This is a genomic window from Sphingomonas sp. BK069 (assembly GCF_014193405.1).
Lineage (GTDB): Bacteria > Pseudomonadota > Alphaproteobacteria > Sphingomonadales > Sphingomonadaceae > Sphingomonas.
Genome location: NZ_JACHZH010000004.1, coordinates 114,599 through 171,140 on the forward strand (window position 1 = coordinate 114,599; position 56,542 = coordinate 171,140).

51 protein-coding genes (1 of these 51 only partly in view) are annotated in these 56,542 nt (G+C 68.8%); 24 read left to right on the plus strand and 27 right to left on the minus strand.

From position 1 onward, the window contains the following. Both FHY02_RS14110 and FHY02_RS14115 read left to right on the plus strand, forming a co-directional pair. Positions 1 to 474, plus strand: partial view of a TonB-dependent receptor gene (locus tag FHY02_RS14110; RefSeq protein ID WP_183923223.1) — the final stretch only. The gene continues 2,607 nt to the left of window position 1, outside the view; the window shows 474 of its 3,081 coding nt (coding positions 2,608-3,081); its start codon lies beyond the left edge, outside the window; it ends in the stop codon at positions 472 to 474. 306 nt (positions 475 to 780) lie between these two features. Then, on the plus strand, positions 781 to 1,560 hold the full coding sequence (locus FHY02_RS14115) for a hypothetical protein (RefSeq protein ID WP_183923225.1): 780 nt from the start codon (positions 781 to 783) through the stop codon (positions 1,558 to 1,560). A 41-nt stretch (positions 1,561 to 1,601) separates the two neighbouring features. Here the strand turns inward: FHY02_RS14115 and FHY02_RS14120 are convergent, their stop codons facing one another. Then, positions 1,602 to 1,967 carry a hypothetical protein gene (locus FHY02_RS14120; RefSeq protein WP_183923227.1) on the minus strand — a complete coding sequence of 122 codons (366 nt, stop codon included), beginning with the start codon at positions 1,965 to 1,967 and terminating at the stop codon, positions 1,602 to 1,604. Between the two features lie 302 nt (positions 1,968 to 2,269). Between FHY02_RS14120 and FHY02_RS14125 the strand changes: the two genes are divergently transcribed. Then, positions 2,270 to 3,337 (plus strand): GGDEF domain-containing protein, encoded by a 1,068-nt coding sequence (locus FHY02_RS14125; RefSeq protein ID WP_183923229.1) that lies wholly within the window; start codon positions 2,270 to 2,272, stop codon positions 3,335 to 3,337. Positions 3,338 to 3,445: 108 nt separating this feature from the next. On the opposite strand, the gene FHY02_RS14130 is transcribed toward FHY02_RS14125, so the two are convergent. Then, positions 3,446 to 3,778, minus strand: a complete 333-nt coding sequence (locus FHY02_RS14130; RefSeq protein ID WP_183923231.1) for a hypothetical protein — start codon at positions 3,776 to 3,778, stop codon at positions 3,446 to 3,448. Positions 3,779 to 3,995: 217 nt separating this feature from the next. Between FHY02_RS14130 and FHY02_RS14135 the strand changes: the two genes are divergently transcribed. The 4 genes from FHY02_RS14135 to FHY02_RS14150 all read left to right on the plus strand — a co-directional run bounded on the left by FHY02_RS14135 (position 3,996) and on the right by FHY02_RS14150 (position 7,635). Then, the gene (locus tag FHY02_RS14135) at positions 3,996 to 4,181 is read left to right on the plus strand and encodes a hypothetical protein (RefSeq protein WP_183923232.1); all 186 of its coding nucleotides are present in this window, start codon (positions 3,996 to 3,998) and stop codon (positions 4,179 to 4,181) included. 270 nt (positions 4,182 to 4,451) lie between these two features. Then, positions 4,452 to 5,867, plus strand: coding sequence for a His-Xaa-Ser system radical SAM maturase HxsB (gene hxsB, locus FHY02_RS14140; RefSeq protein ID WP_260172903.1), 1,416 nt, complete (start codon positions 4,452 to 4,454; stop codon positions 5,865 to 5,867). Beyond that, entirely contained in the window at positions 5,864 to 6,928 is a 1,065-nt protein-coding gene (hxsC, locus tag FHY02_RS14145) for a His-Xaa-Ser system radical SAM maturase HxsC (RefSeq protein ID WP_183923234.1), read from the plus strand. The genes hxsB and hxsC overlap by 4 nt, the downstream gene beginning before the upstream one ends. Beyond that, positions 6,925 to 7,635, plus strand: coding sequence for a peptidoglycan-binding protein (locus FHY02_RS14150; protein WP_183923242.1), 711 nt, complete (start codon positions 6,925 to 6,927; stop codon positions 7,633 to 7,635). Before hxsC ends, FHY02_RS14150 begins: the two co-directional genes overlap by 4 nt. A gap of 191 nt (positions 7,636 to 7,826) precedes the next feature. Here the strand turns inward: FHY02_RS14150 and FHY02_RS14155 are convergent, their stop codons facing one another. The 5 genes from FHY02_RS14155 to FHY02_RS14175 all read right to left on the minus strand — a co-directional run bounded on the left by FHY02_RS14155 (position 7,827) and on the right by FHY02_RS14175 (position 12,454). After that, entirely contained in the window at positions 7,827 to 8,528 is a 702-nt protein-coding gene (locus FHY02_RS14155) for an adenylate/guanylate cyclase domain-containing protein (protein WP_183923244.1), read from the minus strand. Between the two features lie 354 nt (positions 8,529 to 8,882). Next, positions 8,883 to 10,382 carry a ThiF family adenylyltransferase gene (locus tag FHY02_RS14160; protein WP_183923246.1) on the minus strand — a complete coding sequence of 500 codons (1,500 nt, stop codon included), beginning with the start codon at positions 10,380 to 10,382 and terminating at the stop codon, positions 8,883 to 8,885. A 55-nt stretch (positions 10,383 to 10,437) separates the two neighbouring features. Next, a complete protein-coding gene (locus FHY02_RS14165) occupies positions 10,438 to 11,157 on the minus strand; it encodes a hypothetical protein (RefSeq protein ID WP_183923249.1) in 720 nt (239 codons plus the stop codon). 191 nt (positions 11,158 to 11,348) lie between these two features. Continuing rightward, positions 11,349 to 12,050, minus strand: coding sequence for a hypothetical protein (locus FHY02_RS14170; RefSeq protein WP_183923251.1), 702 nt, complete (start codon positions 12,048 to 12,050; stop codon positions 11,349 to 11,351). Between the two features lie 128 nt (positions 12,051 to 12,178). Further along, a complete protein-coding gene (locus FHY02_RS14175) occupies positions 12,179 to 12,454 on the minus strand; it encodes a helix-turn-helix transcriptional regulator (protein WP_183923253.1) in 276 nt (91 codons plus the stop codon). A gap of 197 nt (positions 12,455 to 12,651) precedes the next feature. On the opposite strand from FHY02_RS14175, the gene FHY02_RS14180 reads away from it, so the two are divergent. From FHY02_RS14180 to FHY02_RS14200, 5 genes are all read left to right on the plus strand, one after another. After that, positions 12,652 to 13,044, plus strand: coding sequence for a hypothetical protein (locus FHY02_RS14180; RefSeq protein ID WP_260172904.1), 393 nt, complete (start codon positions 12,652 to 12,654; stop codon positions 13,042 to 13,044). A 25-nt stretch (positions 13,045 to 13,069) separates the two neighbouring features. Beyond that, complete coding sequence (locus FHY02_RS14185; RefSeq protein ID WP_183923255.1) at positions 13,070 to 13,552, plus strand: hypothetical protein; 483 nt, start codon at positions 13,070 to 13,072, stop codon at positions 13,550 to 13,552. Between the two features lie 50 nt (positions 13,553 to 13,602). Then, positions 13,603 to 14,478 (plus strand): 3'-5' exonuclease, encoded by an 876-nt coding sequence (locus FHY02_RS14190; protein ID WP_183923257.1) that lies wholly within the window; start codon positions 13,603 to 13,605, stop codon positions 14,476 to 14,478. 455 nt (positions 14,479 to 14,933) lie between these two features. Further along, positions 14,934 to 15,284: a hypothetical protein gene (locus FHY02_RS14195; RefSeq protein WP_183923258.1), complete on the plus strand. Its 351-nt coding sequence runs from the start codon at positions 14,934 to 14,936 to the stop codon at positions 15,282 to 15,284. Further along, positions 15,284 to 15,958 (plus strand): hypothetical protein, encoded by a 675-nt coding sequence (locus FHY02_RS14200; protein WP_183923260.1) that lies wholly within the window; start codon positions 15,284 to 15,286, stop codon positions 15,956 to 15,958. The genes FHY02_RS14195 and FHY02_RS14200 overlap by 1 nt, the downstream gene beginning before the upstream one ends. A gap of 64 nt (positions 15,959 to 16,022) precedes the next feature. Here FHY02_RS14200 and FHY02_RS23445 read toward each other — a convergent pair whose 3' ends face one another. From FHY02_RS23445 to FHY02_RS14215, 4 genes are all read right to left on the minus strand, one after another. After that, a complete protein-coding gene (locus tag FHY02_RS23445) occupies positions 16,023 to 16,361 on the minus strand; it encodes a CHC2 zinc finger domain-containing protein (protein WP_409322601.1) in 339 nt (112 codons plus the stop codon). Continuing rightward, on the minus strand, positions 16,265 to 16,651 hold the full coding sequence (locus FHY02_RS22685) for a hypothetical protein (protein ID WP_221198657.1): 387 nt from the start codon (positions 16,649 to 16,651) through the stop codon (positions 16,265 to 16,267). Before FHY02_RS22685 ends, FHY02_RS23445 begins: the two co-directional genes overlap by 97 nt. A 129-nt stretch (positions 16,652 to 16,780) precedes the next feature. Then, positions 16,781 to 17,467 carry a hypothetical protein gene (locus FHY02_RS14210; RefSeq protein ID WP_183923262.1) on the minus strand — a complete coding sequence of 229 codons (687 nt, stop codon included), beginning with the start codon at positions 17,465 to 17,467 and terminating at the stop codon, positions 16,781 to 16,783. Between the two features lie 302 nt (positions 17,468 to 17,769). Beyond that, positions 17,770 to 18,708 (minus strand): LysR family transcriptional regulator, encoded by a 939-nt coding sequence (locus FHY02_RS14215; protein WP_183923264.1) that lies wholly within the window; start codon positions 18,706 to 18,708, stop codon positions 17,770 to 17,772. A gap of 89 nt (positions 18,709 to 18,797) precedes the next feature. On the opposite strand from FHY02_RS14215, the gene FHY02_RS14220 reads away from it, so the two are divergent. Together FHY02_RS14220 and FHY02_RS14225 are read left to right on the plus strand one after the other, a co-directional pair. Beyond that, positions 18,798 to 19,832 carry an aldo/keto reductase gene (locus FHY02_RS14220; protein ID WP_183923692.1) on the plus strand — a complete coding sequence of 345 codons (1,035 nt, stop codon included), beginning with the start codon at positions 18,798 to 18,800 and terminating at the stop codon, positions 19,830 to 19,832. A gap of 13 nt (positions 19,833 to 19,845) precedes the next feature. After that, complete coding sequence (locus tag FHY02_RS14225) at positions 19,846 to 21,006, plus strand: MFS transporter (RefSeq protein ID WP_183923266.1); 1,161 nt, start codon at positions 19,846 to 19,848, stop codon at positions 21,004 to 21,006. On the opposite strand, the gene sigJ is transcribed toward FHY02_RS14225, so the two are convergent. Further along, entirely contained in the window at positions 20,979 to 21,860 is an 882-nt protein-coding gene (sigJ, locus tag FHY02_RS14230; RefSeq protein ID WP_183923268.1) for an RNA polymerase sigma factor SigJ, read from the minus strand. The genes FHY02_RS14225 and sigJ overlap by 28 nt on opposite strands. Beyond that, positions 21,853 to 22,305 (minus strand): carboxymuconolactone decarboxylase family protein, encoded by a 453-nt coding sequence (locus FHY02_RS14235; RefSeq protein WP_183923269.1) that lies wholly within the window; start codon positions 22,303 to 22,305, stop codon positions 21,853 to 21,855. Before FHY02_RS14235 ends, sigJ begins: the two co-directional genes overlap by 8 nt. A 170-nt stretch (positions 22,306 to 22,475) precedes the next feature. Between FHY02_RS14235 and FHY02_RS14240 the strand changes: the two genes are divergently transcribed. From FHY02_RS14240 to FHY02_RS14250, 3 genes are all read left to right on the plus strand, one after another. Beyond that, positions 22,476 to 24,608 (plus strand): patatin-like phospholipase family protein, encoded by a 2,133-nt coding sequence (locus FHY02_RS14240; protein ID WP_183923272.1) that lies wholly within the window; start codon positions 22,476 to 22,478, stop codon positions 24,606 to 24,608. A 41-nt stretch (positions 24,609 to 24,649) separates the two neighbouring features. Then, the gene (locus FHY02_RS14245) at positions 24,650 to 25,117 is read left to right on the plus strand and encodes a YaiI/YqxD family protein (protein WP_183923274.1); all 468 of its coding nucleotides are present in this window, start codon (positions 24,650 to 24,652) and stop codon (positions 25,115 to 25,117) included. A 120-nt stretch (positions 25,118 to 25,237) separates the two neighbouring features. After that, positions 25,238 to 27,184: a sialate O-acetylesterase gene (locus tag FHY02_RS14250; RefSeq protein WP_183923276.1), complete on the plus strand. Its 1,947-nt coding sequence runs from the start codon at positions 25,238 to 25,240 to the stop codon at positions 27,182 to 27,184. Between the two features lie 115 nt (positions 27,185 to 27,299). Here the strand turns inward: FHY02_RS14250 and FHY02_RS14255 are convergent, their stop codons facing one another. Together FHY02_RS14255 and FHY02_RS14260 are read right to left on the minus strand one after the other, a co-directional pair. Then, positions 27,300 to 28,856, minus strand: coding sequence for a glycoside hydrolase 43 family protein (locus FHY02_RS14255; protein ID WP_183923278.1), 1,557 nt, complete (start codon positions 28,854 to 28,856; stop codon positions 27,300 to 27,302). Then, on the minus strand, positions 28,853 to 29,917 hold the full coding sequence (locus FHY02_RS14260) for an alpha/beta hydrolase family protein (protein WP_183923280.1): 1,065 nt from the start codon (positions 29,915 to 29,917) through the stop codon (positions 28,853 to 28,855). Before FHY02_RS14260 ends, FHY02_RS14255 begins: the two co-directional genes overlap by 4 nt. A 181-nt stretch (positions 29,918 to 30,098) precedes the next feature. On the opposite strand from FHY02_RS14260, the gene FHY02_RS14265 reads away from it, so the two are divergent. Beyond that, the gene (locus FHY02_RS14265; protein WP_221198658.1) at positions 30,099 to 32,633 is read left to right on the plus strand and encodes a glycoside hydrolase family 9 protein; all 2,535 of its coding nucleotides are present in this window, start codon (positions 30,099 to 30,101) and stop codon (positions 32,631 to 32,633) included. Positions 32,634 to 32,639: 6 nt separating this feature from the next. On the opposite strand, the gene FHY02_RS14270 is transcribed toward FHY02_RS14265, so the two are convergent. The 5 genes from FHY02_RS14270 to FHY02_RS14290 all read right to left on the minus strand — a co-directional run bounded on the left by FHY02_RS14270 (position 32,640) and on the right by FHY02_RS14290 (position 39,145). Then, complete coding sequence (locus tag FHY02_RS14270; protein WP_183923282.1) at positions 32,640 to 34,142, minus strand: hypothetical protein; 1,503 nt, start codon at positions 34,140 to 34,142, stop codon at positions 32,640 to 32,642. An 82-nt stretch (positions 34,143 to 34,224) separates the two neighbouring features. Next, positions 34,225 to 34,653 (minus strand): response regulator, encoded by a 429-nt coding sequence (locus tag FHY02_RS14275; protein WP_183923284.1) that lies wholly within the window; start codon positions 34,651 to 34,653, stop codon positions 34,225 to 34,227. Further along, positions 34,643 to 35,746, minus strand: coding sequence for a GAF domain-containing protein (locus tag FHY02_RS14280; protein ID WP_183923286.1), 1,104 nt, complete (start codon positions 35,744 to 35,746; stop codon positions 34,643 to 34,645). The genes FHY02_RS14275 and FHY02_RS14280 overlap by 11 nt, the downstream gene beginning before the upstream one ends. 79 nt (positions 35,747 to 35,825) lie before the next feature. Beyond that, positions 35,826 to 38,837, minus strand: coding sequence for a glycosyl hydrolase family 28-related protein (locus tag FHY02_RS14285; protein ID WP_183923288.1), 3,012 nt, complete (start codon positions 38,835 to 38,837; stop codon positions 35,826 to 35,828). A 59-nt stretch (positions 38,838 to 38,896) separates the two neighbouring features. Next, a complete protein-coding gene (locus FHY02_RS14290) occupies positions 38,897 to 39,145 on the minus strand; it encodes a helix-turn-helix transcriptional regulator (protein ID WP_183923291.1) in 249 nt (82 codons plus the stop codon). Positions 39,146 to 39,342: 197 nt separating this feature from the next. On the opposite strand from FHY02_RS14290, the gene FHY02_RS14295 reads away from it, so the two are divergent. After that, positions 39,343 to 40,020 carry an FCD domain-containing protein gene (locus tag FHY02_RS14295; RefSeq protein WP_183923293.1) on the plus strand — a complete coding sequence of 226 codons (678 nt, stop codon included), beginning with the start codon at positions 39,343 to 39,345 and terminating at the stop codon, positions 40,018 to 40,020. 147 nt (positions 40,021 to 40,167) lie between these two features. On the opposite strand, the gene FHY02_RS14300 is transcribed toward FHY02_RS14295, so the two are convergent. Next, a complete protein-coding gene (locus FHY02_RS14300; RefSeq protein ID WP_311722005.1) occupies positions 40,168 to 40,713 on the minus strand; it encodes a gluconokinase in 546 nt (181 codons plus the stop codon). A 209-nt stretch (positions 40,714 to 40,922) separates the two neighbouring features. Here FHY02_RS14300 and FHY02_RS14305 point away from each other — a divergent pair, with 209 nt between their 5' ends. Next, the gene (locus FHY02_RS14305; RefSeq protein ID WP_183923295.1) at positions 40,923 to 43,964 is read left to right on the plus strand and encodes a TonB-dependent siderophore receptor; all 3,042 of its coding nucleotides are present in this window, start codon (positions 40,923 to 40,925) and stop codon (positions 43,962 to 43,964) included. 145 nt (positions 43,965 to 44,109) lie between these two features. On the opposite strand, the gene FHY02_RS14310 is transcribed toward FHY02_RS14305, so the two are convergent. After that, positions 44,110 to 45,672: a cryptochrome/photolyase family protein gene (locus tag FHY02_RS14310; RefSeq protein WP_183923297.1), complete on the minus strand. Its 1,563-nt coding sequence runs from the start codon at positions 45,670 to 45,672 to the stop codon at positions 44,110 to 44,112. Between the two features lie 235 nt (positions 45,673 to 45,907). Further along, positions 45,908 to 47,980, minus strand: a complete 2,073-nt coding sequence (locus tag FHY02_RS14315; RefSeq protein ID WP_183923300.1) for a M13 family metallopeptidase — start codon at positions 47,978 to 47,980, stop codon at positions 45,908 to 45,910. Between the two features lie 147 nt (positions 47,981 to 48,127). Here FHY02_RS14315 and FHY02_RS14320 point away from each other — a divergent pair, with 147 nt between their 5' ends. Further along, complete coding sequence (locus FHY02_RS14320; protein WP_183923302.1) at positions 48,128 to 49,210, plus strand: spore photoproduct lyase family protein; 1,083 nt, start codon at positions 48,128 to 48,130, stop codon at positions 49,208 to 49,210. Next, positions 49,207 to 49,719 (plus strand): metallophosphoesterase family protein, encoded by a 513-nt coding sequence (locus FHY02_RS14325; protein WP_183923304.1) that lies wholly within the window; start codon positions 49,207 to 49,209, stop codon positions 49,717 to 49,719. The genes FHY02_RS14320 and FHY02_RS14325 overlap by 4 nt, the downstream gene beginning before the upstream one ends. A 27-nt stretch (positions 49,720 to 49,746) precedes the next feature. Here the strand turns inward: FHY02_RS14325 and FHY02_RS14330 are convergent, their stop codons facing one another. Beyond that, positions 49,747 to 52,170: a TonB-dependent receptor domain-containing protein gene (locus FHY02_RS14330; protein ID WP_260172905.1), complete on the minus strand. Its 2,424-nt coding sequence runs from the start codon at positions 52,168 to 52,170 to the stop codon at positions 49,747 to 49,749. Here FHY02_RS14330 and FHY02_RS14335 point away from each other — a divergent pair. Continuing rightward, positions 52,154 to 52,315, plus strand: coding sequence for a hypothetical protein (locus FHY02_RS14335; RefSeq protein ID WP_183923762.1), 162 nt, complete (start codon positions 52,154 to 52,156; stop codon positions 52,313 to 52,315). The two genes, FHY02_RS14330 and FHY02_RS14335, sit on opposite strands and share 17 nt — an antisense overlap. Positions 52,316 to 52,499: 184 nt before the next feature. Further along, entirely contained in the window at positions 52,500 to 52,949 is a 450-nt protein-coding gene (msrB, locus tag FHY02_RS14340) for a peptide-methionine (R)-S-oxide reductase MsrB (protein WP_183923310.1), read from the plus strand. Positions 52,950 to 52,968: 19 nt separating this feature from the next. On the opposite strand, the gene FHY02_RS14345 is transcribed toward msrB, so the two are convergent. The 3 genes from FHY02_RS14345 to FHY02_RS14355 form a co-directional block, all read right to left on the minus strand. After that, entirely contained in the window at positions 52,969 to 53,853 is an 885-nt protein-coding gene (locus tag FHY02_RS14345) for a bestrophin family protein (protein ID WP_183923313.1), read from the minus strand. 191 nt (positions 53,854 to 54,044) lie between these two features. Next, positions 54,045 to 55,091 carry a dihydropteroate synthase gene (folP, locus tag FHY02_RS14350; protein ID WP_183923315.1) on the minus strand — a complete coding sequence of 349 codons (1,047 nt, stop codon included), beginning with the start codon at positions 55,089 to 55,091 and terminating at the stop codon, positions 54,045 to 54,047. 297 nt (positions 55,092 to 55,388) lie between these two features. Beyond that, the gene (locus FHY02_RS14355) at positions 55,389 to 56,519 is read right to left on the minus strand and encodes a site-specific DNA-methyltransferase (protein ID WP_183923318.1); all 1,131 of its coding nucleotides are present in this window, start codon (positions 56,517 to 56,519) and stop codon (positions 55,389 to 55,391) included. Between the last annotated feature and the right edge of the window lie 23 nt (positions 56,520 to 56,542).

Here is a 56,542-nt window from a genome sequence, read left to right on the forward strand (position 1 = left end):
GTCACGCAGACCCGGAACGTGAGCGACGCGCGCGTGCAGGGCGTCGAGGTGGCAGGACAGTACGCGCTGGACGAGCGGTTCGGCTGGGCACAGGGCTTCGGCATCACCGGCAACTACACGCACGTCGAAGCGCGCACGTCGACCTGCGGCTTCACCGGCCTGTCGCCGGACACGTACAACGCGAGCGGCTTCTACGACAACGGCAGGATCCAGACCCGCCTGTCGTACAACTGGCGGTCGAAGTGGATCACGAGCTGCAACTTCGACAACGAGGGCGTGCCGCAGTATCACGCCGCCTACGGGCAGCTCGATCTCGCGCTCCGCTTCAATCTCAGCGACACGCTGCAGATCTTCGCGGACGCCACCAACCTGACGAACTCGAACAACTTCCTGTATGCGGGGACGACCGACCAGTTCATCGAGCGCAACGTGAACTACAGCCGCTTCGACCTGGGCTTGCACATCACTCTATGAGGCCAGGCGCTCGGGCGCGCTCCTGCGTGCCCGAGATGGCGCCCGGCCGAGCCAACCCGTCTCATCGGTCTTCGCCCCTGCCTCGAGCAGCTTCCGCACGGCTACGAACGCTGCACGTCGACGGCGGCGAGCAGCTTGATCATTGTCATGGGTCCATCGGTGCGAGGCTTCTGCCGAAAGCCGCTCAACGAGGCTTGGCGAGTAGCTTCGAAACGGTGTCGCATTCGGGACGCAACATGCGAGCAGGGCAAGGACGACCTTGCGTTGACCGGCGACGAAGCTAGTCACGTCGGCCAGGGGGAAGTCATGAGCGTCGAGATCATCCAGATTCGCGAAGGCGAAGTCGAAGGCTGGGGCGAATGGGCGTTGCGGCAGGCGAAGGAGCGACCTTACTTCGCCGCGCTGCTGGCGCCGGTTGCAGTCGTGGCGACTCCCGCAATCGCGACGACCGGCCTCGCCCTCGGCGTCGCCACCGCGAGCGGAGTCGCGGTCGCAGCCGCCGGGGAGGTGATCTTCGGTCCGGGCACCCAGCCCAAGGTGACCTACCTCTCCGAGGAAGAGGCGGACGGCATCATCGACGCTCACGACCAGCCGCTCGTGCGCGGCGTGACCTATCTCCGGCACCCCAAGCGGAGCCAGCAGTCGGTCATCGTGCGGTCAGCCGAATTCCACGGCTACATCATGAGCCAGAAGGTGGCGGAGATCATCGACTACATGCGCGCCGAGACGAGGCTGGAGGCTCTCAGCATTCTCGTCCGCTCGACCGACAGCAAGCACGCGGTCGTCGGGGGCCATCTCGAGGCGATCTCCGGCAAGGTCGGCGCGGAGCTGAAGAACCAGCACGAGCGCAGGCTCAATCTCACCTACGCGAGCCCAGCCCGGCAACCCCGCCGTCAGCCGTACATCTGGATCGACGACTTCCCGGAGGTGGTCGCCGCCACGCGCAATGCCCGAAAGGGGACGATGAGGTTCGTCCAGTCGACGGACATGAAGTTTGGACTGACCGGCGCAGCCGCCGACATCGTGAACGTGGAAGCGGGCTGGCTGCAGAACTTCGTCATCGAGGTCGAGGCCCGCTTCGCCTGAACGAGCGGCGCACAATTCGGGCCGCGCAGGACGGGTCTGGCTCAGGCCCGACCCATGGGCGTGAGTATCTGAGCCTCCTCTCGCGCGACGTAGCTCTGCAGCGCTTCGATCAGCTTCCTGAAGCGGATCGCGAACTCGGATGGCTCTCGGATCAGCCTGGACGAGGGCCACTCGCAATTGCAGGTCGCCAGATCGGCTCGCCACGCAAGCAGTTCCCGCTGCATGGACGACGCCAGGTCGGAAGGCACGATCCCGGCCCGTACGGCGTCCTGGATCGCCCTGCCCTCCTCGGCGCAGTGGCTGTTAACGAGCCGGGCGAACTGAAGACGAAGTCGCGCGATCTCGTCTGCACGCTCGCATGCGTCGTGGCGTGCCAGTGCGATGATCGTCGATGCAAGGCCGATCATGTGCCTGTGCTCGTCCGCGTGGATCGAAGCCACGTGTCCCCCCTAGCTCTGTCCCCCCGGCGAAGGTGCATGGCGGAAGTTAACGGCGGCGTGACCTATGGCTTCTCGCCCGTCCGATTCGACCAACGTCGGTCGATCGGGCGCTTTCCTGCCCGCGGTCGGCGCCCCGCGTTCGGATCACAGGCCGAGCCCAGTCGATCCATGTTCGCCTTCTTTCAACGCTTTTTCTCTAGCCGGACAACGTGAACAGCCCCGCTTCCACTATCTCTCCGCGAGATCATCCCGATCCATATGTCGAGCGGGTGCTGAGCCTGTTTGCCACGCGCATGCCGGCCACGATGATGAGCCTGCTGTTCGTCGCCGTGGCGACGCTCGCGTCGGCTCGCACTGCCGATCCTCTCGTCATCGTCCTCCTGTGCGCGGGGACGATCGTCAGCGCCGCCCGTCTCGAGCTGCTCTTCCGTGGAAGGTCGACCCACACCGTCGTGACGACGACGTGCGACGCGGCCAGGCGCCTGGAGCGGCGCTATGCGTGGTGGTACCTAGCGTTTGCCGTGATCTTCGGCTGCTTTGCCGCGAGAACGACGTTCCTGCCCGATCCGGCTCTCCGCACTCCCGTTGCCATCCTCGTGGTCGGCTATGCGGCCGGCGCCGTGGCGACCGCGGCTCTGCGCCCTGCGATCGCCGTCCCCAGCGTTATCGTGGCCGTCATGCCGACAGCCACGGTGCTCGCGTCACGTGGAGACGGTCCGGACGCGGTCTCGTGCGTCTGCCTGCTGGCCCTGCTCGCCGGCGGCCTGCGGAGCCTCTCGCGCCGTCATGACGCGCAGAGGCGACAGTCTGCGATCAGTCTCGCCTTCGCGGCCTTGGCACGACGTGATCATCTGACCGGTCTGCTGAATCGCCTCGGCCTCGTCGATGACGTAGCTGCGCTCGAGACCGCCCCCGCGCCGATCAGAAGGTACGCCGTCCACTATATGGATCTCGACGACTTCAAGGCGGTGAACGACGCGCTCGGCCATGCTGTCGGCGATGCTCTGCTGCGGGCGGTAGCCGAGCGGCTGCTGGCCGTCACGTCGAGGTACGACATCGTCGCGCGGCTTGGCGGGGACGAGTTCGTCGTGATCCAGGCCGCAGCCGAAAGCCCTGATATGGTGGCTACGCGTGCGCTCTCGATCGAGCGGGCGGTCGAGCAGCCTATCGAAGCAGCCGGCCACGAACTGCGCGTTCGGGTCAGCGTGGGTTCGAGCCGTATGTCGGTCCATGCGGCAGAGTTCGACGAACTCCTCGCGCAGGCGGATCAGGCGCTAGGCGAGAAGAAGGTCTCGCGTAAGAGCGACAGGCCGCGTTCGCTGGCTCGCTGCGCCTGATCATCTCAGGTGTAAATCGCGCGGCATGTGGCGTTGGTCCCGTCCTGGACGGCGATCCTTGAACTCGATGAAGGCCGTTGCAGGATCGCCTGCCCAGATTGCGAACCGCTACTGCCCGGATAGGTTATCCGCAGCGTCGTCCAACGCCGCCTCGGAAGGCTCCGACTCCGCGGTCTCCGCTTCGACCTTCTTTGCAGGCAGCGTCTCACCCACCTTGCTCCAGCGCACGTCGGCGTCGGCGGGTGCGCTTCCCGCCTTTATGGCGGCCGCCAGATACCGTCCGGCCGCAGTTTCACTCTCGAACCAGGTCGCAGCCTCGTCGGAGATGGTCGCATCGTCCAGCAGCCCGGCGGCCGATGCATCGAAGCCGCCGCATCGATCCAGATCGTTCCAGGCGAAGCGCCGCTCGAGCGACGCATAGCAGTTGCGGCTGTAGATCATCGCTCCGGACCATCCGTCTGCGGCCCTCATGGAGGCGAGCGCCCGCGCACCTGTGGCCACCTCGGCTCGGGACAGCGGCTCTACCGTGGCGGCAGTCTGAACCGCGGCCGGGACCGGAATTGGTGGCGGCGGAGCGGGAGTGTCCACGAGCGAAGTCGGCTCACTTTCGGCGGTACGACCGCTACCGCTACGCCCTGCATAAGCGGCCAGGCAGAGCATGACGACGACTGCAATCGCGACCAGCTTTCCGCAGCCGCCGCCGGAGGATCCCCGCGACTTCACCGCCGGAGGCAACGTTCCGTTCTTCGGCATGCGAGCGATACTCTCAGCAAGCGCCGTCGATCTGTGGATCGCGGAGCTCTCGTCGTTGACCTTCGAGCAAGAAGCCTACCTGTGCGATTGATCGGCGCAAGCTCGCGCGAAAGCTCGATCAATCCGAAATGACATGTACCGGCTTAGCCTTCTTGCCTTCAGATCGCCTAGCAGCGTAAGTCTCGGGCGGGGAACGCGAAATGTTAGAGAACGAGCCGCGGGCCAACGTGCCTGTCTTGACCGATGCCGCCGCGAGTGTCGGGCGTGCCGCTTGGATTATCGAGGCCGTGCGGGCTGCGAACGAGAGGCTCTTCGCACAGGCTCACGCCCACCGCAGTGATGTGCGGAAGGCGCTTGGGCTATGACATCGACGATTGCGATGCGCGCGTGGCCGCTGGCCGACGATCATGCGCTTCTTGTCGGTGACGGTGGAGCCTTCGCGTGCGCACCGCTCGACATGCTGACGAGGATAGCCGGCGGTGACGAGAGCGCGCAGGACGTGGCAGCTCTCGAGAGAGCGGGACTCGCGGTTTCAGTGGACGATCCGCTAGGCTGGATGTCGCATCTTCACGCCGTCGCTCGGCGGCGCGACGTGGCCGGCACGCTCGACTATCTCATTCTAGTCCCGACGCTGCGCTGCAACCTGAACTGCAGCTACTGCCAGGTGTCGCGCGTCGCTCAGACGAAGGTCGGCTACGACTGGTCCGACGAGACGCTTGCCGACGTGCTCGCACTGCTCGACTCGCTTCCGGGCGATCGCATCAAGATCGAGTTTCAGGGCGGAGAGCCGACGCTCCGTCCCGATCTGATCAGGGCCGTGATCGCCAGGACGGAGCGATTCGGCGAACGCCAGTTCGTGATCTGCACGAACCTGCAGCGGCTCGACGACGAGATCTGGGCCATTCTCCAGCGCGACGACGTATTCGTCTCGACCTCGCTCGACGGCGCGTTCGAGACCCACGCTCGTCAGCGGACCGGCTCCGTCGGCGACACGACGAACTATTTCTCCAATCTCGACGAGGTCCTGGCGCGTCTCGGGCCGGAAAAGGTATCCGCCCTTCCCACGATCGATCCGCAGGCGCCTCCTGATGCAGCGCAGCTGATAGACGCCTACGCCTCCCGCGGCCTCGCCAGCATCTTCCTGCGGCCGATCAACTATCAGGGCTTCGCTCGCAAGCGCCACGCGCAGTCTCGGGAGCAGGACGCCTCCTGGCACGCCTATCACGAACGCTTCGTGCGCGAGCTGATCGCGCGCAACTGGCGGAACCGCGACGTGGTGCTGGAGGAAACCTACTTCTCCATCATCCTCCGCCGAATCTTCCAGCCGGGGGCGGACCGTCACGTGGATCTGCGCAACCCGAACCCGATGGGTGTCGACTACGTCGTCGTGGACCATGACGGACGCGTCTTCCCGACGGACGAGGCGCGTATGCTTACGCGATCCGGCGTGATCGATCTGGCGATCGGCACGGTGAGTGGAGGCTGGGACGGGCCTGCGCTGCAGGCGCTGAACGCCCATGCCTCGAACGACGACGATCCTGCGTGCGGCCGCTGCGCGTTCCAGCCATTCTGCGGGAGAGACGTCATCGACGACGTCGCACGGTACGGGCGGATCGATAAGCCCCGACACGAAACCGCCTTCTGTCAGCGCCACCAGGCGATCTTCGATCTCGCGTTCCGGCTGATCTACGAGGACGATCCTGCCGTCCGCCATTCGCTTGCCCGATGGCTGCGCCTCCCCGGCACGCCGAGTCGCATGGGACAGCTGCTGGCATGATTCCTCTCGCGCTTCTCGCGACGTGCGAGGCGGAGGAGCCGTTCGTCGTCCGGCTTGGTGAGGACGACGGCGTTCTGCTGATCGACGACGACCAGGAAGGGGCGACGTTCGCCACCCCCTTCGGGCTCCTGGCAATCGACGGCGCCTCCGCGGGCGACCTCCGTGGAGACGTCGTCATGGTGAACCCGCGCGAGGGCCGGGTGGACCGGCTGCTCCGCGCAGGGTCTCCGCACAACACGCTGCTGGTCACGGAGCGCTGCGACCAGCTCTGCGTGATGTGCTCGCAGCCGCCTAAGAAGACGCACGTCGACCGCTTCGACCATCTGGAGGCGGCAGCCATGCTGGCAGAGCGCGACTCGGTGATCGGCATAACCGGAGGCGAGCCGACTCTGTACAAGGAGCGGTTGCTGACGCTGCTGGAGAACGTCCTGTCCGCGCGGCCCGACCTGTCCTTCCATGTCCTCACCAATGGACAGCACTTCGAAGCCTACGACGTCGCGAGACTGAGGGGCAAGGTCTTCGCTCGGGTAACGTGGGGCATCCCGCTCTATGCACCGGAAGCGGACCTTCACGACCGCATCGTGGCCAAGCCGGGTGCCTTCGTCCGGCTGGAGCGGAGCATGGCACATCTAATGGCAGCGGGAGCGGCAGTCGAACTCCGGACCGTGCTGCTCGCGTCGAACTTCGACGCGCTGCCTTCGCTCGCCAGGTACGTGGTCACCCGGCTCGCCTTCGTGAGGACGTGGTCGATCATGCAGCTCGAGAACATCGGGTTCGCCCGGGCACGCTGGCACGAGCTGTACGTCGACCATACCGACCGCTTCCAGCCGGTGGCGGATGCGCTAGACCTCGCGGCCCTTCACGGGGTCAGATGCAGCCTCTTCAACTTTCCCCGCTGCACCGTCCCTGCCGACTACCGGGAGCAGGCGCCCGCCTCGATTTCGGATTGGAAGCGCAGGTACGCGCCTGCGTGTACGGGCTGCAACGAGCAGGCGAACTGCTGCGGCTTTTTCGAATGGCACCCGGAGGAGTGGATGAAGACCAGGGCCGTGGCGGCATGAGGCGACTGCATTTTCTGATTTCGAGCCTGGCAGCGGCGGGGTTCACGGGGCAGGACGCCATGGCGTTGCCGCCCACACCTCAGGACGCACCTCCCGCGGATGGCGATCAGCCTACGCTGTTCGACCTGTTCAGGCAGGGGCATGCGGTGACGCTGGCGCAGCACCGCAGCCACAGCAGCCATTCGAGTCACTCTAGCCACCGGTCGGGCAGCGGAGGCCACTATAGCCACACGAGCCACCGATCGAGCACGGGTGGGTACGGCTCGCCTTCGTACACGCCCGCTCCCGTCTACTCCCCTGCTCCCGTCTACACGCCGCAGCCCGCGTACACGCCGCCGCCGGCCTACACGCCTCCGCGAAGCGTTCCGCGCTCTCGGGTCTACACTCCTCAGGCACGCTCCACGACCCCCGAGCCTCGACCAACCGAGGAGTTCGGTCAGGACGCACTTGCCGGCAGCACCGGCGCGACGGGTGCGCCGGAGCCGAAGCTGCCGGCGCTCAGCGGTCGCACGAAGCGCTTCGAGCAGATCGTCAAGCGGGTGCAGATCGCGCTTCTCGCGCGCGGCTTCTACAAAGGCCCGATCGACGGCGCCGTGGGTCCTGCCCTTCGCGCCTCGATCCGCCTGTTTCAGGCGGATAGCTTGCTGCCGGTGACGGGTACGATAACGACCGCCGTTCTCGACACGTTACGGATTGCAAGCGAGTAGATGAACGGTAGGAAGCCAAGCTGGCCCAAGATTGACACTAATCCGGCAGGCATGCAGCTCCGAGCGTTAGATGTCTGGCCACTCTCCGCGCCCTTTTTAGCACATGGCGCTCCGCTGTTCGCGCTTGCGAGCCCAAACAGCATTCACATTACAATGATGCTTGTATTGCCGACAACGCTGCCAAGAGCCATCTATGCCAAGCTCCAGTGCCAGTTAGATCTGTAGACGAGCTGATTGTTCATCGATGACCACAGGTGTGGCGCCCACATATCCTGTCGTGGATCACCTCCATATCTAGTTTCGTCAGATAGCCTTCTATAAACATCTTCGGTGATCCAGGTCGGCGTCGTGCTACTCTCGTTGCTGAGCTTGGCGGCGTAGTTGGCCGCGCGGCCTACCCAGACCAGGTCGTTTGCCCCGCGAACACCAGTCTTTGCGGCCATGACCGGAGAATGGTCGATTCCGCAGGTGTGCGCGATGCTGTAGGTTGCGGTCGGATACTGCCTCTGGAGCCGCGGCTGTATGATGTTGTCGCATGCCCAGTGCAGCTGGAGAGCCGTCTTGACGGCATCGCTGCTCTGCGACTTGCCGACATAGACGGCCATGATCCTGTCGCCGTCGTAGGCTGTGATCGTGCCGCCTCGCGATCGGATGAGCTTCGCGGCGACGAGAAGAAAGGTCTTGTAGATCTCTGCTGCGAACTCGCGACTCCATCCGTCGACGAGGCGGGTCGATGCCGCCAGATCGGCATAGAGCACCGTCGCGTCGAGCGAGCGCCCCGTGTTGGAAAGCGTCAGGTCGGTGCTTTCCGGGACTACGACACCGTCCGTCACGCTCCAGGGATCGCGGAAGATCTTCGCGACCGCTTCGTCGAGGTCTGTACGGAGGGTCACGGCAGATTGCTCCTAGCAGATTGGTAGTGGCTACTTTCTAGCCTGTTCGTCCGAGCAGCCGCGCGCCGGCTGCTACCGGTCGCCGGTCGGCGCTCGTTAAAGCCCTGGGGGGGCGTGCGCCCCGCCCTCGGTGGAGCACGTCACCTTTGGCATAGGCTTGGACTCGTCCGGATATCCGACCCCCTGAAGACGACATCCCGTCGGCATCGACATGACGGAACGAGCTCGCCCAGGCCCGTGTGGCTACCCGTTGTTAGGGCCGAGCTCCCGCATGTGCTTTCTCAGCTCGTCTCGGCTGGAAGCCTTCCATGTTCGCGTGGCAGTCACAGAAGTCCAACCGGCGGCGGCCGGCACTCAGCTTCGGGTTGCCGCCCCCCGTGAGGCGTCGAGCATGGACGATGCGCCGCGCCGATTGTCGGCTGTATGCACGCGTCCGGACTCGACGTCGAAGACGCTCTGATGCTCTCCGCCTCCATCGCGATAGAAGCCGAGGTGGCGTTTCCATCTCGTGACGGCCAGCGCTGCGTTGAGCGCGTTGAGGTCCGCTACCTGGACGTTCGTGCGGTAGGGATCGTCAGTCCCGCCGCCGGCTCCCGGAATGCACTCCCGGGCGAGAGCGCGGGTTTCCTGCGTACTCGTGGTCGTCCGCACGAGGCCGAAGATGCCCTCGGATGACACCTCGAGGCCGATGCCGGCGTCGATGAAGGGCACGCCTGCACGCGCCAGCCGGTTGCAAATCGCCTTCTTGCTACCGACCTCGTCGATGCACAGGAACACGAAGTCCATGCGATCGAGAGCGGAAAGCGAGCCCTGCTGCACGCGGCCGCGGTGCGCGACGATGCCGCGGTGCATGCGCGAGTACACGGCGGCGAAGTGGTCTACCTTGGCCCTACGCAGGCGAAGATCGTCCAGGGAAGCCGCCCCCGGCGCCCTGAAGGCGTTGTGCTGGTCGAAGGTGTCGTCGTCGAAGAGATGGATGGATCTGACAGGGCTCTTGCTCACCAGATCCAGGACGTACGAACCCGTTCCGCCGAGGCCGACGATCGCGATCGTCTGCCCTTCCAGCCTTCGCGACAGGTCCTCCGTGCCGGCGCGGCTCGAGGCCGTATCGACATAGTGGAACGGCGAGCCCTCATTGTGGTCCTCGATGACGCGCCCCTCTACGCGTGCCGTACTTGTCGGTTCGATCAGGACGGCCTGTCTCCCCATCAGGTTGACGTAGGAGGTCACGAGTTCGTGATAGTCGCGGAACTCGCGATCGAAGGGCCGGTGACAGAGGAAAAGCTGTCCGGGCACGCCGTACTCGCTTGCGTTCACGCCGACGAGTCCTTCCCCGGTGGCGGAATGCGGAGTGCCGCCGATCCACCGCACGTGGTGTTCCGTCGGAGGAACGGTCACGTCGGCCGACATGCGGAGAGGCACGACGAGGGTGCCGAGTTGGACCTCGCGTCTGCAGGTGACGTAGGGCACCCTGCGGACGTGGAGCGCTCCGGCCTCGACTGCGATGTCGTAGCCCTCCTGTCTCAGCCGGGCGAGGTCGTCGCTACGACGCGATCGTGCGGGCGACGACAAAGGTCTCCCCCGGGCGAGTTCCGTCCTCTGATATCGCGTCAGAAGTCCCTCCGGGGCGCTCAGGGGACCACCTCGATAGGTGACGGTCAGCGCATGCCCCTCGGCGGCCCGAAATTCGGGGAAGGCGAGCAGCACGAGCTGGTCGTGCTCCACGGTGTCGCCCTCGACGAAGTGACGGCGACCGTTCACGACGATCTCCTTCGTCGCGCCCACAGGCGCCATCATGCGTCCGCCTGCGCGCCGACCATCCGCGGGCACCAGGCCACGTTGTTCTTCGTCCATCGAACTTCTCCCTTGCTGGTGTATGTAGCGAAGCCGCTCTCGTAAGACGGCGATCTCATCGTAAGCTCACGTTCGCGGCGTGCAGGAGATGCCTTCTCAGGTCGATCTCGAGCCGATCGGCGCTCGCCCTCTCGAAGAAACTCCAGGTGCGGTCATCGTCGGTCAACGATGCGAGCACCGGCGCGACGTCGGAGACCTCCACCTCGGCGTCCTCCAGGACCTCGAGTGCGGCCGCCAGGACGCGAAGACGGCGGTGCGGCGGCTCAAGTGGCACGGCGATCCGCAAGGGCGCGAGACGCGTGTAGAGCGCGCTGGGCAGCGAGTGCTCGCTCGTGGCGGCGACCATCCACGAGATGGAGCTGAGATCCAGGACCGCGCCGATCGCCTGGCAGTACCAGCGCGACGAACTCTCGCGATCGAGCAGGTCGCCGAGTGCGAGCGCCACGTCCTCCGGCGCCTGCTCCGCCCCCAGCACCAATATGATCGGGTTGGCGCAGCCGCTCGCCGCAAGCGCGATCACGGGGTGAGGCGGAAACCGGACGTCGGGTCCGCGGGGGGCGGATCGGCTCAGCGCTCCGCTCTGTAGCGTTCCGACGTCCATGGTCACGAACGGCACACCAGCCAGACGGGCGAGACGTCGCGCTACGAACCGAGCCTCGTCCGGGGTTGCACCCGTGAGGGCCAGCGGCGGTAGCCAGAACCACTGCCGTCCCGACATCGTCTGATCACGGCACGCTTCGGCCAGCAGGGCGCCCAGATCCGGAATCCAGTCCATGGCCGCGAAGCTGGCTATACCATCCGGCTTGAGGCAGCCGCCTCCAGAAAGCGGCAGCGGTCGGTCGAGACCCAGCGCAGGAACGCCTCTGTCAACCGCGCGGGCGACCGTCTTCAGGCCGTGACCCGCCGTGAGCGGCGCCGCCTTCCCAGCGTCGCGTGGGGCGGAACCGACCTGAGCCTGCGCCTCGCTCACAGCTCGTCCCCCCGCCAGAAGCGCAGGGGTCGACGGCCACCGGCGCCCAGACCCGCCTTCTTGATCCGCTTCTCGGTATCCTGCATCTCGCGCAGGAGCATGCGCTCAAGCGCCGCAGCGCCGTTCTCATCGACGTAGGCAGCGAAGTCGCCAAAGCGGTGTCTCTGCTGTACCCACCAGTCGCGAAAGCGCTCGCGCTCCCACTTCTCGCGGAACCGCATGACGAAAAATCCCTCCTTGTGGCCGCCTCGTCTCATGTCCACGCAGTAGTGCTGGTCGTCGTCGACCAGGTAGCTGGAGATCTCCTTCTCGCGCTCGCGCGCCCCGCGCTCCTTCTGCCGTCGGCGCAGGAGCTTTTCCGCGCTTCTGCTTCGCGATTCCGTCACTTCCTTGATCGCTCTAGCGAGCAGCCGTTCGTGTCCCGTCAGTGCCGTGAGGCGACCCCAGAGCTGCCACTGCTCCCGGCGGTCGCGCATCCAAACGAGCACGTCCCGGGCGAGCCGCGGCCGTTCGAGGTTACATCGCCAGATCACCCGCTCCGACACGACGAAGCTGCCGGCGAGGAACAGCTGGACGAAGCAGATCGAGGCCGACCCGTCCTCGAGACGGGACTCGAAGCCGACGGCGAAGCCGCCGGCACCTTCCGGCGCCGCGTCCCAGGGTGCCCAGCTCCCGTCGCAGATTCGTGCATGTTCCATGAGCGAGATTTTCGCCGTTGTCGGCGCGTGTCGCCAGCTTTTCGCAGGCGCAGTCCGGTGACAGTCAGGATCACCTCGCGCAGGCGTTCAGGGCGGATTTCCTACGATCAGACTGTTCGACGCCGTCCTCATGCTGCCGCGAGCAGCTTCAGCTCCTCGATGAGATCGGCGATTCCCGCGACGGCAGCGCTGTACACGATCTGCCGACCCTCCCTGACCGAAGAGACCAGCCCCGCGTGCGTGAGGATGGCGAGATGGCTCGACATGGTGTTGTTCGGCACGCCCAGTCCTGCGGCCAGCGCGCCGGCAGTACAGGGGCCCTGCTCCACCAGCATGGCGATGCAGCGATAGCGCGTGGGCTGTGCCAGCGCGCTGAGCAGATTCACCGATGTCGCCAGCTCCATTCCTCCAGAATAGTTGTCGTGACTGCCGGTTCAAGCGCCAGCCGATGACCGCCCCGGCCATGAACCGCCTTCCGAGATTTACAACGATGCTTCTAGAAATATTGAAACGTTTGGTCTCGTGATTATGTCCGTCGGCGGCTCGCCTGGAGGGCGGCCTCCTCGAGTGACGTGGACGTACTCATCGAAAGGACAGTCCGATGTACGCTGACGTGAACGCGCCGCAGGCGCTCCGCCTCGACACCCAGCCGACCGCCTACGACATGCCGGACCCGCTGGATCCCGACAGCCCGCAGGACGCGCCCTTCACCGTTACGCGACGGCGGCTCATCCGTCTGGCTCTCGTCGCGGCCGAGACCGGAGCGCGGTTCCAGCGGGAGAGCCTGGAGCACGACCCCATGGCATGGCTGCTGGCCCCCCGCCTGATCTTCGATGGTGTAGACGGAGTGGAGGGAGCACTCGACCTACAGGGCTGCCTCAGAGCCATCCTGCTCCACGGCCTCTCTCTTGGCCTCGACGCCGATCCCGAGGTGTTCGACGAGCTGCTCTCGGACGATCTCGGTTCGGCCGCCGCCCGGTGCCTCATGAACTGAACGGCAAGGCAGCAGGAGAACTGCGATGAAAGGCAAGAATTTGGCAGGCTCTGAGCGCGACTTCCGAGCCGGCTCCGGCGCGGCGTCCTTCCGGAACAAGAGCCCTCGTATGAGCCTGGACGAGGGCGACGAGCCCCCGCCCCGGGTGATCCGACGCAAGCGGATGGCCCGGCCTTCGAGGGGGCGCAGTCCGCTGGCTCGCACCGTCGACATGCCCCGCCTGTACACCGCGACCATCGCCTATGCGGACGGCGACGTGATGCTGCAGGCGTTCCACGCGTCAGTCGCCTGCCATCCGGCGCAGGTCGTACAGAGGCTGAGAAGCCGCTTTGGCGACGACGTGCTCCCGGTCATCAACCTGCGACAGGGGTTTCACCCGGCTGCTCCGATCGTGATAGCGCTGGTGCCTGAGCCGGTAGCCGACATGATCCGGGAGACGGAGCGCGGGTCTGCCCGCCCCGCCGCACTCTCCTTCGTCGTCGACATCGAGCAGCGCATCGAAATCTGACCTCATCGGCGCCCAGCGGCGCGGATGTTCACTGATACAGGATTACCGAAATGGCGAATGAGGCAGGCGTCGGCCGCACGAGTGCGGCCGGTGAAGATGTGCGCGTGCAGTTCAGGCTAAGCATGCCAGATGGCGCCACCGGAGAGGGCGATCTCTCTGGCAACAGGACCGGCGTCGTAGTCGACGTGGAGACCACGGGCGTCGACGGCGAGAGGGGCACGATCGTCGAGCTTACCCTTAGACGCTTCCGCTTCGATGCTGCCGGCCGCATCACCTACCTGGACCGGACCCGCACATGGCGTGAGGACCCGGGCTTCGCGCTCCCGGCGCAGCTAACCCGGCGAACCGGGCTCAGGGACGAGGATGTCCGTGGACGCGAGATCGACGGGGATGAGGCGATGCGGCTTCTACGATCCGGAGCCGTGGTCATCGCCCACGATGCAGCGCATGCCCGCCCCGCGGTCGAGCGCCGCCTGCCCGAGCTGGAGGATCTGTCGTGGGCCTGCTCGATGACGCAGATCGACTGGTCGGGTCGGGCCTTCGACGGGCGCTCGCTTGGATATCTGCTGCGGCAGGCCGGCTGGTTTCACGAAGCCCATCGTGGCCCTGCCGACGTCAATGCGGTCCTGCGCCTTCTGCGTCACGACATGGGAGGCCGGACTGCGCTCGCCGAACTTCTGGCTGCGGGATGCCGGCCGTCCTGGATTGTCCGGGCCGTCGGCGCGCCGTTCGAAGCCAAGGAAAGGCTGCGTGGCAGAGGCTATCGATGGAATGCAGGCCTGCGAACCTGGTGGACCGAGATCGACGAAGCCGGTCGGGACGAGGAGCAGGCCTGGCTCGGCGCTTCGGTCTACAGCTCGGCTCGGAAGCTGCATGGCGCCTCTCCTCAGTTCGAGGAGATCAGACCGACGACCCGCTTCAAGTAGCGGATCATGCGGACGGTCCGACGCAGCGGGGGGAGCCCCTGCTTCTGCCTAAGAAGAAGCTATCGACCATGCTTCAGGGGATAGCGGCGCCGGTGAGCCTGACATGATCCTCCAAAACCTGTTCCGTCGCGCGTCCGGCGGACCTATGCTGGGAAGTGCACGGGATTCGGATCCCGGGCCGGGGCGTGGAAACCCTGAACGAGAGTCGGATTGACCTTATCGGTCGAAGTGCTTCTTCGGCCGGGTGGCGGACACGTATGTCCAGACCACCCGGTTAAAGGTGCCCGCGCCAGCTCGTTCTGGTTTCCAACACCCGGTCCAGGAGCCGGCGTCCCGTCGGGACGCCGCCGACTGGCCGCGCGTCCTCCACGATGGAGAGCGCCTATGGGACGAGACTCGATCACAGCACCAGATACGACACACGGACGCCGGTACGCCCAGGAGGACGTCTGATCATGCCGGTGCAGACCGTCCGATACGTGCCGCCATTCATCCTCGGCACGTTCTTCCTCATCGCTCCCGGAATGGTACTGACGCTCTTTACGAACAGCGACGCGCTGGGCTTTACGCTTTTCCTGTGCACTGCATCGGCAGCGCTTGTCCGACCGGCCGCCAGCTATCTGCTGTTCGCCGTTCTCTGCTCGCTACGCACAGTGCCCTTCATCGTCTCGGCCCTCATCGTTCTCGCGATGCGGCTAGGGCTTGCAAGGCACGCCCTCCCCTATCTGGTCGCCTGGCTAGTCCTCGGCGGCCTCTCCCACCTTCGCATCCGCGCGCTTCGGCGCTCCGGTGCCATCGACATATGATGGAGATTGCCATGTCACTTCTAGCGGCGCTCGTCATCGCAGCGGCGCAGGCAGCCGCGCCCGAGCAGTCCGGCATCGATCGACCGGCGCCTCGGACGGTACTCGGATCCCCTGCCACATACGACCTTGCCGGCTTCCGACTGGGCATGAGCGAGGCGGACATCGACCAGATCCTTCGACAGCGCAAGATGACGGTCGTGCGCAGCCTGCGAACCAAGTCGTTCGAGAGCCAGGTCCGCGATCTTGTGAACCTCCGCGGCGGCAGACTGCCTCCTGGCGGTGACGCGGTACTCGACAATGTCGAGGTCAACGATGGCCGGGGCGGACGCGTAATGATAAGAATGCTCGCGTGGCCTGCCGGCGCACGGATCAGGAGCATCGCGTATCTGCCTCCTGCGGGCACCTCGACGACGACCTGGCATGACCTGCTGGTGGCACGTTACGGCCCCAGCTCCCGCGACAGCGTCTCGTCGGCCGCGCAGCCGCTCCATCTGGTCTGGTGCGGGCAGCAGTCGTGTGGAGGTGCGGTAGAACCCTTTCAGATGGTCGCGGACGTCGACAGCGCCGGAGGTCAGATCGTACTCACACAGCCTGAAGGAAGCGCTCGCCTTCTTGCGACGTTGATCGAGAACGCTGCCGCGGGCAGGCTGAAGGTCCAGCCGCCCTCGTTCTAGCATGCTTTGGATGAGAGCGCCGGCCGACCTCGTCGGTCGGCGGTACCCATGTCTCTCGCATCGCTCAGGTTTCGAAACCGGCGAGGCTCTCGGCCTGCGCCCTCGTCAGTCCGTGGCGGCGGACCAGCCACGCCGCCACGCCGCCGCCTGCTCCGCAGCTGAAGCAATGGAAGCGTCTTCCATGGTCGTACACATACAGACCTACAGTGGGGTCGGGATGAAACTGACAGGTCGTTCTCAGAGCCTGCGTCCGGGTATCGGCTAGCGGCGCTGCGCCTGATAGAACGTCAACCAGAAGGGCGCACCTTAGGCGCTCCAGCCTCCCGCCTCTGCATGAAGAGCAGCAGCGAGCGCGTGATACCTGTCGAAATCCTTGCCGGTTCGTAGATCGGTATTCGTTGATTTTTCGGCTGCGTTCTGGCTGTCTTGGAATCCAAGCATGTAGCCTGGAACAAAATCGCTCTTTCCGCTTGCTACAACGTCGCCGAACAAAGATTTCGGCACTCGCTTGATCGACTTCAGGCCTCCAAGTGGCAGAATGGCTCGCTCGAGAGCTATCCGATCAAGAATGGAGCGACCACGACGAAGCGCACGCAATGCCTCGCTTGGGCTTGCGAAGATTACCCGCTGGATCGAGCCGTCACCGAGCTCGATCTCAAGCACATCGTCGGCGCCGCTCGCCCTGTAGGTCACCGTCTGTCCTCCACTCGACGTCGGCCGGTCGCCACAGCTTAGGCTTCCGTGACACGCCGGCATAAGGCTTCCCGCATCATGACGGCAGCTGCGGCCGGCTATTAGAAGCAGCTCTCAATCGGCTGTTCCTCAACGGCGGCCTGGTCGTGGGCACCGCCGTCTAGCAATGCGAGGATCGCGGCAGTCGCGAGCGAAGGTCTCGTAGCTGAAGGCGACGAGTTCCGTTGCGGGCTTGCCGAAGCGCTGGTGCTTGCCCGAGTTTACGAGATTGATTTCGGCGAGAGCCCGGCGGTAGCCATCTCGAATGCTGCATCCCGTGACTGCAGTCCAGACGGCGTTGCGCCGCCTGAGCCTGCGTGAGACGCGTTGCTCGCTGCTGCTCCCGTGAACTTGGGTTTTAGGCCTGCGATGCTCGTCGCGACCGTCCATCCAGCGCGTGCGCCACCGCTTGACCGTCACCGGGTGCGCCGCATCGCCGAAGCGAAACTTTAAGGCAGCGGACCAGTGCTCGTGAAGTGCGATGGCGATCGCCTTTTCGCCGTTCGGCACCTGTAGCCGCTCCAGCAGCTCGCAATGGGCCCGGATGTACTCGGCCTTCGAGCACTGCTTCGTAGACGAGTCTGCCTGGCGGTGAAGCCTGAACACAATTCGGACTTCATCTTCCTCTCTTGGGGTCGAGGCACACTCAAGCCCGACAAGTTGCACGTCGAAGTGACGGGCGAGCGCCAGTCCGACCGCCCTGCACACGAGCGAGGCGTCAATCTCACCGCGCTTCAGCAAGATCGACAGAATAGGCCCTGCATCGTCTTGATCCATACACCCTCGCGCGCCGCCATCGGCATATGAAAGCCGAATGTGAGAAGTCGGCAAATCTTTATCAAGACCGGAAAAGCATGAGGCAAGGTTGTTAATGCGACAGCGTTTGCCCACCCCGCTTCGCGCGACAAAAATTCAGCGCGTGACGTAGATCGGCAGCGACGCTCTCCAGGGGCATTCACCGACGTTAGGCTGCGAACTTCTTACGTAGCAAGGGTTGGCGATACCCATCTTCGCTTAAGTAGCACGTTTACCGCGAAACCTCCCCGAAAACCTTTGCTCACTTACGAACGTCTTAAGGGTCAATGGCATTTCTTCAACATCTCGACGCCTGACCCCGCCAACTGCTCGGCGAGGAAGTCGACGAACACGCGCACCCGCGCGGGCAGATGCGCGCCGCCGACGAAGACCGCGTGGATCAGCTCGATATCGCCGGGATTATAATCCTCGAGCAGCGGCACCAGCCGCCCGTCGGCGATCTCGCGCTCGACGCTGAACCGCCCGACCCGCGCCACGCCGACGCCCGCCGCGGCGAGCTGCCCCAGCGTCTCGCCGTTGTTGGCGACGATCCCGCCTTCCACGCACAGGGTGACATCGCGACCGTCGCGGCGGAACGGCCAGGTCGGCTCGGCGCGACGGAAGCTGAAATTGAGGCAATTGTGCGCGTGCAGATCCTCCGGCACCATCGGTGTGCCGTGACGCGCGAGATAGTCGGGAGCGGCGACGATAACGCGGCCGCTCTGCCCGAGCTTGCGCGCGGTGAGCGCGCTGTCGGCGAGCGGGCCGAAGCGCACCGCGACGTCCGCCTGCCCCGCCGCGACGTCGACCAACGTGTCGGTCAGCGCGATGTCGATCAGGATGTGCGGATAGGCCCGCGCGAAGTCGCCGAGCAGCGGGACGACGCACAGCCGCCCGTGCGAGAGCGCCGCCGACACGCGCAGTCGCCCGCGCGGGCTGCCCTGATCGGCGATCTGTTGCTCGGCATCGTCGAGGTCGGCGAGGATGCGCCGCGCGGCGAGCAGATAAGCCTGCCCCTCCGCGGTCAGCGTCAGCGCGCGGGTCGAGCGCAGCAGGAGCCGCACGCCGAGCCGCGCCTCGATCCGGTCGACCGCACGCGCCACCGCCGAGGGGGTCAGCGCCAGCGTGCGCGCGGCGGCGGAGAAACTCCCCGCGTGGACCACGGTAGCGAACAGCGCGAGCGCACGCGCCCGGTCGCTGCCACCCGCCAGCTTTGCGTCCATCGCACAGATCCTTCGCCTGCCACGGCGGTTCTCCAGCGCACCGTCCTTTGCCACCTAGCCGCTTCGGAACGGATCGCAAAAGGTGGATGATGGACTATCGGCAATTGGGCGCATCGGGGCTGCGCGTTCCCGCGCTGTCGTTCGGCACCGGCACGTTCGGCGGCAAGGGCCCGCTGTTCGGCGCCTGGGGGCAGAGCGACGCGGCCGAGGCACGCCGGTTGCTCGACATCTGCCTCGACGCGGGCGTCACGCTGTTCGACACCGCCGACGTCTATTCGGACGGCGCGTCGGAAGAGGTGCTCGGCGCCGCGATCAAGGGCCGACGCGACGCGGTGCTGGTGTCGACCAAGACGGGCTTGCCGATGGGCGACGGCCCGCAGGACTGGGGCGCCTCGCGTGCGCGGCTGATCCGCGCGGTGGAGAACTCCTTGCGGCGGCTCGGCACCGATCACATCGACCTGCTCCAGCTCCACGCCTATGACGCGCACACCCCCGCCGAGGAGCTGATGGCGACGCTCGACCGGCTGATCGCCGCGGGCAAGGTCCGCTATGCCGGCGTCTCCAACTATCCCGGCTGGCAGCTGATGAAGGCGCAGGGGATCGCGGATCGCCACGGCTGGCCGCGGCTGGTCGCGCATCAGGTGTATTACTCGCTGATCGGCCGCGCCTACGAATGGGAGCTGATGCCGCTTGCCGTCGATCAGGGTGTCGGCGCGCTGGTGTGGAGCCCGCTCGGCTGGGGCCGGCTGACGGGCAAGATCGGGCGAGGACGGCCGATCCCGCGGGGCAGCCGCCTGCACGACACCGCTCAGTTCGCGCCGCCGGTCGCGGACGAACATCTCTATCGCGTGGTCGACGCGCTCGAGGCGGTCGCCGCCGAAACCGGGCGGTCGGTGCCGCAGGTCGCGCTCAACTGGCTGTTGCGGCGGCCGACGGTCGCCTCGGTGATCATCGGCGCGCGCGACGAGGCGCAGCTGCGCGACAATCTCGGCGCGGTCGGCTGGGCGCTCAGCCCCGAGCAGATCGCGGCGCTCGACGCGGCAAGCGAGCAGCTCCCGCCCTATCCCCACACGCCCTATCGCCAGCAGGAGGGCTTCGCCCGCCTCGCGCCGCGGCTGGTCTGAGCGGAGGCCGGTCATGAAGCTCAATCCGGGCCTCCTCGCGTTGGCGATCGGCGCCTTCGGCATCGGCGTCACCGAGTTCGCGCCGATGGGCATGTTGCCCGTGATCGCCGCAGACCTGCACGTCTCGATCCCCTCGGCGGGCCTGCTGGTCAGCGCCTATGCGCTCGGCGTGCTGATCGGCGCGCCGCTGATGACGCTGACCACCGCGCGACTCGACCGCCGCACCTTGCTGATCGCGCTGATGGCGATCTTCACGCTCGGCAACGCGCTGTCCGCACTCGCCGGCGGCTATGCCTGGCTGATGGCGGCGCGGGTGGTGACCGCGTTCAACCACGGCGCCTTCTTCGGCGTCGGCGCGGTGGTCGCGGCGGGGCTGGTGCCGCCCGAGCGGCGCGCGGGCGCGGTCGCGGCGATGTTCACCGGGCTGACCGTGGCGACGATCGGCGGCGTCCCGCTCGCCACCTGGGCGGGTGAGGCGATCGGCTGGCGTCCCGCCTTCGCCGGCATCGCCGCGATCGGCGCGGTGGCGATGGCGGCGCTGCGCCTCGCGCTGCCGCCGCTGCCCGCGCCGGCGGGAGCGGACCTCGCCGCCGAGCTACGCGTACTGGCGCGCGGTCGGGTGCTCGCCGCGCTGGCGCTGACGGTGGTCGGGGCGAGCGCGATGTTCACCGTCTTCACCTATATCGTCCCGATCCTGCGCGAACGCACGCATGCCGCCACCGCCACGGTCACCGCGCTGTTGATGCTCTATGGCGTCGGCCTGACGATCGGCAACATGATTGGCGGCCGGCTCGCGGACCGATCGATCGAGCGCACGCTGATCGGCAGCTTCGCGCTGCTCGCCGCAGTGCTGGTGGTGTTCGCGGCGGTGATGCCGTGGCTGCCGCTCGCCGCCGCAGCAATCCTGGTCTGGGGCATCGCCAGCTTCGCGATCGTGCCACCCCTGCAGATGCGCGTGATGGCGGCGGCGGGCGAGGCCCCCAACCTCGCCTCGGCGATGAACATCGGCGCGTTCAACCTCGGCAACGCGATCGGCGCGGCGCTGGGCGGCGGGGTGATCGCCGCCGGGCTCGGCCTGCCCGCGGTCGCGCTGGCGGGCGCGGCGATGGCGGCGGCGGCGCTGGCGCTGCTGCTGGTGGCGGCGCGTCAGCCGCGCGTGGCCGCTGCCGCGTGAAGCGCGATGACGTGCGCGAGCTTGTCGGGGTTGCGCACGACGTAGACGGCGGCGATACGACCGTCGCGCAATTCGAGCGCGGTGGTCTGCACCACGTCGCCGCGCTCGCGACTGACATAGCCGGGCAGCCCGTCGATCCAGCGCATCGCGAGCAGCACCGGTGGTGTGTCGCCATGCTTGCGCGCCAGTCCGGCATACAGCCGCCGCACGCGGTCCACGCCGCGGATGACGTTGCGGAACGCGAGCACGCGCCCGCCCCCGTCGGCGTGAATCGCGACGTCGGCGGCGAGCAGCCCCGCTAGCGCGGTGCTATCGCCGTCGCGCGACGCCGCGAAGAAGGCGGCGGCGATCCGCTCCGCCTCGGCGCGATCGACCATGTAGCGCGGACGCGCCGCCGCGACGTGGCGGCGCGCACGGGCGGCGAGCTGGCGCACCGCGGCGGGGGCGCGGTCGAGCGTCGCCGCCACCTCGGGCAACGCGACCTCGAACACGTCGTGGAGCAGGAAGGCGGCGCGCTCGAGCGGGGAAAGCCGCTCGAGCGCGAGCATCAGCGTCAGCGTCAGATCGTCCGCGAGCGGCTCAGGGTCGGCCGTGCCGAGCAGCGGCTCGGGCAACCACGCGCCGACATAGGTCTCGCGGCGGACGCGCGCCGACTTCAGGTGATCGAGGCACAGCCGGGTCACCGTCCGCGTCAACCACGCCGCCGGGTCCGCCACCGTGCCCGGCGCGGTACCTGCCCAGCGCAGCCAGGCGTCCTGCACCACGTCCTCCGCCTCGGCGAGCGAACCGGTCATGCGATAGGCCAGCCGCACCAGCCGCCCCCGCTCGGCGGCGAAGGCGCGCGCGTCAGGCATCGGCGGCCGGGTGCGGCACGCGGAAGCCGACCTGCAGCCGGTTCCAGCTGTTGATCGCGCCGATCGCGAGCGTCAGCCACACCCGCTCGCTCTCCGAGAAGACCGCGGCGAGCGCCGCATAGTCGGCGTCGGGTGCCTGGCTCTCGGGCAGGTGGGTCAGCGCCTCGGCCCAGCCGAGTGCGGCGCGCTCGCGCTCCGAGTAGAGCGTCGACTCGCGCCAGGCGGTGAGCAGGTAGAGCCGCAGCTCGCTCTCGCCGTGGCGGCGCAGGTCGGTGGCGTGCATGTGCAGACAGAAGGCGCAGCCATTGATCTGCGACACGCGATATTTCACCAGTTCGAGCAGTCGATGGTCGATCCCGCTGTGAGCGAAGCTCTGCTCCAGCGCCATCATCGCCTTGATCCCCTCCGGGGCGAGCGCGTGCGGGGTGGAAATACGGGCGGTCATGGTCGGTCTCCTCGTCACGCGGAACGTCGCGCTCGCCGGTATGACGAGACAGATCCTGCCGGTGTGACACGCGCGCGCGACGCTCCCCTCGCCGCGGCGCATCTTACCGCCTGCATCGAGGTACGCTACGCTGCACCCGGGCGCGAGAGCCGCCCGCGGGAGCCAGGATGATGCCGATCGGACCTGACCGCGCGCCGCTCGAATGTGACCTCGTGATGAAGGGCGGCGTAACGAGCGGCGTGATCTATCCCGGCGCGATCGCCGCTATCGCCGCGACCTACCGCTTGCGCTCGATCGGCGGCACTTCGGCGGGTGCGATCGGTGCCGCGGCTGCGGCGGCGATGGAGTTCGGGCGCCGCTCCGGCCGGCACCCGCAGGCGCGCGAGCGGCTGGAAGGATTGGCGGCCGAGCTCGGCCACGAGCATGGCGGCGCGCCGCTGCTCCAGCATCTGTTCGAACCCGACCCCGACACGGCGCCGCTCTTCCACCTGCTGCGCCGTCTCCAGTCCGCCGCGGGCGCACGCGGCGTCGCCGGCGCGGCCGGAGTCGTCGCGCTCTCCGCCTTCTGGTGGGCGGCGCTGGCACTCGGCCTGGTGGCGGCGGCCCTGCTGTGGCTCGAACCCGCGCGCGGCGCGGCGCTTGCCGTGGCGCTGCTGCTGCTCCTGCTCGTCGGCCTGCCCGCGCTGACGTTGCTGCTGGCGACGCTCTTCTGGTGGCCGACGCTGCGCGCTGGCCTGCGCGCGGTCGCCGCCAACGGCTATGGCTTCTGCTCGGGCCTGGCGCCAGCGCGCCCCGGCGGCGAGCCGCTGCCGGCGCTCACCGAATGGCTGCACGCGCGCTTTCAGGAGCTCGCCGGGCTGACGCTCGACGAGCCGCTCACCTTCGGCGATCTGTGGGCGGCGTCGCACCGCCGCGCCGGGCCGAACCGCGAGGCCGCGCTGGCCGCGGCCCTGCGCGCGGCCGAGGATCCGCGACGCCCCGACGCGACGCTGGGGACCATGCGCCGCGACATCGAGCTGGTGCTCGTCGCCTCCGACATCAACCGCGCTCTGTCGGTGCAGCTGCCCTTCCTTCGCCGCGAGGACCTGCTCTACGCGCGCCGCACCGACCTGGCCGCGCTGTTCCCGCCCGAGATCGTCGCCTGGATGGTGGCACACCAGCGCGCGCCGACCGACCCGCGCGACGATCTCGCCGCGGTCGATCTCGGCGGCGCCGACGCCGACGCGTTCGTCCGCCTGCCGCGGCCGGAGGATCTGCCGGTGCTCGTCGGCGTCCGCATGTCGCTGAGCTTCCCCTTCCTGTTCCGCGCGGTGCGCCTCTACGTGCTGCGTGAGCGGGCGGTGGCGCCGGGCGGCGGGCGCGAGCTGGCGGAGCTGTGGATCACCGACGGCGGGATCACCTCGAACTTCCCGCTCCACCTGTTCGACGCGCCGATCCCGACGCGACCCACCTTCTGCCTCAACCTGCTCTATCACGACGACGAGCTTCAGCCCGAGCACGGTCCCGCCGATCCCGCACCGCCCGATCCGGGCCTCGCGCCCGCCGACGCGCGGCCGGAGGAGATGGTGTATATGCTGCGCACCAATCGCGGCCGGCTGGCGAGTTACACGCGCTTCGCCGCGGGCGCACCGGCGGCCCGGCTGCTGCGCTTCGCGGGCCGGATCATCACCACGGCGCGCCAGTGGGGCGACAACCAGCTGATCGACGTGCCCGGCTATCGCGACCGGATCGTCCATGTCCGGATGCGTGACGGCGAGGGCGGGTTCAACGTCGCGATGGGCGCGGCTGTGATCGCCGACCTCCAGCGCCGCGGCGCCCGCGCCGGCGAGGTGATCGCGGCGCGCTTCGTTCCCGACACGCTGCTCGACCCGCTGTTCGCGGGCGAGCGGCTCGTGCTCAACTGGGCCAATCATCGCTTCGTCCGCTTCCGCGCCTTTCTCGCCGGCCTCGAGGTCGCCGCGTCGCGCTTCACCGCCGGCTGGGAAGACGATCGCGCGCGCGCCGCGCTGCCGGCGACCGACCCGCTCCATCAGGCGCCCAGCATCGAGCGGATGACGGAGGGGGCGGGCACCGTCGCGGGCGAGACGATGACGACGCGGCCAGGCTATCCCCTTGCCAACGCGATGCAGCGCGCGCTTGCGCTCGACATGGCCGCGGGTATCGAGTCGCTCGCCACGCTCGCGCCGACGCCCGCGATCGACGGTGTCGACCGGGTCAACGGACGCCCCGGCGCGCCGCGGCCCAAGCAGGCGCTGCGGCTGCGCCCCGGCATCGACTCGGACCCGCGCGCCGAGCTGCCGTGATCCGTGGCGACGCGCCCGCGGCTTTGTGGCAGAGCGCGGCGATGGCCCAGCGCGTACATATCCTAGTCGACGCCGACGCCTGCCCCGTGAAGGAGGAGATCTACCGGGTCGCCTACCGGCTCGAGGTACCGGTCGCGATCGTCAGCAACGCGCACCTGCGGGTTCCCGCGCACCCGCTGATCGAGCGCGTGATCGTGAGCGACGCGTTCGACGCGGCGGACGATTGGATCGCCGAGCACACCGACGCGGGTGCGATCGTGGTCACCGCCGACATCCTGCTCGCCGACCGCGCGATCAAGGCGGGCGCGGCGGCGGTGATCGGTCCCAACGGCCGCCCGTTCACCGCCAACTCGATCGGCAGCGCGGTGGCGGTGCGCGCGATCATGAGTGACCTGCGCGCGGGCGGCGACCGGGTCGGCGGCCCGCCGCCGTTCGCCAAGGAGGACCGCTCGCGCTTCCTCTCCGCGCTAGACGAGGCGATCCAGCGCGCCCGGCGGCGATCGGGCTAAGCATCCGACATCACGGGCGATTGCGTCGTGACGCGGGCTGACGCAGTCTCGTGCCGGCGACGCCTCCCGCGTCGTCCGGCATCGATCCCGGCGCCGATCGTACAGCGGAACTTCTGCCCCATGCCGATCCGTCTCGCGCGCGGCCTCGCCGTCCTGCTCGCCGCCTCCGCCGTCGCCACCCCCGCGCTCGCGGCGCCGACGCTCGACGGCGCGATCGGCGAGCATGCGGTGCTCCAGCGCGACCGGCCGATCGACGTGCGCGGCACCGCGACACCGGGTGAGACGGTGATGATCAGTCTCGCCGGCCATAGCGTCAGTGCTACGGCGGCGCGTGACGGCCGCTTCGCCGCCCGCCTCCCCGCCCTGCCCGCGGGCGGTCCCTATGAGTTGACCGTGGCGGCGCCGAGCGGGGCGAAGCTGCTGGGCGACATCCTGATCGGCGACGTCTTCCTCTGTTCCGGCCAGAGCAACATGGAGCTGACCGTCGACGACGCGCAGACCCTGTTCGCCGACGCCCACCCGCCGCTTGACCCGCAGCTGCGGCTGCTGACGATCGCCAAGAATGCCAGCGCCACGCCGCTCGACCGGCTCGCCACCGCGCCGCGCTGGCAAGCGGCGGGGCCGGAGAACGTCGGCAGCTTCTCGGCCGCCTGCTTCTACATGGTGCAGTCGCTGCGGCGGACGCAGAAGGTGCCGATCGGCGCGATCCACTCCAGCTGGGGCGGGTCGCGGATCAGCGCCTGGATGAGCGACGCCGCGCTGCGCGCGGGCGGCCAGTCGGATGCCGCGGCGCTGATCGCGCTCTACGCCCGTGACCCCGCCGCGGCGGTGCGCCGCGCGATCGGGCAGTGGGAGGAGTGGTGGCGCGGCGCAAGCGGCGACGCGCGTGGCAAGGAGCCGTGGCAACCCGACGCCGCGCTCGACTGGCGCGCGGTGCCGGCGCTGACCAACTTCGAGACCTGGGGCGTGCCCGAGCTGGCCGAATATAACGGCATGATCTGGTACCAGAAGACGGTCGAGCTCACGCCGGCGCAGGCGCGCGGACCGGCGACGCTGTCGATCGGCACCGTCGACGACGCCGACACCACCTGGGTCAATGGCGTCGGCGTCGGCTCGAGCAGTCTCGCGTCGCAACCGCGCGTCTACGCGCTGCCCGCCGGCACGCTACGCGCCGGGCGCAACGTGATCACCGTCAACGACGACGACGTCTACGCGCTGGGCGGGATGACCGGCCCGGTCGAGCGGATGCGGCTGACCCTTGCCGACGGCAGCAGCGTCCCGCTCGACGGCGGCTGGCGCTACGCCGTGGCCAAGCGGGTCGGCGGCGGTGCGCCACGTGTGCCGTGGGACGACATCAACGGCGCGGGCACGCTCGACAACGCGATGATCGCGCCGCTCGCGCCGCTCCAGCTCGCCGGCATCGCCTGGTATCAGGGCGAGTCCGACACCGGCCTGCCCGGCTATGACCGGCGCCTCACCGCGCTGATCGCCGACTGGCGGCGACGGATGGGCACGCCCGAGACCGGATTCGCGGTGGTGCAGCTCGCCGATTATGGCACGCGCGCCAAGGCCCCCGCGGAGAGCGGCTGGGGCATGGTGCGCGACGCGCAGCGCCGCGTCACCGCGGCCGACCCGCACGCCGGGATGGCGGTGGCGCTCGACCTCGGCGACGCGCTCGACATCCACCCGGGCGAGAAGCGCGAGATCGGGCTGCGGCTCGCGCGCGCGATGCGGGCGGCGCGCTACGGCGAGCCGGTCGCGCCGGCGGGCCCGGCGATCGCGGGGGCGAAGCGCGGCGCCGACGGCGGCGCGGTGCTGCGCTTCACCGGGGCAACCGGGGCGCTCAGCGCGCGCGGCGCGGCGCAGGCGATCGGCTTCGAGCTGTGCGGTGCGGCGGCGGGATCGTGCCGCTTCGCCGCCGGGACGGTCACCGGCGATACGGTGACGCTCGCGGGCGACGGCCAGCCGGTGACGCATGTTCGTTACGCCTGGGCCGAGACGCCGGTGGTGAACCTGTTCGACGAGGCGCAGCTGCCGGTGGGGACCTTCGACGTGCCGGTGGAGTGAGCGGGCGGGCGCGAGTGCTATGGGGGGTGCGGCCGCGCCTACCTTTGACGCTCATTGTAGGTGAGAACATCTCATCCTTCCCTGCAAGGGGATGATCGCTAAGCACCTTCGCTCGCTACGGCCGCGCGTCCGCAGCCAACGGCGACAGCGTGAACGAGTCCACGTCCACCCACCCCTTGCTCTCGCCCGGCGCGTAGCAGAACAAGGCGAACTGCTCGCCCTGGAAGGTGCCGGTGCGCCAGGCGAAGCGCAGCGGGAAGTCGCCGCCGAGCCCGCGCCAGCGGCGCCCGTCCTCGCTGTACGCGACGCGACCGCTGGATGCCTTGAAGTCCATCTCGGTGCGCAGCCACAGCCGATTGCCCGAGAGTGGCACGGAGGCGCGCGTCTGGGTACGCGCGCCCTCGACCTGGTCCTCGGTCACCTCCATCGCCAGTAACGCGCGTCCATCCGCTCCGCGCATCGCGGTGAGGTTGGCGCTGACCTGGCCGAGCGTGCCGAAGCCGCAGCGGTCGCCCGGTGCGAGATGCGCGAGGTCGAGCACCACCTCGCCGCGGCTGGCCGGCCCCTGGCCCTTCTGCGTCAGCGTGTTGCGCGCCTCCCAGAAGCGCGCGGCGCGCGTCGGGCGCAGCCGCAGCCAGCCCGGCCGATCGGTCAGCGACCAGCGGCGGTCGTCCGGATTGTGGTTCCACTGCCACTGGACGCCCAGCGCCGGGCGGTCGAACGTGTCGGACGAGGGCGGCTCGGCGAAGGCGCCGCCGGCGATCGGCTTGCGCGCGCGGGCGGGCACGCGGCCCGGCGCGTCGGGCGTGCCCCAGACGGGCCAGTCGTCTTTCCAGAACACGGGCGAGACGTTGGTCATCCGCCCGATCGCGCCGCTGTCCTCCATCACGAAGCCGAACCAGTCGCCGCCGGGCAGGTCGACCAGCGCCCCCTGGTGGCCGCCGCTGCGATCGTCGATCTGATCGCGCGTCTCCCACGGGCCGAACAGGCTGCGCGAGCGCGACACGCTCAGCGCCAGCCTCGGCGGCAGCGCGTTGAAGAGGTAGTAATAGTCGCCGCGCCGGATCAGCTTCGAGCCTTCCGCGCCCTTGATGTAATGAATCTTGCGCGCGGCGGTGACCTTGGAGAGCGTGCGGTCGAGCGTCAGCAGCGTGATCGTGCCGTCGGCGGTGGTGGCGGTCGCCAGATAGGCGCGGCCGTCGGACTCGATGAACAGGCCGGGATCGAACGCCTCGCGGTCCAGCTCGTGGTAGCGCCATGGGCCGCGGATGGTCTTGGCGTAGTAGATCCGCGTCTTCTGCCCGACCGGGGTGATCGCGAGATAGAAGGTGCCGTCGTGGTGGCGCAGGCTCGCGGCGTACAGACCCTTGCGATAGGCGTTGCCGCCGACGAGATCGTAGCGCGGGTCGCCATCAAGCTTCGTCGCGACATGGGTCGCGATCGTCCAGTTGATCAGGTCGCGACTGTGCAGGATCGTGATGCCGGGGACGTTCACGAAGGTGGTCGAGACGAAATAATAGTCACGCCCGACGCGGATCACGTCAGGGTCGGGATAATCGGCGTAGAGCACCGGGTTGCGATAGCTGCCGTCACCCTGGTCGGCGCGCCACACCTGTGCGGTCGCAACCCCCGAGACGGCGAGCAGCAGCGCCGCCAGCGCGACGCGCCTCACGGGAACACCAGAGCGCGGGAGAAAAAGGGGATCACCTGATCCTGCACGCGCGTCGCCACGCCGCTGACATGGTCGCCGGGATATACCGCGAAATCGTGCCTGATGCCGTAGCGGTCGAGCGCGGCGTGGAGCGCCTGCGCGTCGTCCTTCAGCCCGTCGCGGTCGCCGACGTCGAGCCCGATCGCGCGATACTGGCGCAGGCTGCCGACATATTGGTCGAGCATCGCCAGCGGCGCGTTGGCCGCCCAGCGCGCCACGACATCCGGGCGCGGCTGGCCGTTCTCGGTGGGCAGGTCGAGGAAGAGCGGCGGCTTGGCGGGATTGGGCGACCAGGCCGCCGCGGCGGCGAGCTGCGCGCGCTGACCCCAGCTCAGCGTCGCCGAGTCGGCGGGCGAGCGCAGCGCGACGAAGGTCTTCTCGTCGGCGGCGGCGTCCCCGCCCGGCGTGCGCGCGGAGAGACAGCACGGGCTCATCATGTAAAGCGCGCCGAAGGTCTCCGGGTGCTTCATCCCGATCCGCGCAGTCCCGTAGCCGCCCATCGAGTGGCCGGCGAGCCCGCGGCTGTTCCGATCGGCGACGGTGCGATAGTGTGAGTCGATGTAGCCGACGACGTCACGCGCGACGAAGTTCTCGAAGTCGCCCGTCGTCACTGAGCTCGAATACATCGAGCCGTTGTGCGCGGTCTTGCTGTCGGGCAGCACCACGATCATCTCGCGCGCGCCCTGCGCGAAAGCCCCCTCGATCGTCTGTGGCACGTGGATCTCGCGGGTCCATTGCTCCGCCCCGATCGAATAGCCGTGGAGCGCGTAGACCACCGGGTAGCGACGCTTCGGGCTGCTCTTGTAGCTCGGCGGTAGCACGACCAACACAATACGGTCGGCGCTGTCGCCTTCCAGGCTGCCCTCGAGCGAACGACCGTGGACGGTGATCCGCTCGACCGTCGCGGGTTTCGCGCCCGCGACAGCGGAGGGCGCGGGCGTGGAGATCTGAGCCGGCGCCGCGGATGCAAGCAGCGCGCCTAGCATCGCCACAGCGGCGCGCCATGACCGATCGATCCTCATCCACCCTCTCCTGTTACCGCTATCTGCCAACGGCACGCGGTCTCTCGAGAAGAGAGTAGGTAGATGAGCGATCAGCCGTCAATGCCCGCTGGCTTGATCCACGGCATATGGCGCGCGTCGATGTTAGCGCTATACAAACCCCCGTGATCGGCGACGAACGACGGGCGCACGGAGGACGAGGATGAGCAAGGCGCGTATCGGCATCGGCCTATCGGTCATCGCCATGCTGCTGGCGAGCACGGCGTCGGCGCAGCCGCGTCGCGCCGCGCCGCCCGCCGGCGAGCTGACGCTCAACAAGAGCGGCTATTACGAAGCGCCCGGCGCCAACGTGCTGGTCTTTTCCAACTGGTACGACGGGCTGTTCGCCGATTCGAAGATCAGCGGCGTCGAGATCATCCAGCAGGACGAGCGGATCGCCACCAACGGCGACGTCCGTCTGGCCGCCACGCCGGGCCAGTGGGACCCGACCGCGCGCTTCATCGGGCGCGAGGTCGACCAGCGCAGCGGCGCGATCACGGTGACGCTGGAATATCCCGACCAGCACTGGCGCTACCGCATCCGCTCGGAGCAAGCGGGCGGCGCGGTGAAGGTCTCCGTGCTGCTCGAGCAGCCGGTGCCCGCCGCACTGGCCGGCCGCGCCGGCTTCAACCTTGAGTTCCTGCCGGCCGCCTACTTCCACCACGGCTATCTCGCCGACGACCGCACCGGCACCTTCCCGCTCTACCCCGCCGACGCGATGACTCGCACGCCAGAGCGCAACGCCGCGAGCGGCCGCGCCGAGGGCCCTGGCGCCGAGCCGCAGCCGATCGCCGCGGCGCGCCGCTTCGTGCTCGCGCCCGAGGACGCGGCGCGGCGCGTGACGATCGAGTCGAGCGAGTCCGTGCAGCTGTACGACGGGCGCAATCAGGCGCAGAACGGCTGGTTCGTGCTACGCTCGCTACTCCCGACCGGGAAGACCGGGACGGTGCTGGAATGGACGGTGCGCCCGACGAGCGTACCCGGCTGGCGTCGCGCGCCGGTGATCGCGCACTCGCAGCTGGGCTATACACCGGCTGGGAGCAAGGTGGCGACGATCGAGCTCGACCGCGCCGACACGCGCGCGCTCACGCCGCGGCTGCTGCGCGTCGGCAGCGACGGCGCGATGACGCCGGTGGCGATCCCCGCCGCCAAGCGTTGGGGCGACTATCTGCGCTATTCCTACCTGCAGCTCGACTTCAGTGCGGTGCGTCAGCCGGGCCTCTACGTGCTCGAATATGGCTCCACGCGCACCGCGCCGTTCCGCATCGCCGACGACGTCTATGCCGGCGCGTGGCACCCGACGCTCGACGTCTATTTCCCCGTCGCCATGGACCATATGTTCGTCAACGAGGGGTATCGCGTGTGGCACGGCGAGGCGCATCGCGACGACGCGCGTCAGGCACCGGTCAACCACGAGCATATCGACCTCTACGCGCAAGGGCCGACGACCGACAGCAAGTACAAGCCAGGGGAGCATATCCCGGGGCTCAACACCGGCGGCTGGTTCGACGCGGGCGACTTCGACATCCGCACCCAGTCGCAATACCAGGTGATCCGCTCGATGGTGGACAGCTGGGAGCGCTGGCGTCCGACGCGCGACAGCACCGCGGTGGATGAGACGCGCCGTCGCACCGAGCTGCACGTGCCTGACGGCACGCCCGACCTGCTTCAGCAGATCGCGCATGGCACGCGCCAGCTGGTGGCGCAGTTCGACGCGGTCGGCCACGCCATCCACGGCATCGTCGAGCCCGACGTCGCGCAATATACGCATCTCGGCGACGCCTCGACCAAGACCGACGGGCTGGTCTACGATCCGTCGCTCAAGCTCGGCGAGGAGAAGGGTGGCCGCAGCGGCATGCCCGACGATCGCTGGGCCTTCACCACCAAGGCGTCCGCGCTCAACTACGGCTCGATCGCGGGTCTGGCCGCGGCGTCGCGCGCGCTCCAGTCGGCCGAGCCGGAATTGGCGAAGCGCGCGCTCGCGCTGGCCACCGCGACCTGGGCCGAGGAGCAGTCGCACCCGCCCGACCTCTACCAGCACGGCAACACCACCGGCGGTCCGCTCGAGATGGAGCGCTTCTCCGCCGCGGTCGAGCTGCTGCGCGCCACCCGCGACCCGCGCTACGTCACCGCGGTGGAGACGCTGTACCCTGAGGTGGAGAAAAGGTTCGCGGCGAGCCTGCGCGACGCGCTCGCGGCGGTCCCTTTCATGCCCGCTTCCTACCGAGCGCGGCTGATCCCGGCGGTCCGCGCCTATGCGGCCGAGGCGGACAAGGGCGCGACCGCCAACCCCTTCGGCGTACCGATCACCACGGGCGGCTGGGCCGGCAGCGGCACGGTGATGGGCTATGCGCTCAACGCCTATGCGCTGCACAAGGCCTTCCCCGAGATCGTCCCCGCCGACGCGGTCTTCCGCGGCGCCGAGTTCCTGCTCGGCCACCATCCCGGCTCGGACCGCTCGTTCGTCTCGGGCGTGGGGACGCTGTCGAAGGAGGTCGCCTATGGTAACAATCGCGCCGACTTCTCCTTCATCGCCGGCGGTGTCGTCCCCGGCGTGCTGGTGATCAAGCCCGACTTCCCCGAGAACCACGAGGACTGGCCATTCTTCTGGGGCGAGAACGAATATGTCATTCCCGAGGGCGCGATGTGGATCGAGCTGGCGCAGGCGGTCGACGAGCTCGCGCGCGAGCGGCGGTGAAGTGCCCTACACCGCCGTCCCGCTCGCCGCTGGCGCGGGCGCGGGCGCGCGCCGGCGCGATCCCGCCAGCACGGCGGTCGCGAGCAGCGGCAGCAGCCAGATAACGCGGCTCTGATAGCGGTCGTGCGGCTTGGAGAAGGCGCCGCACACCGTGGCGTTGAGCAGGATGCCCGCCAGCACGATCGCGACATAGCCGCGCGTGGCCGCCGGCATCGTGTCGCGCCGCACCAGGCCGAGCGCGAGCAGCGTGGCGAGCGCGAGCAGCGTCACCGGCGCGGCGAGCAGGTCGTAATAGCCGGTCGGGAAGTCGCTCTCGGCGGCGCGGGTCGAGTCGAACGCGGCGCGCACCGCGGGGGGCAGCTTGTCGCGGTTGATCCCCCCGAGCCGCGCGTCGGCGATGTCGTCCACCTGCCAGCGGAGCAGTTGCCCGCCGATGTTGCGCAGCGAGACGCCGATCACCGCGAGCGGCTGGTCGGCCAGAACCGCGAGCACGAAGCTGCGCTCCTCGGCGGCGACGCGGCGCCGGTCTTCCGGCGGCATGCCCATGAAGCTGCCGCGGCCGCTCGCCCACAGAAAGGAGTCGCTGTCCTCAGGGATGGAGTCGCGATACCGGCAGAGCGTCAGCGTCGCGCCCTCGGCGCAGGCGCGATCGAGATAGTCGCGTCCCGGTCCGTCGGCGATCAGCCGCGCCGCCACGAACGGTGGCCGCACCGGTGGATAGCCGGTCATCTTGCGCACCGCCGCGCCGAACGCCGCCTCGCCGGCCACGCCGACCAGCAGCGCCAGCACGAGAGGGACGAGACACAGCGCGCTGCGCGTCCCCGCCCGCCACAGCAGCAGCACGCCGACCAAGAGGCCGATCACGAGCAGGTTGCCGCTGTGGAACAACGCCGCGGCGGCGAGCAGCAACGACCAGAAAACGCGCTCGCCGCGCACCATCGCGCGCCAGTAGAGCGCGATCTGCGCGGTCGCCAGGATCGCGAGCGGCGCGAAGATGTCGGGCATCAGCAGCGCCACTTGGAGCCCGACGCTGGTCACGAGCGGCACGGCGAGCACCGGCCACAGCCGCTCGGGCGACTCAAGCCGGCTGGCGACACGGCGCGCGGCGAGCAGCGCCGCCGTGGCGGTCACCAGTGCCTGGACGATCGCCACCCACCAGAAGCTGCCGAGCCAGTCGGCGGCGTAGAGCAGCGCGCCATAGTAGACCGAGCGGCCTGACAGCACGACCGGGAAGTTGCCGGCCGGGGCCGTCGCGGGCACCGACAACTCGCCGCTGGCGGGTGCGGGCGCCGTTCCCGGCCCAGGCGCCGCGCTGGCCGCGAGCGCGCGCTTGGCATCGTCCGACCAGGCCGAGCTGTGCCCCGTCACCGCGACCACGGCGGCATCGACGCCGCGGATATAGGTGGTCGTGTCGGGGAATTGCAGCACGCCACGGTTCACCGCCGCCGGCAACAGCAGCAACAGCGCGAGCAGCGCGATGAGGCCGGCGAGAACGCCCCGACCTTGCATATGTCCCCCTGGTTGCCCGCCAACCGCTTAGCTCTTCGGGGATAGCAGGGTCCAGCGGTGATCGGAGCCTGGAACGGGACGGTTACGCGCGCGCGAAGACGTGCATGCTCTTGGGCACCTCGACGTCGCGTTCGCCCGCGGCGATCCGATAGGCCGCCTCGACCGCGCGGCTCAGCGCGGCGGTGGCGAAGGGCTTGCCGACGCAGCCGATGATCAGCGGGTGATCCGCCACGGTCGGGCAGTTGCCGCTGACGTAGAGGCAGGGCACCCCGCGCGCCGAGAGCTCGCGCGCCACGGTGAGGCCGCTGTCATTCTCCGCCAGCCGCACGTCGCACAAGGCGAGATCGATCGTCTCGCGCGCGGCGATCGCCAGCGCCTCGCTCGCGCTCTCCGCCACGCCGACGACGAGGTGGCCCGCCATGGTCAGCGCATCCTCGACGAGCATCGCGATGATCGCCTCGTCCTCGACCACGAGCAGGCGGAGCGAGCGGGTGTCGGCGTCAGCCTGCATGAGCGAGTGGGAACCTCAGGTGGATGGCGCCGGCCTCCTCGTAGAGGCTGGCGTTGAGCTGGCGCAGCAGCGAGCTGGCGAGCCGGTCGAGCGGTGGCGCGGCCGCCGGCTCTGCCGCGACGGTGATCCGCGCCTCCAGCGTGGCGGCGCGGCGCGCGACGGCGACGCGCGCGCCGGCACCGACACGGCGATCGAGCAAAGCGTGGACCAGGAGCGAGAAGGCGACCGCCTGTTCGATCGGGATCATCACCGGCTCCGCCGCCTCGACGCGCCCGTCACCGCCGGTGGTGAGTTCGACCGCGCCGTGCAGGATCTCGACCGCGTCGACCGCGAGCGAGGCGCCGTCGGCTTGGTAGAGCGGCCGGTGCGCCAGCGCGATCAGCTCGAGCCGCTCTGCGACGGTGGTCAGCGCCGGCGGCGCCGGCTCGACGCCGCGCAGTTCGTTGCGCACTACACCGACCGCCATCTGCAGATTGTTGCGGACACGGTGGTTGAGCTCGGCGAGCAGCCGATCGCGCTCGGCGATGTTGCGACGCAGCACTTCCTCGTGGCGCAGCCGCAGTTTGGCCAGCGCGACATAATGGCATAGCGTATGGAGCAGCTGCAGCTCCTCGGCGGTGAAACATGGGCTGTCGCGGCGCCCGAAACCGAGCGTGCCGAGCAGCCGCTCGCCGTCGAGCAGCGGAGTGCAGGCGTAACAGTCGAGCCCGATGGAGCGGACGAACGCCAGCTGCGGCGAGTCGGAGCGCTGCACCCGCTCGGCGTGGATGCGGCGGCGCTCCAGCGCGGCGCAGCCGCACACCGCCTCACCCAGCCGCAGCTCAGCGCCGTCCTGCGTCTGCTGCTCGGTCAACCCGGCATAGGCCACGAGCCGCAGCACACCGTCGTCGTGGCGGTAATTGAAGAAGACGTCGAGCCGCAGCTCGGCGCGGATCAGCGCAAACAGCTCGTCGACCATCCGCGCCGGATCGGTCGCGGCGAGCAGCCGGTCGGCCGCCTCCGCGGCGAGCGCGAGATAGCGGCGCGACAGGTCGGGCGCCGCCGCGGCGTCGACCGGATATGTGGGTGGGCGCTCGCGCTCGACCTCCGACATGGCGGCTGGTTAGCCCGCGCGTGTAGAAATTTACAGGGCAAATCCACTCGCTTAGGTGAATCATGCGCAGGTGACTGACCTACATCGGCGAGGCGTAGAGCGCGTGATGGGTCAGGATGTACAAGGTGCGGCGGTCCGCGCCCCCGATCAGCAGCTGGAGTGGCCGCTCGGGCACGTCGATCCGCCTGGTCTCGCTGCCATCGGGCGCGTAGACGAAGACCTGGCCGTTGGCGACGTAGAGGTTGCCGGCGTCGTCGCGCGCGACGCTCTCGCCGCCGCGCTCGGCCACCACCTTGAGGTCGGTCACCTGCCCGCCCGCGCCGACCAGGCCGCTGTAGGTGCGATTCTCCGAGGCGTTGGTCAACGTCACCCGGCTGCCCGGCGCCGCCCCGACGAGTCCGTAGGAGTCGAGCGTGTCGGACCAGCGCCAGCCGGTATGATCGTCCGGCCCCTGGTTCCAGACACGGAAGGCAGGGAGGACCAGCGAGCCGTCGGGCGAGACATATTCCTGCGGCTTGGCCGCGCCCATCTTGCTGGCGAAGAAGTAGGAGAGCGGCGGGAACTCGTAGGTCTTCGGGTCGATCCGATCGGCGAATTCGCCGTTGGCCCAGACGTTGACTGGCAGCAGCGTGGCGGCGCCGGGATGCGCACGCGCCGCGGTCGGCGCGATGACACGCACGTCCTCGGGCCTGGCGGGATCGATGCTGTAGACCGTGCCGTCGCGCCCGGCCGAGGACTGCACGAGCAGGTCGCCCGATCGCGCCACCGCCAGATTGACCGGATCGAGCGGCGCCTGCGCCACGGTCGACAGCCCCTCCGCGCGCGACCAGCCGTGGATGCGGTGAAAGAAGCGATCGATGAAGTAGAGCTTGCCCGCCTTGTCCACCGCGCCGCCCGCGATCGAGTAGAAGCCGTCGGCCAGCTTCTCGACTCCGGGTGACACCGGCACCGCGGAGGCGGTCGCCGCGCTCGCCGCGACCGCGGGCACGTCGAGCCGCGCGAACTCGCGCTCGCGCACCTCCTGCTGGCGCGTCATGTCCTTGATCGCGTTCTCGAACGGATATTTGCTCGCGCGCAGATAAGTGCCGCAGCCCTTGGCGTCACAGCTGGCGAAGCCGCTCTCCGCATTGACGTGGACGTTGCGGAAGCGGATGTCGCCCGACTGATACAGCTTCACTGCCGCGTCCATCGGCTTGATCGTCCGCGTCACGCGATAGCCGTGGTAGTTGGCGAACAGGATGTTGCGCGAGTGGTGGATCTCGGTCGAGACCGCATTGACGCCGTCGCGCACCTCCTGCTCGGTCTGCGGCGCGAGGAACTCCCAGTTCTCGACGTGATCGAGCACGATTTCGGCGCGATAATGATGCTCTGCGGAGAGCTCGTAGACGTGCCCCGGCGTCTTCGTGTCGGAAACGTAGAAGCCCGCCGACGCCAGCGTGTTGGGCGACCAGATCGCGGCGAAGGTGCCGCCGCCCCCATCGGTGACCCAGATGCTGGGGTGCTGGCCGTCCTGACGCGCCTGCGGGTCGTTGGGCTTGATGGCGCTGCCCTTGGTCAGCACTGTCCCGCCACCGCCCTGGATCTTGACGTCGTTGACCATCGAGGCGGCGCCGGCGCGCCACAGCAGCGCGGTCGCGCGCGGGTTGACGCTGCCAGTCCACAGCCCGATGCCGTGGACGATCGCCTTGCCGCCCCTGGCGCTCTCCAGCAGCGCACGCGCGCCGCCGACACCCGCGTAATTCGGCGCGTTGTCGGGCAGATAGAGATGGGTCAGGCTGGGGTGCAGCGCGATCAGCACGCTGTCGGGGCGCAGCCTGAGCGTGTCGGTGACGCGATAGCGCCCCATCGGCAGGTACAGCACGCGATGCGTGTCGATCGCGCGCTGCAGCGCCGCGGTGTCGTCGGTGGCGTCGTCCCCCTTCACGCCAAGCGTGCGCACGTTGACCCACTGGCTGACCGGGGGCAGCGCGGCGATGGTCGGCGTCGGTCCGCGCGGCGCGCGGGAGAGCGGGGCGATATCAACCGTGGTCGCGGTCTTGCCGATCTCACCCAAGCCGGCAAGCGCGAGACCGTGCGAGAAATCGGCAATATGGTAGCGCCTCCCCTTGCCCGCGATCGTCCGCCCGCTGTCGCGGAAGCGCGCGAACACCGGCGTGTCGCTCGCCACCGCGTGGTCGAAGCCGATCTGGGTGAAGACGCTGCTCTCCTCCGAGATCACCACCGCCGCCTCGCTGACGCGCTCGAAGCGCACGTCCTTGCCCCATAGGGAGTCGGACCAGCCGCGATCGATGTCGATGCCGATCGGCGTGTCGCGGATGGCGACGTTGACCAGCGTGAGATCGACCTCATGCTCGCGGATCGCGGCGTCGCGCTGGCCCTCGAATTCGGAGTCGATCAGCGTGAACTGCCACGCCGGCGAGGTCTTCTCGCTCAGGATGCCGTAGCGCCCGCCGTAGAAGCGCAGGTCCTCGAACTCGTTGCCTGCCTGGTAGACACCCGCCAGCGCCGAGCCGAGATGGAAGTCGGCGTGTCGGACATAGCCGTGCTGCGCGACGCGGAAGCGCACCGCCACCGCGCCCTCGTTGCCCGCGCCGACGCGAAAGTCGACGTTGGCGATCGCCGAGTAGAAGGTGCTCGACGTCGCGTCATAGACATTGGGATCGAACGGCACCGTGGTGGGCGGCGGCACCGCGACCTTGCCGACGCGATACTGGTCCTCGCCGGTGAAGGCGAGCATCGCCGCCACGCCGCTGCCGAAGCCGGGGGTGGAATCGCCCAGCACGATCTCGGGCCGGGTCTTGCCGACGCCGAAGAGCCGCACCGCGGGCCGCACCAGGATCGTGCGCGTGATGCGGTAGCGGCCCGAGGGCAGGAAGACGATGCCGCCGCTCCCGCTCGCCGCGGCCTGGTCGATCGCCTGCTGGATCGCCGCACTGTCGTCGGCGCGCCCGTCGCCGACGCCGTGGACGGTGATCGCGCGCGGATCGTCCGGTTGAGTGAGATAGACCGAGGTCGAGCGCGCCGCCGCGGGCACCGCCGTTCCCGCCGCCAGCGCCACCGCCGCGGCACCCAGCCACCTCTTCGCCCGCATCGCGCGCCTCCCGCTTTCTCGTTATCTTACATGTGCTTACCGGGCGATCGCGCGGCGCGCTAGCCGGCGTGAGCGGCCATCGCCTCGGCCACCACTGCCACCTGCGTGCGGTTGCGGACGTTGAGCTTGCGCATCAGCGCGGTCATGTGCGCCTTCACCGTCGCCTCGGCGATGCCGAGGTCGAAAGCGATCTCCTTGTTGAGTCGCCCCGAGCGCACGCCGCGCAGCACCTTCACCTGCGTCGGGGTGAGATGCGCCAGCGTCGCAACGCCATCGGTCGGTCCGTCAGGGATAGCGCCCGTCGTCATCCTGCTCCTCCTTCGCGGTCGTCGCCGCGCCCCTATCGGCTCATCCACCCGCAATCGGTTGGACAGCTTTGTTCGATATGAGCCCTTTTCTACCGGTCAATCAAGTCGATTTGCTTCAGTGGCGGCAAACCTGTCTGACAGGCATCGTCCTCGCCACGATGGCTGCGCTAGGTTATGCCAGAGCCGAGGAGAGGAGCGTGAGCGAGGGACGGCTGACCGATCGCGCCTATGCCGCGATCGTGCGAATCATCAACGACGAGGCGCTGGCGGTCGGCGACCGGCTCCCGTCCGAGGCGCGCCTGGCCGAGAGCTTCGGCATGTCGCGCGCGATCGTGCGCGAGGCGCTCGCCCGCCTGGCATCGGACGGGATCACCGAGGCGCGGCGCGGCGCCGGCTCCTACGTCAAGCGCCGCCCCTCGGCGCGGCTGGACACGCACATGCCGATGGACACCTTGGCCTCGGCGATGGGCACCTATGAGGTGCGCTTCGTGCTCGAAGCCGAGGCGGCGCGGCTGGCGGCGCAGCGTCGCTCGCCCGCGCAGATGGAGGCGATCGAACGCGCTCTGGCGGCGCTGCGTGCCGCGCTGCTCTCCCACGCACCGGCGCACGACGAGGACTGGCGGCTGCACCGCGCGATCGTCGAGGCCACCGCCAACGCGTCCTTCCCGCTGGTGTTCGACCAGCTGCTCGACGGCGTGATGCGCGTGCTGCGCGCGGGTGTCGACATCTCGCGCTCACGCCCCCCCGCCGTGATCGGCGCGATGATGGAAGAGCATGACGCGATCGTCGACGCGATCCGCGCGCAGGACGCCGAGGGCGCCGCGCTGGCGATGCGCTGGCATCTCTCGCAGGGAAGACGACGGCTGATGCCGTGAAATCCTCCCCGGCACGGGCAGGGGGACCGCCGGCGCAGCCGGTGGTGGAGGGGGACTTCCGCGAAGGCTGCGCTGCGTGGCCCCCCCTCCACCACCGCGCTGCGCGCGGCGGTCCCCCTCCCCGTCCCGGGGAGGACTACTAGCGCTTCACCCCAGCCCCAACCACGCGCGCACCGCCGCCACCAGCTCGTCGGGCGGGCGGGTCGAGTCCAGCGTCAACGCGCGCTCGTCCGCGGTGGGCGGCTCGAGCGTGGCGAGCTGGCTGTCGAGCAGGGCGACCGGCATGTAATGGCCCGATCGGGTCGCCATCCGCCGCGCGATCGTGTCATGGTCTAGCGCGAGCAGCACGAAGGCCGGACGCAGCCCCGAGGCGTCGCCGAGCCGCTCGCGATAGGCGCGCCGTAGCGCCGAACAGGCGGCGACCGCCCGACCTCGCTCGCGCGCGGCATCGCCGAGCGCCGCGCCGAGCCGATCCAGCCAGGGCCAGCGATCCTCGTCTGTGAGCGGGTGACCGTCGCGCATCTTGGCGACGTTAGCGGCGGAGTGATAGGTGTCGCCTTCCAGCATCGGGCAGGCGAGTGCGTGCGCGAGCGCCGTGGCGAGCGTCGTCTTGCCGGTGCCGCTCACCCCCATCACCACGATCGCGAGCGCCGCCGCGCTCTCGCCCCTGACCGCCTGTCCGATCGCGTGCAATGCTCACCCCGTTGATCCGTTCGGCCCAGTCGACCGCCCCTGTCGTGCTATTCCGCGTCCGCAGCGACTTGGCCAGCGCGACCTTGGTCGGCGTCCGCTCCCGCCGCGACTTTGGTCGTAGATGATGCTGCCGCATCGATCGACTATAGCGCCGCGCAGCGACCAGCGGCACCGCAGCGACAGCGCGGGCCCTTCTCAGGGGATGGATGATGATCACGGTCAAGCGCTCAAACCTCGCCAGCCGATTTGGTAACGCTACCAGTGTCGCGGCGCTGGCGATCGTCCTCGTCGCCACACCTGCCGCGGCGCAGACCCAGCCACCCGCGGGCGACGTGCCCGCCACCGCATCCGGCACGGTCACCGCCGCCCCAGACACGTCGATCACATTGGCCGACCAGGCGAGCGAGCAGGCGCCGGCGAGCGGCTCGGACATCATCGTCACCGGCTCGCGCATCACCGCGAGCGGCTTCAACGCGCCGACGCCCACCACCGTGGTCGGCGAAGAGCAGATCGCGCGCAACGCGCAGCCCAACATCTTCAATACGATCGCGCAATTGCCCTCGCTCCAGGGCTCGACCGGCGCGGCGACGGGCACGTTCAGCACCTCGAGCGGCACGCAGGGGCTCAGCTCCTTCTCGCTGCGCGGCCTGGGTACGATCCGCACGCTCACCCTGCTCGACGGCCAACGCGTGGTCGGCGCCAACGTCACTGGCGTGCCCGACATCAGCCAATTCCCGCAGCTGCTCATCAAGCGGGTCGACATCGTCACCGGCGGTGCCTCCGCCTCCTACGGCTCGGACGCGGTCGGCGGCGTGATCAACTTCGTCACCGACACGCGCTTCGAGGGGTTCAAGGCCAACGCGCAGACCGGTGTCACGACCTATGGCGACGGCGGCCAGGTGCTGCTCCAGGCCGCCGCGGGACATGCCTTCGCCGACGACCGGCTCCACCTCGTCGTCAGCACCGAATATGCCAAGGACCAGGGCGTCGGCCCCGGCGATTTCGGCGAGGATCTCGCCGGCAGCCGCGACTGGTATCGCGCCACCACGCTGGTCGACACCGGCATCCGCAACAACGGCAACCCGCAGTTCCTCTACCGCGATCACGGCCAAGCCTATCAGTACACCAAGTACGGGCTGATCTCGGCCGGCCCGCTGCAGGGCACCGCGTTCGACGCCAGCGGCAATCCGGTGCCGTTCAACTATGGCTCGAACGGCGTCCCGTCGAAGACCGCGGGCGGCAGCGTGATCGGCTGCTATGTCGGCTTCTGCGTCGGCGGCGACCAGTCGGGCCATGTCGGATCGGGCACCTCGCTTCAATCGGGGCTGGAGCGGATCAACGGTTATACCCGCGTCGGCTTCGACGTGACGCCCGACATGGAGCTCTACGTCACCGCCAATATCGCGCAGGTGAAAAGCAACAACCAACCCAACCCCGGCGCCGCCCGCACCGGGCTGACGATCCAGTGCGCCAACCCCTATCTGCCCGCCTCGATCGCGGCCGGATGCGCCGCAAACAACATCACCAGTTTCTCTTATGGCCTGAGCAACGCGATCCTGCCCAACATCAAGGTCAACACCGATCGGCGCCAGTATCGCTTCGTCGGCGGCCTGAAAGGCAAGGCAGACCTGTTCGGAGACGACTGGACCTACGATCTCTACTACGAGCACGGCATCAACATCACCGACATCAACGTCGACAACATCAGCATCAACCGCCGCTACGACCAGGCGATCAACGCCGTCCGCCTGAACGGCGAGATCGTCTGCGCCAATCCGGTGGCGCGCGCGCAGGGCTGTCGCCCGATCAACATCTTCGGCAACTTCCAGCCGTCGTCCGAGGCGTTGGCCTATATCGTGCCGGAGAACGGTCCGTTCCAGCACACCCGGCAGACGCAGGACGCCGCCGGCGCGAGCATCTCGGGCACCCCGGTCGATCTCTGGGCCGGGCCGCTCGCGATCGCGATGGGCGTCGAGTATCGCAAGGAAGCCTATCGTGTGCGCGCTGACCCCTATGGCGCGGGCGTGACCGACCTCAGCCCGAACTCGGCGCTCTACCCGGCCGACCCGATCCTCAACGCCACCGACGGCAGCAACTGGTACGCGGGCAATTACAAGAACGGCCGCGGCAAGTATGACGTGGTCGAGAGCTTCGTCGAGCTCAACCTGCCGCTGCTCGACTCGGCCGCGCTGGGCAAGGCGAACGTCAACGTCGCTGGCCGGTCGACGCGCTACTCTACCTCGGGCGTAATCTATGCCTGGAAGATCGGCGGCACCTGGGAGACGCCGATCGACGGCTTCCGCCTGCGCGCGGTGACGTCACGCGACGTGCGCGCGCCCAACCTCTCCGAGCTGTTCGCCGCGCCGGTCACCACCACCGTGCCGAACTTCACCGACCCGCGCCCGACCGCGGCCAATCCCAACGGCCAGCAGGTGCTGATCATCCAGAACACGATCGGCAATTCGGCGCTTCGCCCGGAGACGGCGCGCAGCACGGAGCTGGGCGCGGTGCTGTCGCAGCCGAGCTGGGCACCGGGGCTGAGCCTGTCGTTCGACTATTACAAGATCAAGGTGAAGGACGTTGTCTCCAGCCTGTCGGCCCAGCAGATCGTCAATCTCTGCGTGGTGTCGAACATCCCCGACACGTGCGGCGCCTTCAACCTCGACGGCGACTCCAAGTTCGTCAACGTCCAGTCGTTCAACCTCGCCTCGATCGACACCGACGGGTTCGACATCGAGGCCAGCTACCAGTGGCGCAACCCGCTCTCGCTCGGCGGCAGCTTCACCATGCGCGCGCTGGCGACACACGTGATCAAGTTTGTCACCGATCCCGGCCTGCCCGGCACGGTGCCGGTCGATACCGCCGGCGCCAACTCGGGCGCGACGCCCGACTGGAAGCTGCTCGCGATCCAGACCTATGAGAACGACAAGTTCAACCTCACCTTGCAACAGCGCTGGTTCAGCAACGGCGTGATTGGTAACCAATATGTCGTCTGTGACCCCGGCACTTGCCCGGTGTCGACGACCGCCAACCCGACGATCGACTATAATCGCATGAAGGGTGCCTTCTACTTCGACATCGGGAGCGGGGTGAACGTGACGAAGGAGGTCAGCATGTACTTCAAGGTCGACAATCTGTTCGACCACGATCCGGAACCTTCGCCGCAGACCAACACCGGCCTCGACGTGAACCCGGCACTGTACGACACGCTGGGGCGGATCTACCGCGTCGGTGTTCGCGCGCGATTCTGAGCTCGTAGAGGGCCCCTACCCGCTCCACTGTTCCCCGGCGAAGGCCGGGGCCCAGTTGGGCGGACCATCATGAGTGACACTGCCCTCCCCCCAACTGGACCCCGGCCTCCGTCGGGGGACGGCGCTTCGGCGAACGCCCTCGTTCCTACGCCGTCTGCTCCCGCGCCCAGCCCGGCGCTGCCGGCTCCAGCGTCTCGAGGAACGCGCGCGCGCTGTCGCGATACTCGGCCCGGCGCGCGTCGTCGAACCGCCGCCACGTCGCATAGACGTTGCGCATCCGCGGGTTGCGCGCGAACCGCTGCTCGTGGCGCGCGAGGAAGTCCCAGTAGAGCGCGTTGAACGGGCACGCCCCCTCGCCCGTCTTCTTCTTGACGTCGTAGCGGCACCGCCCGCAGTAATCGGACATGCGGTCGATATAGGCGCCGCTCGCGACATAGGGCTTGGACGCGATCACCCCGCCATCGGCGAACTGGCTCATCCCCACCACGTTGGGCAGCTCGACCCACTCGTAGGCGTCGAAATAGACCACCAGGAACCAGTCCGAGATCGCCGCCGGTGCCACCCCCGCGAGCAGCGCGAAATTGCCGAGCACCATCAGCCGCTGGATATGGTGCGCATAGGCCTCTCGCCGGGTCTGGTCGACCGCCTCGGCCAGGCAGCGCATGTCGGTCTCGCCGGTCCAGTAGAAGTCGGGCAGCGGGCGCGACGCTCCCAGCGCGTTGCGCTCGGCGAACGCGGGCATGTCCCACCAGTACATGCCGCGCATATATTCGCGCCAGCCGATGATCTGGCGGACGAAGCCCTCGACCGAGTTGATCGGCGCGCGCCCGCGCTCATAGGCGCGTACCGCCGCCTCGCACACCTCCACGGGTCCGAGCAGCCCGAGATTGAGGCATAGCGACAGGCTGGAGTGGAACAGATAGTCCTGCCCCGCCACCATCGCGTCCTGGTAACGGCCGAAATCGGGCAGCGCCTCGTCGACGAACTGATCGAGCGCCTGCAACGCCTGCGCTCGGGTGACCGGCAGCGCGAACGGCTCGAGCGCGCCGAAATGGTCGCCGAAACGCGTCGCCACCAGGGCGAGCACGTCGCGCGTCGTCTCGTCGGGAGCGAAGCGCAGCGGCGCGGGATAGTTGCGCCCGGCGGTCGGCCCGGCGCGATTGTCGTGGTCGAAGTTCCACTGGCCGCCCTCGGGTTTGCCGTCCGCGTCCATCAGCATGCCGGTGCGGCGGCGCATCTCGCGGTAGAAGAACTCCATCCGTTTCTCGCGCGAGCGCTGTGCCCAGGCGAAGAAGTCGGGCAGCGGGCAGACGAAGCGGTCGTCCTCGAGGATCTCGACCGGCAGGCCGGTGCGAGCGGCCCAGCCGTCCTGCGCCTGGCGGACGCGATACTCGCCGCCCGCGACGGTGCGGATCGCGCTGGCACGGTGACGCTGGGCGCCGCGCTCGACCTCGCCGGTGAAGCTCTGTGTGTTGCCGGGCGCGTCGAGCGCGACATAGTCGACCGCCCAGCCATCGTCGCGCAGCGCCGCGGCGAAGTGGCGCATCGCCGAGAAGATCAGCGCGATCTTCTTCTGGTGATGGCGCACGTAGCTGGCCTCGTCCCACACCTCCATCATCAGCACGACCGCGTCGCCGCGGTCGACGTCGCGCAGGCTGGCGAGCGAGGGGGTGAGCTGGTCGCCCAGCAGCGGGATCAGCAGCGTCATGCCAGCGCCAACGCGCGGGTAGCCCGAAAGCAACGTGGGTTAGGTGCCAGGACGTCGCTGCGCCCTCGCTTCGCCATTCTCGCCCCTTACCGTCATCCCCGCGCAGGCGGGGATCCAGACACGCTGACGCTCACGATAGAGGCGCCACGTCAGCGGTTATGGATCCCCGCCTGCGCGGGGATGACGGGGAGGGTGGGTCTGCTCCGGCTTTCCGCGGTGCGCTAAACCGCCACCCTCACCAGATCTTCACCCGATCCTTGGGCGCGAGGTACAGCTTGTCGCCCGGCTTGACCGCGAAGGCGTCGTACCAGGCGTCGACGTTACGGACGATGCCGTTGACGCGGTAGAAGGCGGGCGAGTGCGGGTCGGTGAGCAGCCGCGCGCGCAGCGCCCCCTCGCGGATCTTGCTCCGCCACGCCTGGGCATAGGCCAGGAAGAAGCGCTGGTCGCCGGTCAGCCCGTCGATCACCGGCGCCTTACCGTGCTCGGCCTGGTAGCGCTGGTACGCCGAATAGGCCGCCTCGATCCCGCCGAGGTCGCCGATGTTCTCGCCCAGCGTCAGCGCGCCCTTCACCTTCACGCCCGGGATCGGCTCATACTGGTCGTACTGGCCGACCAGCACCCCGGTGCGCTTGGTGAAAGCCTCGCGGGTCGCCGGCGTCCACCAATTCTCGAACTTGCCCGAGGCGGAGAATTGGCTGCCCTGGTCGTCGAAGCCGTGCCCCATCTCGTGCCCGATCACCGCGCCGATCGCGCCGTAGTTCACCGCCACGTCCGCCTTGGGATCGAAGAAGGGCGGCTGCAGGATCGCGGCGGGGAAGGTGATCTGGTTCGCCAGCGGGTCGTAGTAAGCGTTCACGGTCTGCGGCGTCATGCCCCACAGGCTGCGATCGACCGGCTTGGGAAAGCGGCTGAGATCAAGCTGATGCTCGAACTCGGCCGCGCGCATGTTGTTGCCGAGCGGATCGCCGCGCACGACCTTGAGTGACGAATAGTCGATGTACGTCGCAGGGTGGCCGGTGCGCGGCTCGAACGCGGCCAGCTTGGCCAGTGCGGCCTGCTTGGTCGCGGCATCCATCCAGCTGTTGCCCTCGATCCGCTCGCGATAGGCGCCCCGCAGGTTCTTGATCAGCTCGGCCATCTTGGCCTCGCTCTCGGGCGGGTAGAAGCGCGCGACATAGACCTTGCCGACCGCCTCGCCCATCGCGCCGTTGACCAGCGCCACGCCACGCTTCCACCGTGCGCGCTGCTCGGGCTGGTCGCTCAGCGTCCTGCCATAGAAAGCGAAGCTGGCATCGTCGAACGCCTTGGGCAGCACCGCGGCCTGGCTCGAGGCGAGGCGGAACTTCATCCAGTCCTGCCAGGTGCTCACCGGCGTCGCGGCGAAGATCTTGCCCAGCGCGGTCAGCGCGGTGTCGTCGCTGACGATCAGCACCGGCTGGTTGCGATAGCCCGCCGTCGTCTCCATCGCGGCGAAATCGAACTCCGGTGCGAGCGCGCGGCGCTGCGCGACCGTCATCGGCTTGAGCATCTTGGCGAGGTCGCGCTGCTCGACCGGCGACCATTGCACCTTCGCCATCGCGGTCTCCAGCGCGACGATCCGATCGGCGCGCGCCGCCGCGTCGCTGATCCCGGCGAGCGTCAGCACCTGCTCGACATAGCGGCGGTAGGCGGCGCGATAGGCGTCGTACTTGGCGCCGGGCAGCAGGTAATAGTCGCGCCCGCCCATGCCGAGCGAGCCCTGCCCCCAGTTGGCGACGTAGCGCGTCGGGTCGGACGGGTCGGGCAGCTGGCCGATCTCGACGGGAGAGGCATAGCCGACGGTGGCGAACAGGCGCTGGAGCTGCGCGCGGTCGCGCGCGGCGTCGATCTTGGCGAAATAGGGCGCGAGTGGCGCGGTGCCGGCGCGCTCGATCGCGGCCTGGTCCATGAAGCTGGCATAGAGTGCGCCGATCTGCGGCGCCGCGGGGCCGATCGCGGCGGGATCGCTGGTCGCCTCCTCCAGGATGCGGCGGACCTGGAGCTCGGCCTCGTCGCTCAGCACCACCGCTGGGCCGGCGGACTGGCGGTCGGCCGCGATCGGCGTGGTCTTGTCCCACTGGCCGTTGGCATAGGTCCAGAAGTCGTCGCCGGGCTTCACCGCGGTGTCACGCGCGGTCAGGTCGACGCCGAACGCGCCGTAGCGCGGGCCGGCTGACGCGGCCGCGGTAGCCGGCGCGGGGGCGGTGGCCGGTCGGGTCTGGGCCGTCAGCGGCGTCGCGGCGAGGGAGCTTACGAGCGAGAGTCCCAGCAGGATCTTCGAAGTCATCAGAGCAGGCGTCCTCAACGAGTCACTGTGCCAGTCGATTAAGGCACCTCGATGCCCGGCGCAATCGCGCCGCGCCGCTTGGGGTCATCCGCCGTAACATCTTCGAATTTAGGCTGAACCCTGCGGGTCCCGGCTCGTTCGCCCAGGGTGGCGCTCGCGACAGACCTTCCCCGCCCCGTCGTCTGGCGCCCGCGCCGGCTGCTGATCACGCGCGCCGCGCGCGGCTTCGCCCACGGCCGCGCGATCGCCGCGCGCGCGGGCGCCGCGGGCGTCGACGTGATCGAGCTGCCCGGTGACCGGCTCGCGCTCGACCTGCCGGACGATCCGCGCCGCGCCTATGCCGCGGCGAAGGCGACGCTGGCGGTGACCGTCGCGCCGCCCTCCAAGCGACGGCTCCAGCCGATCGCGCCCAGCGCCGATTGGCGCGTCGACCTCGCCGAGGGCTGTCCGGCGCATTGCAGCTACTGCTATCTCGCCGGCTCACTGCAGGGGCCGCCGATAACGCGGGTCTACGCCAATCTGGAGGAGATATTGGCGGTGCTGCCCGATCATCTCGGGCGCGGCACCGTCACCTCGCGCCAGCGCGCCCGCGCCGGCGAGGGCACCACCTTCGAGGCGTCCTGCTATACCGACCCGCTCGCGCTGGAGCCGCTGACCGGATCGCTCTCGGTCGCGATCGCCTGGTTCGGACGCTGGAAGGCCGAGGCGCAGCTGCGCTTCACCACCAAATTCGCCGATGTTGCCCCGCTGCTCGCGCTCGACCACGGCGGCCACACGCGGATGCGCGCCTCGATCAACCCGACCGCCTTCGCGCGCTTCGAGGGCGGCACCGCGCCGGTCGCGGCGCGGCTGCGCGCGCTGCGGCTGATGGCGGACGCCGGCTATCCCGTCGGCCTCACGATCGCGCCGATCATCGCCGCGCCGGGCTGGGAGAGCGCCTATGGCACGCTGATCGACGATGCCGCCGCCGCGCTGGCGGGCGCGCCCGGGCTCGACCTCACCGTCGAGCTGATCACGCACCGCTACACCGCCACGTCGCGCACGGTGCTGGAGAGCTGGTATCCCGGCTCGTCGCTCGACATGAGCGGGCAGGATCGCGCCACCAAGCGGACCAAGTTCGGCGGCGAGAAGCAGGTGTACGACGCCGCGACGATGCGCGCCCTGCGCGCCTTCTTCGAGGCGAAGCTGGCGACGGCGCTGCCCGCCGCGCGGCTGCTCTACTGGACATGACAATCTGGTTCACCGCCGACACGCACTTCGGCGACCACCGCACGATCAACATCTGGCGCCGCCCCTTCCCCGACGTGGCGGCGATGGACGCGCTGCTGGTCGAGCGCTGGAACGCCACGGTCGCGCCCGCGGACACGGTCTGGCACCTCGGCGATGTCGCGCGCCGCGCCGAGGCGGTGGCGCCGCTGCTGGCCCGGCTGAACGGGACCAAGCACCTGCTGCGCGGCAACAACGATCCCGCGGCGACGCTCGCGGCACCGGGCTGGGCGAGCGTCGGCGACTATGCCGAGCTCGAGCTCGACGGACGCAAGCTGGTACTCGGCCACTACCCTTTCCGCAGCTGGAACGGGCAGCACCGCGGCGCGATCAACCTGCACGGCCACAGCCACGGTCGGCTCGCGCCGATGAAGCGCCAGCATGACGTGGGCGTCGACGTGCACGGTTTCGAGCCCGTCTCCCTGGATCAGCTGCTCGCCGCCGCGCCGCGCCGCGCGGTCGAGCGGGGATGACGCGGCCGCGCCACCACCGCCACCGGCTCAGAAGTCGAGCCGCGCCGTCGCCGACACCGTCCGCCCGTTGAGCACGCGCGCGCGCAGGATCCCGCTCGGCGGGATCGCCGCGTCGTCGAAGCCGCTGATCGCGGTCACGTCGAACAGGTTGCTCGCGTTCAGTCCGAGCGACAGCCGCTCGGCCGCACGCACCTGCACGAAGGCGCCGGTGGTGACATAGCCGGGTATGCGCAGCAGGTCGTTGTCCTGCGCGTAGCTGCCGGTGGTGCCGATGAACACCGCGCCCAGGCTGAACCGCTCGGTGACGAGCTGCGGCGTCGCCTGGAAGGTCAGCTTGGCCTGATGGCGCGGCGTGTTGCTCTCGAAGTGCGGGTTGACCGCGTCGCGCGTGATCTCGGCGTGAGTCAGCGTCGCGCCGCCATTGAAGGCGAAGATGCCGTGCCGCACCCCGCCCTCCAGCTCGATGCCGTGCGCCTGATAGTCGCGCTCGATCGGCTCGGTCGTCACCTGATCGGTATTGCTGTCTTGCGCCGTCGCCCAGAAACCGGTGACGTTGAAGGTCAGCCCGTCCTGCCGGAACTTGGCCCCCAACTCGGCCTGACGCACCGGGTCATAGGCGGCTCGCGGCAGCGCCAGCGCGCCGGTCACCGAGTCGACGATGGGGCTGAACAGCAGGCGATCCGCGTTGGCGCGTGCGCCGCGGCTGTAGCGCGCGAACAGCGCGAACGGCTCGGCGAGGTGCCAGTTGATGCCGGTCGAATAGGACAGATAATGGTAGGTATACTCGAGTGGCGCTGGCGAGGTCAGCGGCGTGATGCCGACCTTGGTCTCTGGCGCGGAGATGCGGCCGTCACCGTCGATGTCACGCGTCACGGTGGCGATGCGCCCGCCGCCGAGGTCCGAGCCATATAGGCGGCCACTGGCACTCCCCGTGTCGTAGCGCAGGCTCCCGCCCATCGCGACCGCGCCGACATGGTAGTTGACCGAGGCGAAGGGCGCGTTGACGGCATAGTCGAGGTCCATGCTCCGCCGTCGCTTCCCCGCCAGCGGCGTGAACTGATAGGCGAGCACGCCCTTGTCGGTCAGCCGCGCGCCGGTCGCGGTGCTGAGGTCGACCAGCGCCGCCTTGCCGTCGCCGCGCACGTCGGAGAGCATCGTGCTCCAAAGAGTGTCGCGGTCGAGCATCTGGCGCGCCGCGTAGAAGCCGCCGGTCAGCGTTAGCTCGCCCTCGCCCATGCGCACGGCACGGCTGGCGCGCGTGTCGCTGGTGACATTGCCATAGTCGCGAATGCGCAGGTCGAGGATGCTGAGCAGGCCGACGAGCCCGTTGCCGTTCAGGCTAGCGGGATCGGCGATCACCTGGCCCGCGAGCGGCCCGTTGGCATAGGACAGCTGCCCGCCGACACCGGCGAGGCTCGCAGCGCGCGCGGCCGGCAGGAACATGGTCGCAAACGGGCTTACCAGCGCGCCCGACGTGCTGCTGACGCGGAACCGCTCGGTCACCGTCCAGTCGGCCACGTCGATCTGCGCCTCGACTCCGCCACTGAGCGAGCGCGTGCGCTGGCCGTCGCCAACGTCGTGCCGTGCCGGCTGATTTGTACTGTCGAGCACGAGCACGTCGCGGATCGAGCGCGACAGCAGCACCCCCGAGCCGATGTCGAAGCTCGCCAAGGGACGCGGCGCCGGACGCCGCTCGGACCCGGTCGCGCGCATCGGCACGACGTCGTAGTATGGCGTGCGATCGTCGAGATACTTGCCGTACAGCCGCACATAGCCGCCATCGAAGGTCTTGGTGAGGTTGAGCTTCACCTGGCCGCCGCGCTGGGCGTCATAGCCCGCGGTGCGCGGCCCCTCGCCGCGACGGTAGTAGCCGCCGATATGGTAGCGCCATGTGTCGCCGAGCTGGCCGCCCTGGTCGGCGTCGATGCGATACTGGCCATAGTCGAGCCCGGCGGTCAGCGCGACCGCGCCGCCCTCGATCTCACCGGTCTTGGAAATGAAGTTGACCAGCCCACCCGGCGAGTTGGAGGCGAAGGTCGAGGCCGAGCCGCCGCGGATCACTTCCACCTGCGCGAGGTTGAGGTCGGCGCGCACCATCCCGTCGGCGCCGAGCCCCTGCATGTCGCCGAACTCGAGCACGGGCAGGCCGTCCTCCTGGAGCTGGACGAACTTGATCCCCGACGAGGCGAGCGGCAGGCCGCGCACGCTGAGGCTCACCAGGCCCTCGCCCGTCGATGCTTCGGAGCGGATGCCGGGGATGTCGCGCAGCAGGTCGGCGACCGAGCGCGGCGCCAGCTTCTCGACGTCGGCGGCCCTGAGGCTGCTGGTAGAGGTGGCGCTGTCGAGCCGGTCGCGCCCCCTGGCGACGCCGGTGGTGACCGTGTCCGGCGCCGACGTGCTCGGCGGTTCGCTGGCGTCGGCTCCGGGCGCGACGATGGCGGTCGACGACATCGCTGCCGCCAAGAATATCGAGATCAATGTTTTACCCCCCATGGACGACGAGGGCTCGCCGTCGGGCGGGGCCGATAGAGATGGCTGGAGACACACCTCAATCCTGCGGCTGACGCATTACGGCGGTGGCGTAGCAGCGGCGTGACGGATCCTGACGCGCCTTGCGGCCAACGTCTCGCCCCCTGTCAGATGGTTATTCGATGCCTGCCGCGCTGCGCCTCGATCGCTTCAGCGACGCGTGACTCACCGCAACGGGTCAATCGCTCAGCACCCTCCACGGTCTCGCAACCCGCGCCAGCGCTCCTTATCTATGCGTCAACGGAGGTTGCATGACGGACTATCGCAAGACGGACGAGGCGATCGCGCGGCTCACGCCGGAGCAGTATCGCGTCACCCAGCAGAACGGCACCGAGCGGCCCGGCACCGGCGAGCTGCTCTACAATAAGGAGCCCGGCATCTACGTCGACGTGGTATCGGGCGAGCCGCTATTCGCCAGCGCGGACAAATATGAGTCGGGCTGCGGCTGGCCCAGCTTCACCAAGCCGGTAGAGCCCGCCAACGTCGCCGAGCTCGTCGACCGCTCGCACTTCATGACTCGCACCGAGGTGCGCTCAGCCCATGGCGACAGCCATCTCGGCCACGTGTTCGACGACGGCCCGCGCGATCGCGGCGGACTACGCTATTGCATCAACTCGGCGTCGCTCCGCTTCGTCCATCGCGACGACATGGAAGCGGAAGGCTATGCCGCCTATCTGCCGCAGGTCGAGGACGTTCGCTGACGCTCGCGTGGCGGCGTGCTCACCACAGCACGCCGTTGTCGGGCGTCATCGGTTCGGGTGCTTCCTCGCCGATCGATTGCAGCAGGTCGATCTCGATCGTGCGGCACATCGCCGACAGCGGCAGGTCGTGGACGGTGTTGGCGAACGGGTCGACGAGGTCGTCGCCGATGGCCAGGACCGCCAGGAACATCAGCCCTGCCACGGTCGAGCCCAGCGGTGTGGCGAAGCCCAGCGTCTCGACCAGCCCGATCGGCAGCAGGATGCAGAACAGATGGGTGAACACCATCGGAAAGAAGCGATATTGATTGGGCAGCGGCGTGTTCTTGAGCCGCTCCATGCCGCCCTGCGCGTTGGCGATGTCGATCAGCACGCGCTCGATCGAGGCCTGCTGGATCGTATCGATCCAGCCGTTCGCGCGCGCCAGATCGATCCGCCGGCCCGTGCCGTCGACGATACCGTTGGCGATGTTGGTGCGCGACAGCGCGAAATCCGCCTCCCCCTTTGACAGGAAGCGTAGCACCTCGTCGTCGGCCTTCTGCTTGCGCAGCTGACAGCGAAGCGCGTTCACATAAGCGATCTGGCGCAGGACGATCGTGCGCTTCATGTCGCGCCCGTCCGGATCGGGGAGGAAGTTGCGGGCGGCGCGCGCGAGATTGCGGCTGGCGTTGATCATCAGCCCCCACAGCGATCGCCCCTCCCACCAACGCTGATAGGCCGAATTGCTGCGAAAGCCGAGGAACAGCGCCAGCGCGGAGCCGAACAGCGTCAGCGGCAGCTCGGGCGCCTTGAACGGGAGGACGTAATAGGTGACCGTCACGATCACGTCCCAGATGAACAGCAGGGTCAGCGGCTTCCAGACTTCGCGCACGATCTGAGTGAGGCGGGGAACGGCTGTAACGATCATGCCGCGCTAACGCGCGTTAGGCGGGGCTGTTGCACGTACGAAACCAAATGTTACAGAGCTTGTTGGGAGACCCGCTGTCCGGCACGCGAACCGAGGGCGTGCCGCGTCGAACTCCGGCGATCGCCGACGCCCAACGTCGCGGGCACGGATGTTACTGGCTCTCCGCTGCTGCGTGCGCGGGAGCACGCCCCTTACCCCACAAGAGCGCGATCGCGCAGGCCACGCCAGACGCGCAGCGCCTGCACCGTCTCGGCCACGTCATGGACTCGCAGCAGTTGCACGCCCGCCTCGGCGCCCTTGAGCGCGAGCGCGACCGAGCCGCCGAGCCGCTGTTCCACCGGCGCCTCGTTGCTGAGCGCGCCGATCAGCCGCTTGCGGCTCGCCCCCAGCATCACCGCGCACCCGAGGCCGTGGAACATCGCCAGGCCGTTCAGTAGCGCGAGATTGTCCGCGAGCGACTTGCCGAAGCCGATACCGGGGTCGACGATGACGCGGGCACGATCGACCCCGGCGGCGACGACCGCCTCGACCCGCGCCTCGAGCCAGTCGAACACCTCACCGACCACGTCGTCGTACGTCACCCGGCCGTGCCCACCGGCCTTCGGATCGGGCGAGTGCATCAGGATCACGGGCGCGCCGCTGCGCTTCACCACGTCGAGCGCGCGCTCGTCCCACAGCAGCGCCGAGACGTCGTTGACGATCGCCGCGCCGGCGGCGAGCGCGGCCTCCATCACCGGCGCCTTGCGCGTGTCGACCGAGACCAGCGCGCCGGCGCGGGCGAGCCGCTCGACCACCGGCGCGACGCGGCGCGCCTCGTCCTCCTCCCAGACGAGCGCGGCGCCGGGCCGGGTCGACTCACCGCCGACGTCGATCAGTGCGGCCCCCGCACCGGCCAGCGCCATGCCCGCCGCGGCCGCGGCGGCGGGGTCGTCCCGGTGCGCGCCACCGTCGGAGAAGCTGTCGGGGGTGACGTTGAGGATCGCGGCGACCTGCGGCTGGTCGAGCCGCAGCACACGCTCGCCGAGCATCAGCGGCGCGCGCGGCGTGGTGAAGCGCGCGTGGAGCAACGCGGCGCGATCGCCGAGCTTCGCCATCTCGCCGACGGGGACGACGCGGCGTGGACCGTCGCCGCTCACCTCATACGCGGCGTACCATTGCAGCCCGCCGGCGAGCCGCACCACGGTTTCTTCCGGGTAAACGAAGGGCGCGTCGACGAAGTGGACGGGGCGGAGGCGCATCGAACGGACCTTCTGCTGGGCGGTGCCCCCTTGCTAGCGCGGTTAACGACGCCGCCCAAGCGGCGGCAGTCTTGATGTCCTCCCGTGTAAGGGGAGGTGGCGCGCGCCGCGCGACGGTGGGGTGTCGCCGCTGGCGAACGTCCCGCGCCTAATCACCGGCGACACCCGTCCGTCAGGCCTTCGGCCTGCCAGTGCGGGCGAGATGGTGCCCCCCGGACACCATCTTGGCTTGCCGGGGGCAAGCCAAGGCCCGCGCCGCCCTTGCAGGCGAGGAGCGCCAACCCTCAATCCGAAGACTTACGGCTGCGTCGCCAGCAGGTACGTCTGGCGCACACGGTCGATCGGTTCGAGCGCGCCGTCGACCTCGCGGTGCCAGAAGGTCCAGCCGTTGCACGCGGGCGCCTGCTGCACGGTCGCGCCCACCTTGTGGATCGAGCCGGTGGCACCGCACAGGCTCGCCAGCGAGCCGTCGGCGCGCACCGTCGCGCTGTGCCGCCGCTTGGCGTCGACCAGCACGGTGCCGGGGGTGAGATAGCCGTTCTCGACCAGCACGCCGAACGCCACCTTGGGTGCGCCGCGCGGGCTCTGCATCGTCGCCAGCGCCGATTCGTCGAGCGGCAGTGCGGCCGCGATCCGCTCCGCCGCGGCGTCGATATAGGCCAGCTCGCGCTCGATCCCGATCCAGCGACGCCCCAGCCGCTTCGCCACCGCGCCGGTGGTGCCGGTGCCGAAGAAGGGATCGAGCACGACGTCGCCCGGCTTGGTGCAGGCGAGCAGGACGCGATAGATCAGCGCCTCGGGCTTCTGCGTCGGGTGGACCTTCACCCCGCCCTTCTTGAGCCGCTCCTGCCCCCCGCAGATCGGGAACTCCCAGTCGGAGCGCATCTGCAGCTCGTCGTTGAGCGTCTTCATGCTGCGATAGTTGAACGTGTACTTCGCTTTCTCGCCCTTCGACGCCCAGATCAGCGTCTCGTGCGCGTTGGTGAAGCGCGTGCCGCGGAAGTTGGGCATCGGGTTGGCCTTGCGCCACACGATGTCGTTGAGGATCCAGTAGCCCAGGTCCTGCACCGCGGCGCCGACCCGGAAAATGTTGTGGTAGCTGCCGATCACCCAGATCGTGCCGTCGTCCTTGAGGATGCGGTGCGCCTCCGCCAGCCACGCGCGCGTGAAAGCGTCATAGGCGGCGAAGGTGTCGAACTTGTCCCAATCGTCGGTCACCGCGTCGACGTGGCTGCCATCGGGCCGGAACAGCTCGCCGCCGAGCTGGAGATTATAGGGCGGGTCGGCGAAGACCATGTCGACCGACTTGGCCGGCAGCGCGCGCATCGCCGCGATGCAATCGCCCATCACGATCTGGTCGAGCGGGAGCGGCGATTCTGCCGGCTCCGCCGCGCGCCGCGACCGCGCGACCTTGTCCATCACCCCCATCGATCAGCTCCCCTTTGCCCGCG

Coding starts and splice junctions, on each gene's coding strand:
- FHY02_RS14115 (WP_183923225.1), top strand. CDS start 781: ATGAGCGTCGAGATCATCCAGATTCGCGAAGGCGAAGTCGAAGGCTGG.
- FHY02_RS14120 (WP_183923227.1), bottom strand. CDS start 1,967: ATGATCGGCCTTGCATCGACGATCATCGCACTGGCACGCCACGACGCA.
- FHY02_RS14130 (WP_183923231.1), bottom strand. CDS start 3,778: ATGATCTACAGCCGCAACTGCTATGCGTCGCTCGAGCGGCGCTTCGCC.
- FHY02_RS14135 (WP_183923232.1), top strand. CDS start 3,996: ATGACGACGACTGCAATCGCGACCAGCTTTCCGCAGCCGCCGCCGGAG.
- hxsB (WP_260172903.1), top strand. CDS start 4,452: ATGACATCGACGATTGCGATGCGCGCGTGGCCGCTGGCCGACGATCAT.
- hxsC (WP_183923234.1), top strand. CDS start 5,864: ATGATTCCTCTCGCGCTTCTCGCGACGTGCGAGGCGGAGGAGCCGTTC.
- FHY02_RS14150 (WP_183923242.1), top strand. CDS start 6,925: ATGAGGCGACTGCATTTTCTGATTTCGAGCCTGGCAGCGGCGGGGTTC.
- FHY02_RS14160 (WP_183923246.1), bottom strand. CDS start 10,382: ATGGACGAAGAACAACGTGGCCTGGTGCCCGCGGATGGTCGGCGCGCA.
- FHY02_RS14165 (WP_183923249.1), bottom strand. CDS start 11,157: ATGGACTGGATTCCGGATCTGGGCGCCCTGCTGGCCGAAGCGTGCCGT.
- FHY02_RS14170 (WP_183923251.1), bottom strand. CDS start 12,050: ATGGAACATGCACGAATCTGCGACGGGAGCTGGGCACCCTGGGACGCG.
- FHY02_RS14175 (WP_183923253.1), bottom strand. CDS start 12,454: ATGGAGCTGGCGACATCGGTGAATCTGCTCAGCGCGCTGGCACAGCCC.
- FHY02_RS14180 (WP_260172904.1), top strand. CDS start 12,652: ATGTACGCTGACGTGAACGCGCCGCAGGCGCTCCGCCTCGACACCCAG.
- FHY02_RS14185 (WP_183923255.1), top strand. CDS start 13,070: ATGAAAGGCAAGAATTTGGCAGGCTCTGAGCGCGACTTCCGAGCCGGC.
- FHY02_RS14190 (WP_183923257.1), top strand. CDS start 13,603: ATGGCGAATGAGGCAGGCGTCGGCCGCACGAGTGCGGCCGGTGAAGAT.
- FHY02_RS14195 (WP_183923258.1), top strand. CDS start 14,934: ATGCCGGTGCAGACCGTCCGATACGTGCCGCCATTCATCCTCGGCACG.
- FHY02_RS14200 (WP_183923260.1), top strand. CDS start 15,284: ATGGAGATTGCCATGTCACTTCTAGCGGCGCTCGTCATCGCAGCGGCG.
- FHY02_RS14210 (WP_183923262.1), bottom strand. CDS start 17,467: ATGGATCAAGACGATGCAGGGCCTATTCTGTCGATCTTGCTGAAGCGC.
- FHY02_RS14215 (WP_183923264.1), bottom strand. CDS start 18,708: ATGGACGCAAAGCTGGCGGGTGGCAGCGACCGGGCGCGTGCGCTCGCG.
- FHY02_RS14220 (WP_183923692.1), top strand. CDS start 18,798: ATGGACTATCGGCAATTGGGCGCATCGGGGCTGCGCGTTCCCGCGCTG.
- FHY02_RS14225 (WP_183923266.1), top strand. CDS start 19,846: ATGAAGCTCAATCCGGGCCTCCTCGCGTTGGCGATCGGCGCCTTCGGC.
- sigJ (WP_183923268.1), bottom strand. CDS start 21,860: ATGCCTGACGCGCGCGCCTTCGCCGCCGAGCGGGGGCGGCTGGTGCGG.
- FHY02_RS14235 (WP_183923269.1), bottom strand. CDS start 22,305: ATGACCGCCCGTATTTCCACCCCGCACGCGCTCGCCCCGGAGGGGATC.
- FHY02_RS14240 (WP_183923272.1), top strand. CDS start 22,476: ATGCCGATCGGACCTGACCGCGCGCCGCTCGAATGTGACCTCGTGATG.
- FHY02_RS14245 (WP_183923274.1), top strand. CDS start 24,650: ATGGCCCAGCGCGTACATATCCTAGTCGACGCCGACGCCTGCCCCGTG.
- FHY02_RS14250 (WP_183923276.1), top strand. CDS start 25,238: ATGCCGATCCGTCTCGCGCGCGGCCTCGCCGTCCTGCTCGCCGCCTCC.
- FHY02_RS14260 (WP_183923280.1), bottom strand. CDS start 29,917: ATGAGGATCGATCGGTCATGGCGCGCCGCTGTGGCGATGCTAGGCGCG.
- FHY02_RS14265 (WP_221198658.1), top strand. CDS start 30,099: ATGAGCAAGGCGCGTATCGGCATCGGCCTATCGGTCATCGCCATGCTG.
- FHY02_RS14270 (WP_183923282.1), bottom strand. CDS start 34,142: ATGCAAGGTCGGGGCGTTCTCGCCGGCCTCATCGCGCTGCTCGCGCTG.
- FHY02_RS14275 (WP_183923284.1), bottom strand. CDS start 34,653: ATGCAGGCTGACGCCGACACCCGCTCGCTCCGCCTGCTCGTGGTCGAG.
- FHY02_RS14280 (WP_183923286.1), bottom strand. CDS start 35,746: ATGTCGGAGGTCGAGCGCGAGCGCCCACCCACATATCCGGTCGACGCC.
- FHY02_RS14285 (WP_183923288.1), bottom strand. CDS start 38,837: ATGCGGGCGAAGAGGTGGCTGGGTGCCGCGGCGGTGGCGCTGGCGGCG.
- FHY02_RS14290 (WP_183923291.1), bottom strand. CDS start 39,145: ATGACGACGGGCGCTATCCCTGACGGACCGACCGATGGCGTTGCGACG.
- FHY02_RS14305 (WP_183923295.1), top strand. CDS start 40,923: ATGATCACGGTCAAGCGCTCAAACCTCGCCAGCCGATTTGGTAACGCT.
- FHY02_RS14310 (WP_183923297.1), bottom strand. CDS start 45,672: ATGACGCTGCTGATCCCGCTGCTGGGCGACCAGCTCACCCCCTCGCTC.
- FHY02_RS14315 (WP_183923300.1), bottom strand. CDS start 47,980: ATGACTTCGAAGATCCTGCTGGGACTCTCGCTCGTAAGCTCCCTCGCC.
- FHY02_RS14325 (WP_183923304.1), top strand. CDS start 49,207: ATGACAATCTGGTTCACCGCCGACACGCACTTCGGCGACCACCGCACG.
- FHY02_RS14335 (WP_183923762.1), top strand. CDS start 52,154: ATGGCGGTCGACGACATCGCTGCCGCCAAGAATATCGAGATCAATGTT.
- FHY02_RS14330 (WP_260172905.1), bottom strand. CDS start 52,170: ATGTCGTCGACCGCCATCGTCGCGCCCGGAGCCGACGCCAGCGAACCG.
- msrB (WP_183923310.1), top strand. CDS start 52,500: ATGACGGACTATCGCAAGACGGACGAGGCGATCGCGCGGCTCACGCCG.
- FHY02_RS14345 (WP_183923313.1), bottom strand. CDS start 53,853: ATGATCGTTACAGCCGTTCCCCGCCTCACTCAGATCGTGCGCGAAGTC.
- folP (WP_183923315.1), bottom strand. CDS start 55,091: ATGCGCCTCCGCCCCGTCCACTTCGTCGACGCGCCCTTCGTTTACCCG.
- FHY02_RS14355 (WP_183923318.1), bottom strand. CDS start 56,519: ATGGGGGTGATGGACAAGGTCGCGCGGTCGCGGCGCGCGGCGGAGCCG.